The following is a 57,671-nucleotide window of genomic DNA, read 5'->3' as shown; positions in this document are numbered from 1 at the left end:
TGAACACGCTGAAGAATTAAAAGCAGAAGGTAAACAAGTTATTCTTTTAAGACCTGAAACATCGCCAGAAGACATTGGTGGTATGGATGCTGCTGAAGGTATCTTGACTTCAACAGGTGGCATGACATCTCATGCTGCTGTTGTTGCAAGAGGAATGGGTAAAACAGCTATAGTTGGTGCTGAAGAAATAGTTATCAGCCCTAAAGAAAAAACAGCTAAAGCAAATGGAATCACAGTTAAAGAAGGTGACTGGTTATCAATAGATGGAACTGAAGGTAAAGTATATGTTGGTAAAGTAAAAACAATAAAGCCAACAGGGCTTGAAGGCGACATAAGAAAATTGTTAGATTATGCTGATGAAGTTGCTGACTTGGGAGTAAGGGTTAATGCTGATACCCCAAAAGATGCTGAAATTGCAAAAGGATTTGGAGCTAAAGGTATAGGGTTATGTAGAACAGAGCACATGTTCTTTGGTGAAGAAAGAATTAATAAAATGAGAAGAATGATCGTGTCAAAAACAAAAGAACAAAGAGAAGCTGCATTAAAAGACTTATTGCCTATGCAAAAAGATGACTTCAAAGGCCTGTTCGAAGCTATGGAAGGTTATGCAGTTACTATAAGATTGTTAGATCCTCCATTGCATGAATTTGTTCCACACGAAGAATCAGCTATAAAAGAAGTTGCTAAAAGTGTTGGAATAACAGAAGAAGAGTTAAGAGACATTATAGAAGATTTACATGAATCAAATCCAATGATGGGGCATAGAGGTGTAAGATTAGCTATTACTTACCCTGAAATTGCAGAAATGCAAGTTAAAGCAATAATGCTTGCTGCCATTGAAATGGTTAAAGAAGGAAAAACAGTTAAGCCAGAAATTATGATCCCGTTGGTTGGAAAAGTAAATGAATTTACTCTTCTAAAAGAAAGAGCTGAAAAAGTAATTAATGATTTATTATTAGAACATCAAATCGATGTTGAATACAAAATTGGTACAATGATAGAAATTCCAAGAGCTACTGTAACAGCAGACGAAATTGCTGAACATGCAGACTTCTTTAGTTTTGGTACAAATGACTTAACACAAATGACTTTAGGATTTTCAAGGGATGACTATGGGAAATTCATTGGTGAGTATGTTGAAAATGGAATTTATGAGTCAGATCCTTTTCAACACATCGATAGAAACGGTGTAGGTAAATTAGTTAAAACAGCTGTAGATTTAGGTAGAGGCTCTAACCCACGAATAAAATTGGGTGTTTGTGGTGAACATGGTGGAGACCCTGAATCAATAGAATTCTGTCACTTAGTAGGTTTAGACTACGTAAGTTGTTCTCCATACAGAGTTCCTGTAGCAAGATTAGCTGCTGCACAATCAGCTGTTGAATTTAAAAGAGGAAAAAAAGTAAATAAGTAATTTGTTAAATACATAAAGGTGGGGAATTTATCCCCACTTTTTTATTATTAAATGCTACTGAAGCATGAAAAATGGTTGAAACTGAGGTTGAAAAATTTTTCATATACTTTTATAATAGTATCAGTATAAAAAATATGATATGTATTTATCAGGAGGTAAAATATGGAGTTATCAGCTATTTTTTCTTTTTTTTCTAATAGTGGATTTGCATTTTTAACATGGCAGGGTGCTTTTATGATTGGCTTAGGTGGGTTAATAATATGGGTAGCAATTGCAAAACATGCTGAACCTCTTTTATTAATACCTCTGGGTTTTGGAATGATAATGGCGAACATTCCCCCAGAAGCAACAGGGTTACTTAATCCACCAACAGATGGGCAAGTGGGAGGACTTTTGTGGTACATTAAACAAGGTATGGATTTGGGTATATATCCACCTTTAGTTTTCTTAGGGATTGGTGCTTTAACTGACTTTTCATATTTGATAGCTAATCCTAAATTAATAATTTTAGGAGCCGCTGCTCAAGTCGGTATATTTATAACTTTCATATCAGCTACAACTTTTATGGGCTTTGATTTATTTGAAGCTGCTGCAACAGCTATTATAGGTGGTGCTGATGGTCCAACCTCAATTTACATTGCAACCAAGTTTGCTCCGCAAATATTATCAGTTATAGCAGTAGCAGCATATTCTTATATTTCATTAATTCCGATTTTACAACCTCCTGTTTCAAGGTTATTGACTACCAAAGAAGAAAGAAAAATTAAAATGAAAAAATTGAGGACAGTTAGTAAAAAGGAAAAGGTAATATTCCCAGTTTTAACAACTTTAATAGTTGCTCTATTTGTCCCTCAAGCATTACCTTTAGTTGGTATGTTAATGCTTGGGAACCTTTTAAAAGAATCTGGAGTTACAGCAAGATTAGCTGAAGCGGCTTCAAGGTTTATATCAGACACTGTAACAATTTTACTTATGGTATCTGTAGGTGCTTCTGCTACAGCGGAAATTTTCTTAACGGTTGATACCTTAAAAATTTTAGCTTTGGGGGCTATAGCTTTCATAATAGCAATGTCATCAGGTATATTTTTTGCAAAACTTATGAACCGTTTTTCAAAGGAAAAAATCAATCCTTTGATTGGAGCAGCTGGTGTTTCAGCGGTTCCAGATTCAGCAAGAGTTGCACAAACTATTGCTCAAGAGGATGACCCAAATAATTTTATTTTAATGCATGCAATGGGTCCTAATGTTGCTGGAGTAATTGGTTCTGCAGTAGCAGCAGGCGTTTTCATAAATTTAATAGCATAATTTATTGGAGGTGTAGTAATGCCAACCAAAAAAAGTTATATTGTAGAAATAAACAGGGGATATTGTAAAAAATGTGGCCTTTGTTATTGGGTTTGTCCTGCGCAAACTATTATTGGGGGAGATTATGGAAGGCCTGAGATTCCAGATCAAGATAAATGTATAGGATGTATGCAATGTGAAAGAATATGTCCTGATTTTGCAATAAATGTTGTAGAAAAACAAGAAAAAGATAATAATGAGTAGGGTGGTGTTTTAAATGGGGAAAATGTATTTCATGCAAGGTAATGAAGCCGCAGCAAAAGCAGCTATAACAGCTGGATGTAGGTTTTTTGCAGGATATCCTATTACTCCATCCACTGAAGTTGCAGAAACAATGGCCAGAGAACTTCCAAAAGTTGGAGGGACATTTATACAGATGGAAGATGAAATAGCCAGTGCAGCAGCTATAATTGGAGCTTCTTTAGCAGGTAAAAAATCTATGACTGCAACTAGTGGACCAGGGTTTTCATTAATGCAAGAGGCTCTTGGTTACGGAATAATGACAGAAACTCCTTGTGTTTTTGTGGATGTTATGAGAGGGGGGCCAAGCACGGGAATGCCTACAAAGCCTGCACAAGGCGATATCATGCAAGTTAGATGGGGAACTCATGGAGACCATCAAATTATAGTAATTTATCCATCTACGGTTGAAGAAGTTTATAAACATACTATAACTGCATTTAACTATGCTGAAAAGTATAGAACGCCAGTTGTGTTATTGATGGATGAAACTTTAGGACATATGAGAGAAAGTTTTTATCTTGATTATGAAGACGAATATCCTGAAAATATTGAAAGAATTAAAGAAAAAGACATTGAAGATGAAGAGCTATTCCATCCTTTTGATGTAGAAGATTCTGCAGCGATTAATCCTTTAGCAGAAATGGGTAAAACAAGATTCCATGTATCAGGATTAGTTCATGACGAAACGGGATTTCCAGTTAGAAATCCAAACATGTCACAAAAGATGATAGATCATTTGGATTCAAAAATCAGATTATACACTGAAGAAATTTCAATTTACGATGAATACATGCTTCATGATGCTGAGATAGTTGTTGTTGCTTATGGTTCCACAGCAAGAAGCGCTCTAAGGGCTGTTAAAAAAGCTAGAGCTGATAAAATTCCTGTTGGATTGTTTAAACCAATAACAATGTGGCCAGTACCGACATCAAGAATAAAAAGGATTTTTAGAAATTCAACAGCGGTAATTGTTCCTGAATTGAATTTAGGGCAATACGTACATGAAATGTCTAAATTGAACAAACAAAATAAACACATAGAATCCTTGACTAAGACAAACGGTGAACTTTTTACACCAGACGAAATATTAAAATCTATAATAAAAACATGGATTCAAATAACTGAAATGTGATCATATTTTTATTTTTAAAAAACTTCGGGTATAATTAGTATTGTATCCGAAGTTTTTTTCTAGAGGGAGATAATATGAATTTTAATTATGAAAAATATAAACATAGAATAATTGCAGCGTACATAGATCCAGGATTAATGTATTTATTAAATAGCTTGGATAAGAATTTTTATAGTTCTTTTGGAATGGATATTTACTTACATGAAGATCCAGAAAAAGTACCAGAAACTGTTTACCAAATGATAAGGGCTAATCAAGCTTTTAACTCTTTTAACTTGAAAAAAGTTGTTGAGATTGGCAATGAATACGAACAGAGAATATACTTCTATTCAGATGAGAAAACAGTAGAAATACCATATGATGTGTTGGTTAAAGAAATTAATGAGTCAATATCGTATATTATAAAAAAATCTTCAGATATCGTAGCCTCTGTTATCACAATGTGCCTTTTAAGAGGTAGTAAATTAGCACACATTTTGAACAATATCAACATGATTGTAGAAGAATCGACGAAAATCGAAACCACAATAGACAAATTAATATTTTCAATCTTGACTGGTATAACAGCGGGTTTTGGCGGGGCTTTTAATAGAGCGATACTTTTTAAAAAGGTGGGAGATAAGTTCAAAGTTCTTAGAGCAATAGGGGATAAAGATATTGAAAGCGCCAAAAAGTCCTGGAAATCTTTTACAGACTTGAGGGTAGACATTTCAACTACTTTGGAAAATTACGATCCAAACTTCTTTTCAGATTTTGAAAGGGATATAGTAGATGTGACTTTAGATGAAGATGAGATTTTGAACAACGAATTTATGAACGAAGCAATAGAAGGCAACAAGGCAATAAAAATACCCGGAAGCCTTGTAGAACATTTAGCTTCCAAAAAATTAAATATAGTTGGAGAAATAGCTTTTAGTCCTATTATATTTGATGATAAAATCTTTGGGTTTATCTTATGTGATAACAGGTATAATTTTAAACCTATAACAGAAGAACAGCTTGAAATATTAGACTATTTATCAAAACAAGCTTCTATCATTTGGGAAAATAAGATATCTGTAGAATCTTTGAGATTTGAGGCAGGCCAAGATATTCTTACAAAGTTTGGAAATAGAAACAGTTTTGAAAAATATTTAGACAAAATAACCTTATCAAATGAAGAGAATATAGGAATAATAATGATAGATATAGACGATTTTAAGAAAATAAACGATAAATTCGGACATGATTATGGGGATAAAATTTTGATGGAATTTTCAGAGATTGTTTTTAAGCATATAAGAAGATCTGACCATATATTTAGATATGGAGGAGATGAATTTGTTCTTTTTTTGAATGATGTGAATGAAGAAATTATGTACGATATAATAAAAGCAATTCAAATGGACTTTAATGGATCGACAGAGGCGTCTTTTTCAGCTGGAGCTGTTTACAAAACTAATGAAAATATCTATAATTGTGTAAAAAGAGCAGATGAGTTTCTTTATGACTCAAAGAGAAAAGGTAAAAATAATATAACTTTATTATAATATTTATTTTGAAAAGAATTAATTGTATGGTAAAATATATATAAGAATTTACACATGAAGGGGGAAAGCTCGAGATGGAAATTTTAAAAGTCAGTCATTCTTCAGCGCCAAATAAAGTTGCAGGGGCAATCGCAGGAGTTCTTTCAAAGACTGATGAAGTTGAAATTCAGGCTATAGGAGCCGGGGCTGTAAACCAAGCAGTTAAAGCAATTGCAATTGCGAGAAGATTTATTGAAAATGAACAAAAAGAAATATATGTTATTCCAGGATTTGTTGAAGTGGAAGTTGGTGAAGAAACAAGAACTGGAATAAAATTTAAAGTAGCTGTTAAACAGGTGGAAGAACCAAGAGAATGATTGATGAAAAAATTATTACTGAAATAGTCGCCGCGTGTAATAGAGACACGCGGCTTATTGTAATAATACGTGATGTTTTAAATATGACAAAAAAGGGTAGGAATGAATTAAGGGAAAAAGCTTCAAAGCTTTTGTATTCCAGTAATGAAACAGACAAAGAAGCATTGAAATTTTATTATCTGGTTACTGAGGATGGAGTTGCCGAAGAAATAGCCAGGAGGTTGGTAGATAATGGATAAACCAAAATTTGTTGGTGGCCAGGCAGTTATAGAAGGAATAATGATGAAAGGAATTCATACTGTTGTGGCTGTAAAAACAAAAGAAGGAAAAATAGCTATAAAAAAATTAAAAGATAAATCCTGGGGGTTTATAGAAAAAATACCCCTGATTAGAGGATTTTTTGTTCTTTTACATGCAATGATAACCGGAATGACTGCTTTATCTTATTCTGCAAAGATGTCTGGAGAAGAAGATGAAGAAATAACCAATAAAGATATGGTATTTGCTATTTTAATAGCTGTGGTTGTTGCAGCAGGAGGATTTGGCGTATTACCGGTCCTAATAGCAAAGCCCTTTAACATTCAATCGGAATTTTGGTTTGCAGTTTTAGAAGGTGTGGTTAGAGCCGTATTGGTAGTTGGTTATATCTATGTAATATCTCTAATGAAAGATATAAAAAGGGTTTTTGAGTATCATGGTGCAGAGCATAAAAGTGTATATACTTATGAGAATAATAAAGATTTAACTGTAAAGAATGCAAAACCTTATACCACATTACATCCAAGATGTGGAACAAGTTTTATATTGCTGACAGTTTTTGCATCTATAGTGGTATTCTCAATATCAGGTGGATTAGGTTGGAGTTCTATGTGGGAAAAGATTATCTCAAGAGTTGTTCTTCTCCCATTGGTAGCTGGCCTTGCTTATGAATTTCAAAGATTTACAGCGAAGATCATTAATACAAAAATAGGTAGGGTGCTTGCTTTTCCAGGTTTGATGATGCAAAAGATTACAACAAAAGAACCAGATGAAGAACAATTAAAAATAGGTTTAATTTCACTTAAATACGCTTTAGATGAAAATTTTGATGGTGAAGTTCAAATAAATCTTGAAGAACAGACTTTATAAGTCTGTTCTTTTTTCTTTATTTTTAATTAGCTATAATTTTAGATGAATAATATCGATAACCAGTTATTATTTTAACAAATCTCTATTTTGAAGAGATTTTTTTTTGGTGTATTATATTAATACCGTGAACGTTACCGTTAAAGAGGTGATTCTTTTTGAAACAAAAAAAATACGTTACTATCAAAGATATTTCAAAAGCTGTTGGAGTTTCCATAAATACAGTTTCAAGGGCTTTAAATGATAAACCAGATATAAATGAAAAAACAAAGGAAAAAATATTAGAAAAAGCAAAAGAATTGGGGTATATAAAAAATTCTTTTGGTTCAATATTAAAAACTCAACGTTCTAAGATAATCGGTGTGATAATACCTGATTCATCAAATCCTTTCTTTTCTGAAGTTTTTAAAGGAATAGAAGAAGAGGCAAGAAAAAATGATTATCAAACGATGATAATAAACACTGAAGGTAAATACTCATTTGAAGAGAAAGCTATTTCCACTTTGATTGAGAGACGAGTGGACGGAATATTACTTTTCCCTATGCAGAATAAATATGAAGATATTGAAAAGCTTCTTACCAAAAAGTACCCTGTAGTTCTTGTCGGTAGAGGAGTTGAAAATTGGAATGTTGATGAAATTTATAATAACGAAATAAAAGGTGGTTTTTTAGCAACAGAACATTTGATCAAAAAAGGTTGTAAAAAAATAATCATGATTTCTGCAGAAAAGTTTAATACTGCGGGTAAAAATAGAGAGTTAGGATATCTAAAGGCTTTAGAAGAGAACAAAATTGAATATAAGAATATAGTCAATATTAATAAATTGCATGAAGGATTATACTTTGAAGAAGGAGAAAATATAGTTCAAAAAATTGTAGATAAGGAAAAAGTAGATGGAATATTTTGCTATAATGATTTAATAGCTTACGGAGCCATTGAAAGCTTAAAAAAGAAAAACATAAATGTTCCAAATGATGTTAAAGTAGTTGGATACGATGACATACGTTTTTCTAAAATATTTTCTCCATCTCTTACAACTATTTTTGTTAATAAGATCAAAATGGGAAAAGAAGCTTTTAACATGTTGAAAAGGAGAATAGAAAATATAGATTCAACAACTATGCAGATAACTTTGGATGTTGAATTGATAGAGAGAAAATCAACTGAATAAGAGGTGAAAAAAATGGCTGAGTTACGATGGAATCCTTTGTTGAAAACATACACAATGGTTGCAAATAACAGGCAAAAAAGGCCTCATCTTCCAAAAGATTGGTGCCCTTTTTGTCCGGGAGAAGCAAAAAATGTACCCGATGATTATGACGTATTAAAATATGACAACGACTTTCCAGCTTTAAAACAAAATCCAGATATACCCGATCTCGAATCAGAGAGTGTTTACAAAGTAGAAAAAAATTATGGAAAGTGTGAAGTTATTCTATATTCACCTGATCATTATATAACTCTTCCGGAATTACCACTTTGGCATATAGAGAAATTAGTGAATTTGTGGATTGAGAGAAATGAAGAATTATCAAAAGACAGGAAAATAAAATATGTTTTTCCTTTTGAAAATAGAGGAGAAGAAGTTGGAGTTACAATGCCACATCCACACGGACAACTCTATGCATATTCTTGGATCCCATTAAAAATTAAAATAGAATTGGATAGTTCTAAAGAATATTATGAAGAAAATAAAAAATGTTTAATTTGTGAGATGAATGAAAAGGAAACAGATTATAAAAAAAGAATTCTTTACGAAAACGAATCATTTTTAGTTTATTTACCATTTTTTACAGATTATCCATATGGCGCTTTTATTGTAGCTAAGGATCATATATCTAATTTTGTAGATTTTAGCTCGAAGCGAAAAAAAGATTTGGCAAAAGCCTTGAAGATTTTAACGGGAGGATTTGATAGTATGTTTCATAAAAAATTTCCATACATGATGGTTATTCATCAAACTCCCGTTAATTCAGAAAAATACAAAGATTCAGAAAATTATTATCATTTTCATATAGAATTTTACCCTCCGTTGAGAGATGAAAACAAAATTAAATGGTATGCTTCTTCTGAAATGGGAGCGTGGGCAGCAGCCAATACAATGGCTGTTGAAGATACGGCTCCTGTTTTAAAAAAGGCTATAGATAGCTATAGGGAAAAAGAAGGGATATAATGAATATTGTCGATTTATACAGAAGGTATTTTGATGAGCCTAGTCAAAAAGTCCAATTATATTTCGCACCTGGTAGGGTCAATTTAATTGGTGAGCATATAGATTATAATGGAGGAAATGTTTTTCCAGCAGCACTTTCAATTGGGATAACGGCTGCAGTTGGAAAAAGAAATGATGATCTTATAGTTATCAAATCTGAATCATTTGAGAATGAAGTTGTAATAGATCCCAAAGAAAAAATAGAGTTCGATCAAAAATATGGTTGGGGAAATTATGCAAGGGGAATGTATAAATTCATTGAAAACCCAAAAAAATCTTTAAATATATACTTGAAATCGAATCTACCAGATGGAGCAGGATTATCCTCATCAGCTTCGTTAGAAATGATAATTGGCTATATAATTTCTTCAGAAAGAAAAAATAATGATGATTTTAAAAAAAGGTTGTCTTTGTTGGGGAAAAAAGTTGAAAATGAATTTATTGGTGTCCAATCCGGCATAATGGATCAATTTTCAATAGTATTTGGGAAAAAAGATCATGGGATTTTGTTAGATACTCACAGTTTAAACTATGAATATGTTCCAGTATTTTTGAAAAATTATAAATTGGTAATAATAAATACTAACAAAAAGAGAGAATTATCTGGTTCATCTTATAATGAAAGAAAATATCAGTGTGAAAAAGCTTTTGAACTGATAAACTCAAAAAAAGATATAAATAACTTGTGTGAAGCAAGTATTGATGATTTGAAATATATAAAAGATCCCATCATTAGAAAAAGGGCAAAACATGTGATAACAGAGGAAAAAAGAGTTTTAGAATCTATAGAAGTTCTTAAAAAGGGCGATTTGAAAAAATTTGGAGAACTTTTAAACCAGTCGCATAAATCACTGAAAGAAGATTTTGAAGTTACAGGCATAGAACTTGATACAATAGTTAATTCTTCCCAAAAACAAGAAAGTTGTATTGGAGCAAGAATGACAGGGGCAGGTTTTGGTGGCTGTGCTATAGCTTTAGTAAAAGAAGATGAAATAGAAAATTTTGAAAGAAATATATCTAAAGAATATTTTGAAAAAATAGGATATAAACCGTCATTCTATATAAGTAATATTAATGATGGAGTTAAAAAATTAGGGGGGGATATTGATGGATAGACCAAAATTGCCTTTGTCAAAACAAATAGCATTTTCTATAGGCCAATTAGGTTGGGCTATTTTAATGGGACTAATTAATTCTTATTTAGTTTATTTTTATTCACCACCAGAAAGTGCAGAAATACCTTATTTTATTCCTCAAGGGAATATATTTGGAATTTTTACAATTATTGGATTAATAACCATTGCAGGAAGAGCGCTAGATGCTATAACAGATCCGTGGATTGCTACTTTATCAGATAGACATAAATCTCCAAAAGGTAGAAGAATTCCATTTTTAAAAATTGCAGTTATACCTTTTTCTGTTTTAACTGTACTGATATTCTGGCCACCAGTAGATTATATTAGTGGGTTTAATGTAGTTTGGCTAACTATCACATTATTGACTTTTTATATATTCTACACAATGTATGTTACTCCTTATTTTGCACTCATACCAGAATTGGGGAAAACTGCAAATGAAAGATTAAATTTATCTACATATATATCAGTTACGTTTTTTCTTGGAACTGCAGTAGCTTCTCAAGCAGCAATGATATGGAATAAATTAGCTGAAATGGGAATAGATAAGGTTTTAGCTATTAGATATACTTTTATTGGATTAGCTGGACTTTCTTTTTTATTTTTGATGTTTCCTATATGGTTTATAGATGAAAGAAAATATTCGGAATCAAAACCATCAGAAATAAATATGATGGAAGCTTTAAAATCAGCCTTTTCAAAAAAAGAATTTAGAGTTTTTGCTATTTCTGATCTTTCATATTTTTTAGCTCTGACCATTCTACAAACAGGTTTGATTTATTACATAACAGTTTTACTTGAGTTACCTGAAAGTTTATATTCAACAATATTTATTTTATTAGGAGTGTTGTCTTTCTTATTCTATCCATTTGTAAATTTAACTGCAAGAAAGATAGGTAAAAAGAAATTGATGATTATAGCTTTTAGTTTTTTCACAATCATGTACTTACTTGTATTCACATTAGGAATGGATATATGGTTTATACCTAATACTATTCAAATATATGTTTTAATAGCTTTAGCAGCATTTCCAATGGCAGTTTTTGGGATACTACCAAATGCAATTTTATCAGATATAGCTGAACATGATGCTGTCACTACAGGTAATAAAAAAGAAGCTATTTTTTATGGTGTAAGAACTCTTATGTCTAAAATAGGTCAAATGCTATCCATGTTTATATTTTCTTCTTTATTGTTATTTGGAAAAGATATTGGAGATTCATTAGGCATTAGGTTAACAGGGCCTGTAGCAGCCGCTTTCAGTTTATTAGGTTTAATATTTTTTTTAATGTACGATGAAAAGAAAATGCTTAGTGTTAATAAGAAAGATTAAAAATATATTCATTTTTGTAATTTATTATTCATAGTGAACGTTAACGTTAATAATTGAGAATAATTATGGCTAGATAGACTTATCTGAATTTGTAAATAGTTATTTAATATTGTAAGATTTTATTAAGAAATTCAATTTCACACACAGGGGGTGTAACAATGAAAAAGTTAACGTTAACTTTAACGATATTAACTTTGGTACTTTTTGTTTTTTCAGCAAGAACTTTGGTTATAAACTCATACATGTCAGATCCAGCACCTAAAGAAGTATTTTCTAAATTAGTTGCAGATTTTGAAGAAATGTATCCAGAAATTGATGTAACTGTTAATACTTTTGCACATGAAGATTTTAAAACACTATTAAGAACTTGGTTAGGTTCTAACAATGCACCTGATGTTGTTACTTGGTTTGCAGGAGAAAGAATGAGATATTTTGCAGAAAAAGGATTTTTGGAACCATTAGATGATATTTTTCCTAATGGTTTTGAAGAGGAATTCCCAGAAGCGTTTAGAACTGCATCGGCTTATCAAGACAACATTTATTTTATTCCTCAAAGCTGGTACTGGTGGGGAGTTTATTATAACAAAGCTGTATTCAAAGATTTAGGTTTAGAAATTCCAAAAACATGGAATGAATTTATGGCAGTAAATGAAACTTTAAAAGAAAACGGTAAAATCCCTATGGCTATTGGAACAAAATTTTTATGGACAGCCGGTGGATGGTTTGACTATTTAAATATGAGAATTAATGGCATCGAATTCCACACGGAATTTACAGCAGGTAAAGTTCCATTTACAGATCCAAGAGTTAAAAAAGTTTTTGAATACTGGAAAGAAATGGTAGATAAAGGATACTTTATTAATAATCACTCTGCATACAGCTGGCAAGAAGCTGCAAATAGACTTTTTACTGGAGAAGCTGGAATGTACCTAATGGGTCAATTTATAAAAGATGTTGCACCAGAAAATGTAAAAGACGATATAGATTTCTTTAGATTCCCAATAATAGACTCAAATGTAGGGGTTTATGAAGATACTCCAATTGATGGATTTATGGTACCAAAAAATGCTAAAAATATTGAAGATGCAAAATTGTTTATGAAATACATAGCTGGGAAAGAATCTCAACAGTATTTTGCTGATGAATTAGGTAGATTAGCTGCCAATAAAAAAGTTACTCCGCCAGATGCCCACGCACAAGCTGGTATGGATATGATTCTTGAATCAGATGGAGTTATGCAATTCTTTGATAGAGACATGGATCCAGAAATGGCAAATAATGCAATGAATGGATTTGTTGAATTCATGATGTTCCCAAACAGAATCGATGCAATTTTGGAAAACTTGGAAAATATAAGACAAAGAATTTATAATTAATAATTGCCAGGGGGATTAATCTCCCCCTATATTTTTAAGATTTAATGAGGTGATTTTATGCTCACTAAAAAGAGATGGTGGGTTCCATGGGCATTTTTAGCTTTACCACTTATAATGTATATAATTTGGGTATTAGTTCCAATAGGAAGAACTTTTATCTATAGCTTTTCAAGTTGGGACGGTTTGAGTAAAAATATAGATTTTATTGGTTTAGATAATTTTAGAATGTTGTTTGGAGACAGAATATTCATAACGGCTTTAATGAACAATATTAAATGGTTTATATTATTTATTATCATACCTGTACCAGTAGGACTTGGTTTTGCAATGCTTTTGGATATGAAACTACCTGGCAGTAAACTATTCAAAACATTAGTTTATTTACCAATGACATTATCATTTGTAGTAATTGGGACTATGTGGTCGTGGATATATGAACCACAATACGGAGCTTTGAACTCATTTCTTGATGCGATAGGGCTAGACTTTTTAATTACACCATGGCTTTCAGACCCTCAGGTTGTTACTTTTTCCCTTATATTTGCAGCTATTTGGAGGCAAATTCCATATGTGATGGTTTTGTTTTTAGCAGGATTGAAAAATGTTAGCAAAGACCAAGTTGAAGCTGCCTATGTCGATGGTGCCAATGCTTGGCAGAGGTTTTGGAATATAATTTTGCCGGCCTTAAGGCCTTCTATGATAGTTGCAGTAACTGTAAGTATTATAGATTCTTTAAGAGCCTTTGATATTGTATTTGTTATGACAAAAGGAGGCCCTTTCCATAGTTCAACCGTTTTAGCAAATTTTATGTATATAGAAGCTTTTAACAATTACAGGATGGGGTATGGATCTGCAATAGCTGTTATACAATTTGCAATAACATTTGGGTTTATTATATTGTATTTACTAAATGTAATGAAAAACGAGGAGTGAGAAAATGAAAAATAGAAAATTATCAATTAGAATGATGTTTTACATATTATCGCTTTTAATAGTGATAGTTTGGCTTATCCCGTTTTTCATAACTACTTTTACATCTTTAAAATCGATGGATGAGATAATGGCTTCGACTTCATGGTGGAAACCACCTCAACAATTGGTATGGGAAAATTTTGCCAACTCTTGGGAACAGGGAAATATGAAAACTTATTTTAGGAATACATTCATAATTACAGTTCCTTCTGTAATAGGGACTTTATTTGTTTCAAGTTTAGGAGCCTTTTCTTTATCTTTTTATAAATTTAAAATGTCAAAAATAGTTTTGATCATATTTGTTGCGGGTATGCTTATACCATTTCAAATGTTATTGATACCGGTCTACAAGTTTTCTCAGCAGACTGGGCTTTATGACACTTTTCAAGGAGTTATACTTTTTCATGTAGCCTTTCAATTGGGATTTTGTACGTTTTTCTTGAGGAATTTCATGATAGGAATTCCAAAAAGTATTTTTGAATCAGCGAAAATGGATGGAGCTAATGATTTTACACTATATAGAAAAATTGCCCTCCCCCTTTCATTGCCAGCAATGGCAGCTTTGGGTATATTAGAATTTACATGGATATGGAACGATTATCTTTGGGCTTTAATACTACTTCAATCAGATAGTTTAAAACCAGTAACTTTGGGACTTGTAAATTTACAAGGTCAATGGGTTACAAGCTGGAATATTATATCTGCCGCATCGTTAATAGCAGCTATTGTTCCATTGGTAGTATTTCTACTTTTTCAAAGATATTTTATCGACGGTTTAACTGTTGGAGCAGTAAAAGGATAAAAAATAATGTCATCTCAAAGAGATGACATTATTTTTTATTTGTTATTTTATTTTAAAGAAAATAGCTGAAAGAGGCGGTAAATTTGATACTATAGAATTATCCCTTCCCTGCCATCTTATTTTTTCAGAAGTGACAGAATTTTTGATATCGTAACCACTCCCCCAAAAATCTTTTGAATCTGAATTAAATATCAATTCATATTGTCCTTCTTCTGGGACTCCTATTCTATAATTATCTCTTGGGACAGGTGTAAAATTAAATACACATAATATTTTTTCATCATTTGATTTTCTTAAAAAGGAAATAACACTATTTTCATTGTCACTAAAATCAATCCATTCAAATCCTTCATAATTAAAATCAATCTTATAAAAAGGTTCGTTAGTTTTGTATATGTTGTTCAAATATTTAACAAAATCCTTTGTTTTTTTATGGTTTTCGTATTGTAAAATATGCCAATCAAGAGAATGTTCGAAATCCCATTCTTTCCATTGGCCAAACTCTTGTCCCATAAATAATAGCTTTTTCCCAGGGTGAGCATACATATATGATAAATACAATCTGAGGTTTGCAAATTTTTGCCAGTCATCTCCAGGCATTTTATCTACCAACGATTTTTTGCCATAAACTACTTCATCATGAGAAATGGATAGGATAAAATTTTCAGAAAAAGCATACATAATTGAAAAGGTCAAATCATTTTGATGGTATTGTCTGTATATTGGTTCTTTTTTCATATATTCTAAACTATCGTTCATCCATCCCATGTTCCATTTCATTGCAAAACCAAGACCTCCGAGATCAACTGGTTTTGTAACTCCAGGAAAAGCAGTAGATTCTTCAGCTATAGTTAGTGTACCTGGGAAATATTTATAAGTAACAGAGTTTAGATGTTTTAAAAAATCAATAGCTTCTAGGTTTTCTCTTCCACCAAATCGATTAGGTATCCAATCCTTTCCCTCTCTTGAATAATCTAAATAAAGCATCGAAGCCACAGCATCGACTCTAAGGCCATCTATATGGAATTTTTTCAACCAAAATAATGCATTAGAAATTAAGAAATTTTTAACTTCATTTCTTCCGTAATTGAAAATATAAGTCCCCCAATCAATATGTTCACCAAGTCTTGGATCTAAATGTTCGTATAAAGCTGTTCCATCAAATCTACCCAGTGCGAATTCATCTTTAGGGAAGTGCCCTGGGACCCAATCAAGAATAATTCCAATATTTTCTTTATGGAGCAAGTCAACAAAATACATAAAATCCTCTGGAGTACCGAATCTACTTGTAGGCGCAAAATATCCTGTCACTTGATAGCCCCAAGACATGTCCAAAGGGTGCTCTGCAATAGGCATTAATTCGATATGAGTAAAACCATTTTCTTTACAATAATTTGCTAAATTTTTTGCTATATCTCTATAGTTAAGAAATTCATCATTTTCTGTTTTCATCCAAGAGTTTAAATGAACTTCGTATATACTCATAGGTTCTTCAAGCCAATTTGTATTTTCTCTTTTTTTTATCCACTGATCGTCTTCCCATTGATGTTTTCCTTCAAGATCGTATATTATTGAAGCATTTTTAGGTCTTTTTTCAAAAAAGTTTGCGTAAGGGTCTATTTTTAAAAGAATATAGTCTTCTTTAGTCTTTATTTCATATTTATATAAATCACCTTCAGATAAATTAGGAATAAAAATTTCCCATATACCAGAAGAACCAAGCATTCTCATTTGATGAACTCTTCCATCCCAATTGTTGAAATTTCCAACAACTGAAACCCTCTTTGCGTTTGGTGCCCAAACAGCAAATAAAGTTCCTTTATGACCATTTATTTTCATGTTGTGAGAACCTAATTTATCATAAATTTCATAATGATTTCCTTCATTAAATAGGTGTCTGTCATAATCTGAAATCACAGGTAAAAATTGATATGGGTCTATTACTTCCCATTTGTTTCCCTCGTAATCAGTGCATTTAAACTTATAATTTACAATGTCAACATTTGGAATATACAACTCAAAAAGACCTGAATCGCTTATTTTTTTCATATATCTTCTGAATTTTTTTGAGGTAACCTTTACTTCTTTTGCAAATGGTTGCATAGTCCTAACGACTACTCCTTTTTTATATTTGTGCATTCCCAAATACACATAAGGGTCGTGTAGATTACCATTTGATAAGTTAAAAATTTCTTCTTGACTCAATATAGCCATAAAAATCCTCCCCTTTAAAAGCTTATAATTTATTTTAAAAATAAACCTATAAATTTCTTCTATTTGATTATATTTTAATATATTTTAATTAAGGATCACTTTATTTTTTAGCAAAAAATGTTAATATAATCAAAAAATTAAATTATAACATCCATTTTCTTGTCTAATTTTACCTTCTATTTCCAATTCCATGAGAGAAGTTAGTATAGTTGATATGTCTTCATTTAAAAAATAGCTTATTTTCTCTGCGGTATTTTCACCATTCTTAATCAAGGAAATTATCTTTTTGGATTTTTCAGGTAAGTTGTCTATATTCATCCTCATTTCGTTTATGTTGAATATTTCTTTGAGAACTTCTAATGATATTATCGGAATTGCCCCATTGTAGATCAAAAAGTTTGTGCCGTAAGAATTGAAACGGGAAACATCTCCTGGAACTGCCAAAACATCTTTTCCAAATTCAAGAGCATATCTTGCGGTAATTAAAGAGCCACTTCTTTTTGCTGCCTCGACAACGATGGTCTTTTCAGATAAAGCAGCTATAATTCTGTTCCTATACGGAAATTGATGTTTCATTCCAGGTGTTCCAGGCATATATTCTGATAAAATCAATCCATCTTTCGAAATTTTGTGGTATAGATCTTCATTTGTTTTTGGAAATATAACATCTATTCCAGTGCCCAAGACAGCTATGGTTTTTTTTGCATTTCTATGAGAAATTGAATCTATTCCATAAGCCATTCCCGAAACTATAGTGTAGTCTTCCAAAACTTTTACAATATCAGCACACATATTTTTCCCGTATTGTGAAGGTTTTCTCGTACCAACTACAGAAACTTTTTTGGTATTAAAAAGATCGAGATTACCGATATAGTATAAAATAACTGGTGGATCTGCTATATTTTTAAGTTCTTCTGGATAATCTTCGTCCCAGTAAGTCAAGATAGAATAATTAGAAGATTGTTTTAATCTTTTATAAATAAATTTTTTCTTATTTTCAAAATCTTTTTCAAATAAATTTGGTCTAATACCTTTTTCAATAATGCTAATAATTTCATTGTTTGTCTTTTTATAAACTTCTTTTAAAGTTATGATATCTAATGTATTCATCTAACCCTCCAGATATGTTAAGAATATATTATTACATTAATATAATTATAACATAGTTACAAATATAAAAAAAGAGGCTTTCGCCTCTTTTATAAAAGTTTTTTATTCTTCGTCAGCTGAATTGGGAATTACACATATAAACTGTAAATCTCCATCGCCAACATTTTTGAATTGATGTTCTACATTAGGAGGGACAAAAACAAATGTTCCTTCTTCTGCTTCAACATATTCTTCTCCATTATATACTTCAGCTTTTCCTTTTACAATAAATACTTCATGTTCCCAAGAGTGAGAATGTTTTGGGGAATGTCCGTCTTTTTTAACTGTAAAAAGTCTCATGACAAAGTTTGGTGCTTCAAGTTTGCTCCCTATTAAAATCCTTTTTTCAACATTTTTTACTTTATCGTTATTTAATATTTGAGGTGTTACATTGCTATATTTTTCTATAACTACTTTTTTATTCATATTATCACCTCTTATTATTTTGTGTATTCTTTATGATTTTCTAAAATAATTACCTTTCTGTAAGGTTCTAAACCGACAGATTTTGTGGACAATTCAGGGAAATATTTTCTTATGTGCTCGTGTACAGTTTTTCTCTCAAAAGAAAACATTGTAGCTAATTCTAAATTTTCATGAGTTCTCAAAACTTTTTTTGCAGCTTGTTCGGCAATTTCTTCTATTTTTCTTCTTCTCTTTTTTCTGTATTCTCCAATATCCAATTTAATGTCTATTTTTGTGTCAGTCATTCTATTGACGTATATCATTATTAGATGTTGTAAAGCACCTAAAGTTCTACCGTGTTTTCCTATTAATTTTCCTAAACCTTCTCCATCTAAATAAATGACAATTGTTTTACCAAATGCTTTGATATTGGCGTCAATCTCTTCATCAAAATAAGTTAATATTTCATCTAAAAACTCTCTGATTTTGTTTATTAAAAAATTTTCATTGATATAAATTTCTAAGATATAAGGTTTGCTACCAATTCCAAATATGAATCCTTTTGTTCCCTCTTCTTTTATTTTATAAGATAATTCAGAATCTTGAACTTCAAATTCTTTTTTAGCTTGTTCTAAAGCTTCTTCTATTGTTTTTGCAGTAAACTCTTTAGACTGTAATTTTAACATTGAGTTTCTCACCTCCTAACAGGTTTAGGTCCTAATCCAAATAATTCTCTAATGCTTATACCTTTTATACCATGTCTTCTATTATTATAGAATGTAATTATTAATTGGATTACAGCGTTTGATGTGTAGTACAAGAAAACTCCTGAAGGCAAACTACTCAACAACAATGGGAAAATAGTTGACATTGCAATTTGTTGCCAAGCCATTTTTGAATTTTGAGCGGATAACAAAGCAATAGCCATATAAGCGGCCAATGACATTAAGATAAATATAAAGTTTGTTCCAAATCCGCCTTGTGATAGATCTGACCAGAACAGAAATCTTGGGTTGTATGCAAATGCTTCACCAAAGTATTGAATTGTTTGCCACAATACTATAAAAACTGGTAATTGAATAAGAGTTGGTAAACATCCACCCATAGGGTTTACATTTTTTTCTCTATATAATTTCATAGTTTCTTCTTGTAATTTTTGATTATTTTTATATTTTTTCCTTAATTTTTCAATTTCTGGTTGTATTTCCCTCATTTTAATCATAGATTTTTGTTGTCTATGATATAGAGGATATAATGCCAATCTTATAATAACTGTGAATATTATTATAGCCCAACCAAAATTTCCTGTTATTTCATTTAACCAATATAAAAAGTAAACGAACCAATAAAAAATTCTTGAAATAAATCCAAAAGCTCCCATTTCATCTAAAAGTGCTGAAACTCTATCGTATGTTTCTTCTGAGAATACTTCTCCCATAAAAGTTCTTTTTAGTGGACCCATATATACTTGAGATAAAGTTCTTCCTTCTGTTTTATATCTCAATTGATTGTCAATTTGTGAAGCAGCTTCTACGGCTACTAAAGCATCTAAATTTTCTCCAGTGTTAGGTATTTCTTCTATAAAAGACACCATAGTTGATTGCATCTGTCTGATACCAGGTCTATATGATATAGTTGGCAATGTAACTAATCCTTCTACGTTAACAAACTCAACATCAAAATGAAAGTTTGGATCGTTGTAGAATCTATACTTTTTTAAACCATTACCTTCAAAAAAGAAGAACATATCAACGTATTCTTCATTTTCTGATACGGATATTTGATAATCAGTTGGGATTATTTCTTCTTCTGTTTCTGTATCTAACAAATTAAAACTATCTTTACCGTAAGAGTATATCAGTTTATATTCCTTAGTTCTAAAATCAACAATTGAATATTCAAGAATATGTCCTTGTTTATCCATACTTAAATCAAATATTCTAGTTTGTAAATCAATGGTGGTTGCGTTTTCTGATATGATTACATTTGGAATAGCGAATGCAAAAATACTTAGGACAATAAGTCCTATTATTAAGAGTTGCTTTTTCAATTCTTTACACCCCTTTTGTTTTCTTCTTTATTATTTTTCGAGCCATTTTTTGCTATAAAATGAAAGCTTTCAGGAACCGGGTCATATCCTCCCTTATTAAAGGGATGACAACTAAGAATTCGTCTGAGACTTAAATATCCACCTTTAAAAAACCCAAACTTTTTAACTGCTTCATATGAGTAAGCAGAACATGTAGGATAAAATCTGCATGTAGGGGGTTTAATAGGAGAAATAACTTTTTGATAAAATTTAATTAGGGCGAGTAATATGTATTTCATTATTTCACTTTCCTCACATTATCAAATATCATTTTTTTGATATCCGAAAATTTTAGGTTTTTATATATTTCAGATAAAGCTTTTCGGGGAATAAACAAGAAGTCATAGCCTTGAGGGAACTTGTCTTTGTTTGTCCTATATATTTCCTTAATTTGTCTTCTCAGTTTATTTCTCAATACAGCTTTTCCAAATTTCCTTTTGATGGAAACGGCTATTCTACTGTATCCAAGATTATTTTCCCTAAATACCAATACAAAATAAGAATTCACCGATCTGCCTTTAGAATCAAAAAGTTTTTTAAAATCATTTCTAAGTCTCAGACGTTCATTTTTCTCAAATTTTTGAGAGACCATTATACAGAAAGTCTCTTTCTTCCTTTTCTTCTTCTTCTTCTGAGGACATTTTTTCCTCCACTAGTTCTCTTTCTTACCAAAAATCCGTGAGTTCTCTTTCTCTTTCTTCTTGATGGTTGATATGTTCTTTTCATTAGAATACCTCCTGGTTTTGTAGAATTTTCTCAACATAGATTATAAACACAAAAATGTTTTAATGTCAATAAAATAAAGTTACAACTTCATAGAAAAATCTTTTGAAATATAAATACACCAAGTTATTATATCATAAGATAGCTAATAGAAAGTTGAATTCCTAATAAAAATTATATTTAAATATGAAGAATTTTTTGAATTAATTAATCATTTGATAAGTTAATAGGAAAAAGAAAATTAACACAATTCTTCAATAAAAATAATAAAACAAATATTTACTTAATTTAATTAAGTTATAATTTTTAGTGAAAAACAGATATTCCAAGGAGTGAATAGAATGTATGCTCAATATGAATGTGTAAATTGTGTTTGCGATCATGCACAAAAAATAATAAATAAATTATTTATTTCAAATGAACTTACTGAAAAAGAATCTTTTGATAAGTACATGGAATTATTAAAACATTTATCTAATAAAGCAGAATTTGGTATGAAACCTATTGAATTATCTTCGTTGATTTATGATAAGTATTATGAATTTTATGATGATGAAGACCTTTTTGAAAATGAGAAAATGAATGCCAACCAAATGTTTTTGGAAATGTATGAAGATTTACTCGATTTTTGTTTTTCTACAGAAGATCCTCTATATACTGCATTTAAGCTTTCGACATTTTGCAATTTATTAGATTTCGGAATTAAAAATTATTTTGGCGAATTAGAGTGGGAAATTGAAAGCTTGACAAAAAGTAGAAATTTTGCTGTTGACGATTACAAAAAATTTTTGGATAAGATAGAAGATGCTAACAATTTATTGTTTGTTCACGATAAGGCTGGAGAAATTGTTTTAGATAAAATATTAATTAAAGTGGTTAAAAATAAATATCCAAATTTGATTATCCACTCTGCAGTAAAGAGTAGGCCAATCATGACTGATGCAACTTTAAAAGATGCTATTGAGGTAGGTTTAAAAGAAGTTTCAATACCATTGGAAAGTGGGTCTATATATCCTGGTACTATTTTAAGTAAAACTGATGTTGATTTTAGAAATATTTTTGAAAATGCAGATGTAGTTATCTCAAAAGGGCAGGAAAATTACGAAGGACTTTATGGCGAGTTTAACAAAGTATTTTTCTTATTGACTGCGAAGTGTAAAAGTGTTGCTAAAGATTTAGATGTAGAAATTGGAGAACTGGTGTTTAAATTAAAGTAAAAAAATGATAAAATAGTAATATACTGAACTTTTATTTCAATTCAAGGAGGGGATTTTTGTGAAAAAATATCTCGGTATGTTGTTAGGCTTGTTATTTATTATTTCTGTTTTTGCTGTACCACAGCATTTGGTTATATTTCATGTGAACGATACTCATGGTCACGTGTGGCCTTTTGATGATGGTGCAACTGGTGGATTTTCAAGAATAGCTACAGTTATCAACGAAGCAAGAGCTGAAGTTGAATCAGAAGGCGGAGACGTATTGTTTTTACATGCTGGTGATGTAAATACAGGTGTACCAGAATCTGATTTATTAGATGCCGTACCTGATTTTGCAACTTTACATTACATGGGTGCAGATGCAATGGCTTTGGGAAATCATGAGTTTGATATCGATTTAGATACATTGAAAATGCAAGCAAGAGTTGCTGGATTTCCTTTTCTAAGTGCAAATTTTGTTGATAGAAACTTATTTCCTGTTTTTAAACCATATGTTGTAAAAGATATGGGAGGATATAGCGTAGGTATTTTAGGGTTAACAACAGAACAAACAAACGTATTAGAACCTCTTTATTTAGGTAACAACTCAGTAGAATCAGCATATTATGCTGTAAAAGAATATATGCCCGAATTAGAAGAAAAATCGGATATTCAAATCGTATTAGGACACTTAGGATACTATGAAGAAGGGCAAGAACCACAATTACCTGTTGGTTATACAACTTCAAATGAAGTAGCAGAAGGTTTTTCGAATGTTGAAGTATTTATTGACGGACATACACACACATTATTTGAAGAAGCAAAAGTTATCAACAGTACAATTTTAAGTTCTTCAGGTGACTTAGGAAAATATTTAGGTAGAATAGATTTATGGATTGAAAATGGTAGAATTGTAGATTGGGAATCAAAACAAATTAAAATTGATGATACTATAGAAGAAGATCCATTCATAAAAATGGTTGCTGACACATACAAAGAAATGGGTTCAGAAGAATTAGATAAACCAGTTGGATATACAGAAGTAAGATTAAATGGTGAAAGAGCAGATGTTAGAAGCGGAGAAACTAATTTAGGTCATTTAATTACAGATGCATTATTATGGAAAACAAATGCAGAAGTAGCATTGCAAAATGGTGGTGGAATTAGGGCTTCAATTAGCGAAGGAGAAATTTCATATAGAGATGTTTTAACGGTTCTTCCTTTTGGAAATACTGCTTATACAGTAAAACTTAAAGGTTCAGATTTGAAAAAAGTAGCTGATTATGCTGCTACAATACCAGATGGGCAAGGTTCAAAATTACATGTTGCTGGTATGACGTTTAAAGTAGAAGATGGAAAAGCAACAAACATCAAAGTGAATGGCGTTCCATTAGTTATGGATAAAACATATTCAGTTGTTACTAACAATTACATGGCATCAGGTGGCGATGGTTACGAAATGCTTGCAGGGAAAAATGGTTACGATACAGGTTTCGTTGTAGCTGATGTTGTAGCTGAATATTTGGAACATTTGGGTACAATAGAAGAATATCAAAAAGCAAAAAGAATTATTGGATATTAACAAGAATTAACAATATAAGAGGCTTGGAAATTAATCCAAGCCTCTTTTTCACATTTGGGATAGTTTATTATTTTAAAATAAAATCCGATTCTATTCTTCCTTCACCTAAATGATCTATATTGAGTAAAAGACCATATTGACCTTGAACGCCAACATATTGATCCATAAATTTTGAAATATCTAAGAATAATACCATTAAATTGCCATATCCAATTTTTTGTGACAATTCTTTAAATAAAATATTTTCGCTTAGTTTTGAAGAGTTAGATAGTTTTTCATTCAACCTTTCATTATCCATTTCAGAAATATAAATAATATTGTTTTCTTTCCATAAGTTGTAATTAACATTTTCTACTACAACATCATCAGAATTGGTATCTATTATAAAGCTTATTTTATTTTCGGACTCTCTTTTGTATTTTATGTCGTTCTCTTCCATAATTGGAATTATAGAGTCTAAAGGAATTGAACTGTTTACTTTGATATATGAGTCTTGGTTTATATTCATAGATTGTTGTTGTGTAGTTTCTATGTTTAAATCTGCATTCAACTCAAACCCTTGAGATGATTCTAATATTCTTTCAACTAATTTTGAATCTGCAACTATATTTACTAAATCGTTAATTGAGGAAATTTCTTTTGGCACTAATCCAGAAGAAGCAAAGATAGTTCCAAAAAAGTTATAATCCTGAGGTTGTTGTATATAATTTTCTTTAATTGCTTTTTCATCAACGTATCCATCTGCTTTACCAATTAACACTTTGTCTTTAACATAAGCATATCCTTCATTTTCCATTTCAGATGAATCTATTTTGAAATAAATTCCATTTTCATAAACAGCGTTAAAAGATGTTTTATTTTTTTCTACTGAATTATAAACAGATCTATCTTGAACTAAAATGACATATTTTTCTCCATTAATTTCTTTGTTAATACTTGTAAAAGATAGTCCAGAACTGGAAAGAGGTTCTATTATCTTTTTAAAAGCATCTAAAAATTTATCCGGTTGCTTTATTGGCCCAAATACTCCCCCAAAAAGGTATAGTTCATCATTAGGATCGGGTTTTTGAACAAATAAAACCATGTCAGTTTCCAATTGAGCAAAAAATTCATCAGGTTTAACCTGTATAGATTCAAGAAACATTTCTACATAATTTGATATTAAAATTTCCCCTTGAAATGGATCCAATAAAAAGCTCTTTATTGTAGGAACGGTTTTAAGGCTTTCATATGTTTTAGATAGATTATTTATATATACTGTTGCTTTTGAATCTTCTGGAACAAATTCCAGAACTGAAGCAAAAGATATCAACGAGAAAACACTTATAATTGTAAGCAAAATTAATTTCTTCATGAAATTACCTCCTATGAATTTTAATTAAATTCTAACATTTATATATTATCATTATACACAGTAAATCTTAAAAAATACTTTAACAATTAAAGACACTATTCACCAAATAATAAAGGCTTTCTATTAAAATTATTTATAATTTGTGTTATAATATTTAAAGATATTATTCATTAAAAAAACAACTTTGGAGGTGTACTAAATGTTAGAAAAAGTGATTGAGTTTATAAACTTTGCACCAGCTGGTACAACAGGGGATGCAGCTGGAGCTGCCGGAGGAACAACAGACGCTGCTGCAACTGGAGCAACAGGCGGGTTTGGAAGTATATGGTTTATAGTAATCTTGTTTGTATTGATGTATGTAATTTTAATTTTACCTCAAAGAAGACAAGAAAAGAAACACAAAGAAATGATATCCCAATTATCAAGAGGCGATAAAGTAATGACGGCTGCAGGGATAATCGGTAAAATTGTTTCTATTCAAAATGACAGAATTAGAATTTCAACTGGGGACAAAACTGAGATCGATATTACAAAAAATGCTGTTTCAGCTGTTTTAAACAAGTCAGAGCAACCAACTACTGAAAATAAATCAGAAGAAGATAAAAAATAATATTTTAACGTAAGGGGGTACTTCTTGTGAGATCAAACAGAATCCGCTTAATTTTTTCAATCGTTGTAATAGTTGTAGCTCTTTTGGGAATGATTATTCCTGGAGATAATACTTCTGATTATGATGGTTTTGCAAAAATATTCTCAAACATTAAACTTGGTTTGGACATTCAAGGCGGTAGTTTATTTGAGTATCAAATGGATTTAAGTGAGGGCACAAAACCACAAGATGTTGTTGATAATGTTGTGCTTGTTTTAAGAAACAGGTTAGATGCTGCTGGTTATACAGAAGCCATAGTGTCTAAGATTGATAGTGGTGGAGAAATTAGAGTTAGAGTAGAAATACCAGGAATTAGAAATACAAGCGAAGCAGAAAGCCTTATTGGAAGTAAAGGTAAATTATACTTTGCAGAAGTAATAGACACTCAAACTTCTGATGTGAAGCCTGAAATCAGAAGGAATAGAACTATTACAGTAAACGGTGAACAAATTGAACTATATTCCTATGTTCAAGATGCTAATAATCCTTTACAATGGTATCAAATAAAAAGAGTTTTTGATTTTGGAAGAGAACCTTTTCAAATTACAGGTGAAGATGTAATTGATTCAAGAGCTGATTTGAATACACAAGGTTCAGGATTTTTGGTTAGAATGAATTTTTCTTCACAAGGTGGAGACAAATTTGAAATAGCAACAGGAAACTTGATCAACAAAAGAATGGCTATTATATTAGATGAAAAAGTTATAATAGCTCCTAATGTAAGAGGAAAGATTACAGATAACGCAGCAGTAATTGAAGGAATAGATGATTTACAAGAAGCAAGAAATATAGCTGCTTTGATAAATTCTGGGAATCTACCTGTTGATTTAGTTAAATATCAAGAAAGAACATTAGGCCCTACTTTAGGTAGGGATATAGTTAGTACTATTATAACCGCAGGAATTATTGGTCTAATATTAGTAATGATCTATATGATAGCTTTCTACGGTTGGATGGGTGTAGTTGCAGATTTGGCGCTTATTTATAACTCTATTTTGTTAATGGGTGTTTTAAGCTGGTCAGGAGCAATACTAACTTTACCTGGTATAGCAGGTATAATACTTACGTTTGGAACAACTGTTGATGGCAACGTAATTATTTATGAAAGAATAAAAGATGAGTTGAGATTGGGAAGACCCCCTGTAACAGCTGTTAACTTTGGCTTTGATAAAGCCTTCTGGACTTTATTCGATGCCAATTTAACAACAGTATTGGCGGGCATTGTTCTATATTACTTCTCTACAGGTACGGTAAGAGGATTTGCCGTTACTTTGATCATTGGGGTACTTGGTGCTATGTTTACTAATTTAGTAGTATCTAGAACAATTTTATCCTCATCACACAAATTTATAAACCCTGATAAGTTCAGAAAAAATGCTGTTCAAGAAAAGGGGGTAAAATAATATGACTCATTTAGATTTCGTAGGAAAAAGAAAAGGCTTTATTATTTTATCGGCAATATTAATAATTGCTGCTATAATATTATCTTTTACAAAAAGCTTTGATTTTGGGATAGAATTTACTGGAGGAACTGAAATAACAGCTTCCATTGAAGAGGAAAAAACTATTGATGAATTAAGAACAATTCTTTCTGAAATTGACCAAGATTATTCAACTGCCAAAATTGTTGAATTGAACCCAATAGAAGGACAAGAAGACAGATATTTTTTTGCTTTAACAATAAATAGGTCTTTTGAAAATGTAGAACAAAAAGAATCTTTTGAATCTCAATTGAGAAGCAAATTGGGAGAAAATAATTTAGAAATTTTACAATTAAATGACGTTTCTGGTTATGCGGCAGACCAGATTAAATCATTTGCATGGTATGCCGTTTCAATTGTTCTTGTATTGTTATTAGCTTACATAACTTTGAGGTTTAAATTTGCATATGGCTTAGGGGCTCTTTTAGCTTTAGCGCACGATATTATTATTGTTCTTGGTTTTTATTCATTGTTCGGAATCGAAATAAACGTTACCGCCTTAGCAGCTTTATTGACTTTAGCTGGCTATTCACTGAATGATACTATAGTCGTATATGATAGAATTAGAGAAAACTTAAAGGCAATGAGAGGAAAACCAATAGAAAATATCGTGAATCAATCATTGAATGATGTAATAGTTAGATCTATCAACACATCTTTGACAACTTTTATAATTGTTTTCTTAATGCTTATTATTGGCGGAAGAGCAATTGCACCATTTGCTTTTGGTCTTACAATTGGAGTAATTGTTGGTACTTACTCATCTCTATATATTGCAAGTCCATTAGTAATTGGAATGCTAAAAAGACAAAACAACTATTAATTAGACTAAAGATAAATATCACCCCATCTATTGATGGGGTTTTTTATTTATTAATGAAAATTTATAGAATATAATATATAATGGAAGTATATGTTTAAAAGTGAGGTGAATTTATGAAAGGTCATTTTAACAAAAATATCCAAGATATCATAAATGAAAAAGGTATATCTATTAACGATATAAGCTTATGGCTAAAGATACCAAAAAGCAGTGTTAAAAGCCTTTTAAATAATGATTTTGAAAATTTTTCTTATATGTCATTAATAGATATTGCAAGAATATTATCAGATAAAATTGGAGAAGATATCGCTTTTATCAAAGATGAAGAAAAATACAATGAAAAAGATGAAAAAGCTAAAAGCAATACAAAAAACAATAAATCTTTAATCATTCCTGTAATGATGGTACTTATCATAATATCTTCTATATATATTTATATAGTTTTTGGTAATGTTTTATACTACAGAGAAGTATTAAGCGAAAACAGGATCACTTTAGAAATAGAGAACAAAAGTGACAACTTGATATTAGTTAACAATGTTGAGCTACCATCAAATTCAATTGAAACTTTTTCTTTGACAAAGGAAGAAAACTTAGTTATTAATAATAACAAAGGAATTGTGGTGATAAAAACACCTAATTCAGAATATGAAGTAAAATTAGAAGATTTTGAGGTGAATTTTGAAAATGGGAAAAATTAAACAACCAGATTTAGTAAATTATGTAATTCACGCATTTACAGCCGGGAACAGCGACTTCTGGTTATACGAATATGGAGTTCTGGAGAAAATTAAAAAAACTTTTGGTGAAATAGACTATATTTCTCATCCTATTGACTTTCAGAAATTTACAAGTTATTACAATAAGGAAATGGGCGAAAATGTAAAAATAGAAGCAAGGATGATTTCTTTTAAAAATTTAGGTAGTCCATCATTTTTGCCATACGCTAAGAAAATCACTAACGAGTTAGAAAAAGAAATTTCAATAGATGGAAATAGAAAAGTTAATTTGGATGTGGGTTATATACACCATACCCAATTTGTTTTAGCCAGTACAAAACATTGGGGTAACAGGATTTATTTAGGTAATGGGATTTATGCTGAAATTACTCTAATGTACATGTTTGGTGAATGGCAACATCATGATTACTCATATGAAAATTTCAAAGATAAAGAATATAAAGATATTTTAGAAGAAATAAGAAGTAATTATATGATAAAAAGAAGACATATATAAATACATTCAGGAGGGGGAAAATGTTTTTAAAACCATCGTTTTTGGGTTTAGTTTATCTCGCTTTATTTTTTGCATTGATAAAATTAACCCCATTTATAATTACACCTTTATTTTTAGGGTTGTTTTTGGCAACAATAATTAATGTACCAGAAAGGATGTTTGCTAAAAAATTGAGCCCAAGGTGGTCAAAGATTTTAGCAAATGTTTTAGTCATTGGAATAATTTTATACGCTCTTGGTAACTTTTTCCCAATAGTTATAAACCAGGGAAGGGCAATTTTCACATCTTTACAGGACATTGAAATATATTCTCAAGGAGAAATTGAGCTACCTCAGTGGATCGTTGATATAATCAACAATTTAAATCAATATTTATCTGACTTTGCTTTAACACTTTTAAATAACGTTATATCGTATACTCCATCTGCTCTTATTGCTGCAATTTTAGTTATAGTTACAACTATATCTATAGGCAGTCTTAAATCAGAAATTTCAAAAAATATTGTTAATCTTTTTCCAGTAGATACAGAAAAAGGTATAAGTTTTGCTAAAAAGACGTTTAAAGATTTTGAAAATTTTGTTCAGGGACAGTTCTTTGTCGCTGCTTTTGTAGGGCTTTTTGTTGGTATAAGCGTTTATGTTACGGGGATATCAGGTGGTTTTTTCTTGGGAGTATTAGCTTGGGTAACGAACTTTATTCCTTATTTGGGAGTTATAATCTCTGCTATTCCTTTATTGATGTTGGCTTATTCTGCAAAGGGACTTATAGGCCTTTTAATAGGGATAATTATCTTGGTTTTAGCAAACCAAATTGAGGTTTGGATTCTTTCTCCAAGGATTCAAAGTAGATCTTTAAAACTTCATTGGTTTGTCATTTTGGTATCTATTTTGTTGTTTGGTCAGCTTTTTTCATTTGCAGGAGTATTAATAGCTCTTCCATCTATAATGTACATAAAAAATTACTGGGATTTCTTTGTCACAAAGAAATCAGGTATAGATATGCAAAAAGAACTTGTAGTTGATACAGAAGAAGAAAAGGAAGAGGAATAAAAATAAAACCCCGTTAAGCGGGGTTTTATTTTTAGAAGAAAAGTTTAGCCATTTCATAAATATCTGGTCTAATTTCTTTATTTACTTTTATATTATCAGTAAGAGGACTGTCTTGAACATCAAACCCTTTTAGACCTAAAGCAATATTTGCTTTACCTTTCTTTACTGCTTCTATTGCAGCAAATCCAAATTTGAATGCAAGAAATCTATCAAATGCTGAAGGAGAACCACCTCTTTGAAGATAACCAAGCTGAACGGTTCTTACATCTATATTTTCTATATTTTCGCTGATATATTTTGCCACTATACCTGCAGGATTATTCTTATTCACATCACATTCCTTTGTAACATTTTTAACTTCCTTAGGTAAATTTACTTTTTCTTCAACAACGACAATCGAAAATTTCTTTCCAACATCGTATCTTCTTTTTATGTTTTTAAGCATATCTTCAGTATCCAACTCAACTTCTGGAGTAACAATATAGTCCGCTCCACCAGCCATACCGCCAATTGTTGCAAGCCAACCAGAATAATCACCGCCAACCTCCATTACGATAACTCTATGACCGGCATTTGCAGTAGAATGTAAGTAATCTAAAGAATTTGTAACTGTCTGAAGAGCCGTTAAAAAACCAACACTTAAGTCAGTCCAAATTAAATCGTTGTCTATTGTTGCAGGAATGATAACTGAAGGAATGCCTTCTTCTTTTAATTTTAAAGAAATATTTGCCCCAGTATGCCCTGTTAAAAGAACTAAAGATGTAATTTGATACCTTTCTACATTTTCTTTTAATTTTTTTAAGTCTTCTGGTTTTTCTGTTGGGTCGTATTTTGAAGATCCTAAAATAATTCCACCTTCTGGAAGTCTTCCAGAAACATGCTCTTTAGTCATTATAAAAATTTTATCATCAACTAAACCGTGAAATCCATCGTAAACACCTACAACTTCGATGTCTTCTTCAGCACCTTTTACTATAAGGGATCTAATTACGGCGTTTAGCCCCGGGCAATCTCCACCAACATTTAATACAGCAATTCTTTTCATCTATATCCCTCCCAAAGATTGTAAATGAAGTATTTTTTTAATTTCTTACTAATATTAATTTTATCAAAAAACATTGCATTAATAAAATCTCATAGTATTTAAATTATTTTCATTAAACCCGATTACATACTTTAATTAATTATAATCACGTAATTTAAAAAAGGCAGAAATTCTTCCTTTATTTATCATTATTCAAAAAGATTCATTAATATAGGTATTACAACTATTGAAACAATAGACATCAACTTGATCAAAATATTGATTGCTGGACCTGCTGTGTCTTTAAATGGATCCCCAACTGTGTCACCTATTACAGAAGCCTTATGTGCCATAGAGCCTTTTCCACCATATTTTCCAGTTTCAATATATTTTTTTGCATTATCCCAAGCTCCACCGGAGTTAGACATAAAAATTGCAAGCATAACTCCAGCCACTGTAGTTCCAGCTAACGTTCCTGCTACTGCAACTTTACCAAGTAAAAAGTATATGATTATAGGTGAAAAAACAGCTAATAGAGAAGGTAGTGTCATTTTCTTCAATGATCCAGCAGTTGCTATTTCAACACATTTTGCATAATCTGGTTCTGCCTTTCCTTCCATCAACCCAGGAATAACTTTAAATTGTCTTCTAACCTCATTAACCATTATGTTTGCTGAATCCCCAACAGCCTTCATAGTGAGTGCCGAAAATAAAAATGGTAGCATAGCTCCAACTAATGCTCCAACAAATACATTAGGATCATTAAGGTCAACCATAGATATCCCAGTAACTTGAATATATGAAGCAAATAATGCCAAAGCAGTTAAAGTTGCTGAGCCAATTGCAAAGCCTTTACCTATTGCTGCTGTAGTATTTCCTACTGAATCAAGCAAATCTGTTCTTTCTCTAACCTTTGGGTCAAGGCCTGACATTTCTGCAATACCACCGGCGTTATCTGCAATTGGTCCATAAGCATCTATAGCTAATGTAATTCCTAATGTTGATAACATACCTACAGCGGCTAAAGCTATACCAAAAAGCCCTAACAGGCTGAATGAAACTATTGTAGCTATTCCAATCAATATTACTGGAATTGCTGTAGATTCCATCCCCAAAGCCATTCCGTTTATAAGTAATGGCGCAGATCCTGATGTAGCTGTAGAAGCCAATTTTTCAATAGGTTTTTTTGCCGTGTAGTATTCAGTTATACTACCAATAAGTATTCCAACAATCATACCTAATGTTATAACTAAAGCTGCTTGAAACGTGTCTAAGATCAATTTTGACAAAACAAAAATTATTATTAATTCTATAACATTAGCTGCATATGTTCCTAAATGCAACATTTTTGATGGATCAAGATTTTCTTTTTCTTTTATAGAAATATTTACTATGATAATTCCTATTATTGATGAAATTAATCCGAATGCAGCTATTAAAAATGGAAAAACAGCACCCTTAACATCAAACATCAAAGCTCCCAAAACAGATGCTGAAAAAATAGAACCTACATATGATTCATATAAATCCGCTCCCATTCCAGCGACATCTCCAACGTTGTCACCTACGTTGTCTGCGATTGTTGCTGGGTTTCTTGGGTCATCTTCAGGTATTCCAGCTTCTGTTTTGCCAACTAAATCGGCTCCAACGTCTGCTGCTTTGGTAAATATACCTCCACCAACTCTTGCAAATAGTGCAACAAAAGAAGCTCCCATTGCATATCCGCTTAGTACAATCGTATCTCCGCCAGTTAAAAAAAATGTGAGTCCTAAACCAAAAAGGCCTAAAGAAGTTACAGTCATTCCCATTACAGCTCCACCATTAAAAGCAACTTTAAGAGCCCTTGCTAAAGATGATTGAGCTTCATTTGCAGTTCTTGTATTAGCCCTGGTGGCGATAGACATACCAAAAAAGCCAGCTAAAACTGATAATGTTGCTCCAAAAACAAAAGATAAAGCCATTATCCATGAATTTGAAAAACCTAATATTAATGAGAAGGCAAAAACTATCAAATATAATATTTTGTATTCAGAAAATAAAAAAGCTCTCGCTCCTACCTGAATAGCTTTTGATATTTTTTGCATCTTTTCATTACCGGGATTAATTTCCATGACAATAAAAGTCAAGAAAATTGTAAAAATAATTCCAATTATCCCCGCGATAACTCCAGAAAGTTGAGATAATACTCCCATTTTGAAACCTCCTTAAAATACTATTATTTATTTTAAAAAATCTATTGTTATCTTTCTTTTTCTTCAAGTTAATTATAATATATACGTAGGTTAAAATCTATAAAATAAATATTAATTTATTAAAATTAAGTGAAAAATAAACCAAAATGGTAGGTGAATCATCACTCATTTTTGTAATTATATTTTAGCATATTATTCTGTGAAATAAAAGTCTAAATTTTACTTGTTTATTACATTTAAAGCCAATGTATAACAAAAAATGTTATAATTTTTAAAAAAGGGGTGAATTCAAAAAATGAATGAATATTTAATAGAGTTTTTTCAAAAGAATTTTAGTTATGAAGTTTCCGATTTTGTGCTGAACATTATTATCTTTGTAATAATGATTGGTAGTGCTTTTGCAGTTTATTATATTGTGAAGTATGTTTTGACAAAAGTTATCAAAAAAGTTGTTTCGCGTACTAAGACGAATATAGACAACATATTTTTTCAAGAAGGAGTATTTCGTTGGTTAGCTCACATATCTCCAGCATTGGTTATATTGGCATTTTCCAATTATTATACTGATTATGCCTTTATATTTCAAAAAATTGCTTTTATTTACATCACATATTCTATTATAATGTCTATAAATTCTATTTTGAGAAGTATTACGCAAATAGTTGAAACTAATACAAAAACAAAACACAAACCAGTTAAAGGTTTTATTCAGTTGATTCAAATAATTCTTTTTTCAATTGGAGGTATAATTATAGTAGGGATACTCATAGATAAATCTTTTGCGGTATTATTGAGTGGTATTGGTGCTCTCGCGGCTGTACTTATGATTATATTTAAAGATACTTTGCTTTCACTAACAGCACACATTCAAATTTCTGCAAATAATATGATAAAAAAAGGAGATTGGGTTACCTTCAGTAAGTACGAAGCGGATGGTACTATTAAAGAGATGAATTTAAATACAATAAAAGTACAAAATTGGGATAATACCTTTACATATGTTCCAACGTGGGCTTTTATAACAGATTCTTTTATAAATTGGAAAGGAATGGAAAATTCTGGAGGTAGAAGGATAAAAAAACACATAAATCTGGATGTCAATTCCTTTAAGTCAATAAATGACGAGATAAAAGAAAATATAAAAAACATAGAGCATTATAAAGATTTTATAAAAGGTAAAAACTTGAAAGAATACACAAATCTTTCACTCTTTAGAGAATATACTGAATATTACATTTCAAAGCACGAGAACATAAATGATAAGATGATTATGATGGTTAGATATTTACAAAACGAAGGTAAAGGCCTTCCTATGGAGATATATGCTTTTTCAAAGGAAAAGAGTTGGGTAATTTACGAAGGGGTACAAAATAAAATTTTCCAATATATTTATTCAATAATACCATATTTCCAATTAAAAGTTTATCAATACCCCTCAAATCAAATAATTGATGAAAATTAAGTTTGTATTACGAACTATTTATAGTATAATTTAATTGTTTAATATTAATCTTGGAGGTGTAAAATGAAAAAACTGTTTAAAAAAGCTACTATAATACCCATAACAAGTGAAAATTTTGTGGGAGATGTATTAGTAGAAAACGACAAAATTGTTGAAATTGGGAGGAGTTTATCTTCTGATGGAGCCGAAATAATAGATCTTGAAGGTAAATATTTATTACCTGGGTTTATCGATGCCCATTCCCACATTGGTATATTTGAAGAAGGAGTGGGTGGAGATTATCAAGATGGAAACGAAATGATAGATCCAAATACAGCACAAGTTAGAGTTTTAGATGCCTTTAATCCGGATGATGTTGCTATAAAAAGAGCTTTGTTCGGAGGGGTAACAACTGCTATGGTGGTACCAGGATCAGCAAATCCAATAGGTGGACAAGGTCTTATTTTAAAGTTTAAATCTTCAATTCCTGATGAAATGGTCATTAGAGAACCGGCAGGGTTAAAAATGGCATTGGGAGAAAATCCCAAGAGAGTTTATAGTGCAAAAAATAAAATGCCTGCTACGAGATTAGGAACAGCAGCAGTAATAAGGGAATACTTTTATAAAGTAAAAGATTATATGTCTGAAAAGAAAAAGGCAAAAGACGAAGGAAAAGAATTTACAAAAGTTGATATGAAAATGGAAATTGGCGAAAAAGTTCTAAAAAAAGAAATCCCAGCAAGAATACATGCTCACAGAAAGGACGATATTTTAACTGCAGTTAGGTTGTCAAAAGAGTTTGATTTTGATCTTGTAATAGAACATGGTACAGAAGGCTATAAAATTGCCGAATTTTTAAAGGAAAACAATGTTCCGGTAGTTGTTGGACCACTGTTGGGCTTTAGAACAAAATTAGAATTGAAAGATAAAACATATGAAGCAATACCAATTTTAAACAAAGCAGGGGTAACAACTGCACTTATGTGTGATCATCCAGTAATTCATTTAGAAGACACTATAATACAAGCTGGAAATGCTTTGAGATATGGTGCTACAGAAGAAAACTTATTAAAAATGCTCACTATAAACCCAGCTAAAATATTGAAATTAGAAGATAAAATAGGTTCTATTGAAAAAGGAAAAGATGCTGATTTGGTTGTTTGGTCAGGATATCCTTTCGAATACAAATCAGTTGTAGAACAAGTTTATATAGAGGGAAATAAAGTTTATTAAAATAATGGCTTGACATGAATTTTCATGTCAAGCTTTTTTTAAATACTTATGTAATCATATTCCCCATTATCAATCAACAAGCAAGATAGCTTTTTGCCATAACAAGCACCCGTATCAATATCAATAGATATTAATTCGTTATTTTTGTTATAATTGAAAAAAGGCGCATCTTCCTTTTCGGGGGTAATATCATATCTACTCAGTATGAAAACAGGTGTATGGCCATGGACTATAACTTTATTTTCATAAGGGTTCTCTTGTTCAAACATTTCATTTCTAACCCAAATATAAGAATAATTTACTTCAGGTCTATAGGTGTTTTGTTTTTCGATAGGTAAACTAAAGTCGCGAAGACCTGCGTGAACGAAAATATGATTATTTTCAACATGGTATAATTTATTCAAAGATTTAAAAAATTTTAAATATTTCTCATCTATCAAATCAAGATATTTTTCCGATATTTCCACATTTGAAAAATATTTTCCAGTAAAAGACTTGATCGTTTCTTTTCCACCTTGTTTATCCCAAACACCTGCCCCATATCTATTTTCTTTAAAAACAAAGTTTTTAAAGAAATCATCGTGATTTCCAAGTAAAAAAATACTATTATGACTCTTTGAATAATCAAGCATTAGATCTACAACTTCTTTACTGTTTGGTCCTCTATCTACATAATCTCCACAAAAGATAGTTTTTTGAGGTTTCTTTTTAGAAAGAATGTTTAAAATCTTGTATAATTTAGAAGAGCATCCATGAATATCGCTAATTGCTGCAATCACAAAAACACCCCCTTATTCAATTATAATATATATTTTTTAAGAAAAATTAAATCATTTTAATGAGGTGATAAAAAATGAAAGGTTATATTGCATTAGACATAGGTGGCACAAAAATATTAGGAGTTTTTTTCAACGAAAAAAAAGAAGAAGTGAAAAGGGAGAAAAAATCTACGAATGCTCATAAAGGTTTTGAAAAGGTACAGGAAAAAATATGCAAAGTTATAGACAATTTATCTGAAAATAACGAAATATTGGCAATTGGATTGGGGATCCCGGGTTTTGTTAGAAATGGAGTTGTAGAATTCACGCCAAACCTTCCGCTAACAGGCTTTAATATTGAAAAATTTTTAAAAGAAAAATATAATGTTCCCGTATTTGTTGGTAACGATGCCAATGTTTCTCTTTATGGAGAATTTAAACATGGCGCAGTGAAAGATTTCAAAAATATAGCTGGTTTTTTTATTGGAACGGGAGTTGGCGGTGGAATAATAATAAATGGAAAAATGTATACAGGAGCAATTGGTGGTGCTGGAGAATTTGGACACATGACTATTAACGCACATGGCCCTTATTGTGGATGTGGTTCGAGAGGATGTGTTGAGGCCCTTGCTTCAAAAACTTCTATGCATAGGGATTATGAAAATAGTATTAAAAAAGGATTTAAAACTTCCATGAAAGAACATGTAGAAGAAAAAAATATAATTAAATCATCAGAATTAAAAAAAGCATACGACTCGAAAGATGATGTAACCCTACATATTGTTGAAAACATGATCTATAATTTGGGTGTAGCATCTGGAAGTATTATGAATATTTTAAACCCAGAGGTGATAGTTTTTGGTGGTGGAATAATGGAATCAATGGGAAAAGATCTTTTACCAGAAATTATAAGAGTTTCAGAGCATTTTTCAATAAAACAAATATTTAATAATACTGAATTTAAAATAGCTGAATTGGGAGATGATGCTTGCATTTATGGGGCATTGGGCTTAATAGAAGATGGACTTGAAGAGGTGAACTAATGTTTGAAAGCAAAACTACTGCAGTTATAAACTTAGGATCAGATAATCTTTATTTGACTATAGTTGAAAGGCAAAATAACAATATAAAAATATTGGAAAAATTAGAATATCCTTTGAGTATGGGGAAGGATACATTTACCAATGGATATATAAGTTTTGAAAAGGTTGACAGAGCATGTGAGATTATTTCGGGTTTTAAAAAGATCATAGATGATTATAAGATAAAAGACGTATATGCTACAGGAACAACGGCACTTAGAGAGGCGAGTAATTCTTATTTTATTTTGGATCAGATTCAAACAAAAACAGGAATTAAAGTGTCGATAATGGATGATTCTGATGAAAAATCATATATATTTAGAGACATAATTAGGCATTTAAGGTCTAATAAAAAGTACAAAAATAAAAATATCTTCATTGCTTATATAGGCACTGGATCACTTGGTATTGCTTATTATACAGGAAATACTATAATATACACGCAGAACATCAGAATTGGATCTTTGAAAATTGCAGAAATATTGAGTAACTTGCAGGATAAAACGGAAGAATTTTATTCAGTTATTGAAGATTATTTAAGCACATTTACAGACGCTTTAAGAAGTCAAATGCCTGTTGGTAAAATAGACTATTTTATAGCCGCTGGAAGAGAAGTTGAATTGATATATAATACAGAAAACGAAAACAGAATAAATGGTAATGGTGAAAAATATTTATCCTTTAGAGATTTTGAAGATTTCTATGATTCTATTAAAGGTAAAACAGTAAATCAAATTAGTACAGAGTTCAATCTAAATGAAATAAAATCAGAGGCTTTGATCCCCTCAATGGGATTGTACAGAATGTTGCTAAAGCTTTTCAATATAGAGGATATTATAATACACAAATCAAACCTATCTGAAAGTATAGCTTATGAAAGGCTTTTCAGCGATATGAACGAAAATCTAATTAGTAATTTCAATTCTTTTATAATAGATAATGCTGAATATATAGGGTCGAAATACCTTTATGACAAAGAACACGCAAAAAATGTAGAAAAATTTAGTATCTTGATTTTCGATGAAATGAAAAATTACCATAAAATGGGAGAAAGAGAAAAAATACTACTTCGAGTTGCAGCCATACTTCACGATGTTGGAAAATACATAAATATAAATAAACACGCAAAAAATTCTTATAATATTGTAAAAAATTCGGATATTGTGGGATTATCAAAAAAAGATATAGGAATAATCGCCAATATAGTTAGGTTGCACAGTAAGCAAATGTTAAAAATAGACAATTTCTACCTCACAAAACTATCTTTGAACGATAGATTTAAAGTTGCTAAAATGTTGGCGATTTTGAGAATTGCTGATTCTTTAGATCGAGGGCATAAGAATAATTATGAGAACGTGGAGATAAAACTTAAAAAAGAAAAATTGGTTATTAAAGTAGAATCTTATCAAGAACTGATGCTTGAAGAATGGAGCTTTAACAAAAAAAGTGAATTTTTTGAAGAAGTTTTTGGAATAAAACCTCTATTTAAGAAGGTGAAATTATGAAAGAACAAGATTTAGACAATCATAAATATTATACTAACAGAGAACTGTCATGGTTGGATTTTAATAACAGAGTACTCGAAGAAGCTTTAAGAAGAGACAACCCATTATTGGAAAGACTTAAGTTTTTATCGATTACAGGTTCCAATTTAGATGAATTTTATATGATCCGTGTGGCTGGGTTAAAAGAACAGGTAGAAGCTGAATATACAAAAAAAGATATTTCTGGTCTTACCCCAAATGAACAGTTGAAAAAGATATCTGAAAAAACACATATTATGGTGGATAAGCAGTATAAATGTTTGATGAGAGCTTTAATACCCCAATTAAAATCTAATAATCTTATTATAAAAGATATTTCTGATCTTGAAAAAGAAGAGAAGAAATTCTTGAAAAAATATTTTAAATCTACTATATATCCAGTAATTACCCCGATGGCGGTGGATCAGAGTAGACCTTTTCCACTTTTACCAAATAAGAGTATTAATCAGGCTGTTAGATTGCAAGATGAAAATAAAATTGATTATTACGCTTTCTTACAAGTTCCATCAATACTTCCGAGGTTCATAGAGCTGCCAAACCAAGATGCAGATAAAAAGTCTTTTATTCTTTTGGATAAGGTCGTTCAAATGTTTTCGGAAAGGCTCTTCAAAGGTTATGAAATAATAGAAATGTTTCCTTTTAGAATAACCAGAAATGCTGATTTGAGTATTGATGAAGAAGAAGCAGAAGATTTGTTGAAAGAAATTGAAAGTTCATTAAGACAACGTCAATGGGGGGTCCCCGTAAGATTGGAACTGGATAAAAGGGCTTCAGAAGAAATAAAAACCTTTCTGCTATCAATGCTGGACTTGAAGGAAGAAGATATATTCTACGTTTCAGGACCAATAGATTTATCTGCTTGGATGAGTATAGCAACTATAGATGGATTTGAAGAGTTAAAATACAAACCCTTTAAACCTGTAAAATCACACTTTTTATATGGAGATAAAGATATTTTTGAAGTACTGAAAGAAAAAGATATATTACTTCATCACCCTTATGAAACTTTTGACCACGTTGAAAATTTTCTTTCAAAAGCAGCAGATGATCCAAATGTTTTGGCAATAAAGCAAACTTTGTACAGAGTTAGTGGAGATTCAACTGTAGTAAATACTCTCATAAAAGCTGCTGAGAACGGTAAGCAGGTAACAGTTCTTGTAGAACTAAAAGCAAGATTTGATGAAGAAAACAATATACAGTGGGCAAAAAAACTTGAAAAAGCTGGATGCTATGTTGTGTATGGACTTGTTGGGCTAAAAACACACTCTAAAATTTTATTGGTTGTCAGGAAAGAACCTGAAGGGATAAAAAAATATGTACACATGTCTACTGGGAATTATAATGATAAAACTGCTAAATTATATACAGACATAGGATTCATGACATCAAAAGAACCTTATGGCAGTGACGCTTCAGCTTTATTCAACGTATTAACTGGATACTCACAACCACCAGAATGGAAAAAAATAGCGGTTGCACCTATTAGCTTAAAAAGCCGTATAATAAATATGATAAAAAATGAAATAGAAATACATAAAAAAACTGGAAAAGGACACATAATAATAAAGGTAAATTCTTTGTTAGATAAAGAAGTTATTAAAGTTATGTATGAAGCGTCTAACGCTGGAGTGAAGTTAGATCTTATAGTAAGGGGAATTTGTGCATTAAAACCAGGGATAAAAGGTGTTAGTGAAAATATAACTGTAAGAAGTATAGTCGGGAAATTCTTGGAACACAGTAGAATATTCTATTTCTCAAATGGAGAATCTCCAAACATATACATGACATCTGCCGATTTGATGCCAAGAAATTTAGAAAGAAGGATAGAAACTCTCTATCCAATAGAAGATGAAAACCTCCAAAAAGAAACAAAAAAAATATTAGATGTAATGTTATCAGATACAGAAAAAGCTAGAGTTCTTCAACCAGATGGAACCTATAGAAGAGTAGATAGAAGAGGTAAAAAACGAGTAGATTCTCAAGAATATTTTATAAAAATGTATGAAAAGCTATTAAAATCAAAGAGAAATACAGAAAAAATAGAAATACTAAGCCCGATATCAAAACCAGAATAACTAAAAAAATACTTAATAGTTTCTTAGCATATGTTTAAAACAATTCATGTTACAATATATATCAAGTGGCAGAGTAGATGTCAAGCGTTAATAGTGCTCAAGGATGGGACGTTGCCTTGGGACGAAACTCCTTTTTTTAAAAGGATGCGGTTTGACATTGCGTCCGCTGTCACCAAAGATAAACTTCTTTTCTTTGGTGAGGTTCTGCCATAATCCAAAGAAAAGGAGGTGAAGCTATGAATATCAATTTAACGCGAAGAATTGTATTGATGGCTCTTTTAGTGGGGCTTGGCATAGTTTTGACAAGGTTTTTAAGCCTGAGATTTGCAATTGGAAGTATAGAAGGAGTCAGAATAGGTTTTGGTGGATTCCCAGCTATTTTTGGCGGTATTATCCTTGGCCCTTTAGCCGGCGGAATAATTGGAGCTATAACTGACATACTTGGTTTTTTGATAAATCCAATGGGCCCTTATATGCCGCATTTCACTCTAACAGCAGCTTTAACAGGTGCAATTCCAGGATTTATATATATTTATATGCTAAGGAATAAATCAACTTGGTTGAACTTGATTTTAGCCATATCAATTGGACAAATAATAACGTCTTTATTGTTGACCCCATATTTCTTACAATTGCTATTTGAGATACCAATGACTGTTACAATAATCCCAAGATTAGTAGGACAGGCAATAAACATTCCAATATATGTGTGGCTGACAAAAGTTATAAACGAAAGAGGAATACAAAAATTATATATGACACATAAAACCAGAGAGGCTTGATTAATTTCAAGCCCCTCTTTTTTATAGTTCTTTTTTGTTTATTTTTTCCAGATATTCATGAAAAATTTTATTACTTTCATCAATTTTGCTGTTAAAAATATATTCGATCTTACCTTCATTATTTACTAAAAATATTTTTCCAGTATTAATATTTAATTCATATTCAAAATCCTTATCATAAACAACATGAAAACGGATATTAGGATTATCATATTTTAGTTCTTCTATATATTCTAAAGTAGTTAATTCAGAATTATTATAGTTAAACATTTTATTTTTATACAATCTTTCGTTGTAGTATAAAACTAATTGAACTTCAAATTCTTTCCCCAATTTTTTTGAAACATCATCTATTGTTGTGAGAGTTAAATAAAAGGAGTCATTCAATATGTCTTCATAGATAATAGCTTTAAAATAATTATTTTTATAAAATTTTTCTCCAGCAACATTAAGTTTATCAATGTTGTCATTTGTATAAATTTGTTTTGGAAAATAAAAATCGTTATTATTTTCATAGTTTATTAAGTTCAGCATTAATTTGTCTAAATCTATATATTTATCATTATAATCAAATAGAATATTGTTTTCCTCAAACAAAACAGTATTTCTAATAATTTTATCTGATTCATAATAGTATATTTTTTCGATTTTATTTTCAGATTTGAATTTGTTATAATTATTCTTATATTCACGGTTTGTTGCCATAATTATTTCAAAATTCAAATTGTTTTTTAATATAAAATCTTTAAGCTTTTTAAAATGTTTTATTTCATATTCTTCATAATTTTTAATATCAATGTATTTTACTATAAGAGGTTTTTCTGAAATAAACAAGTTATCATTTTCACTGTAAATTTTATTTGGTGATTGGACAGAATTATTTTGTTCCAAATAATGTATAAAACCACTATTAGGATTTACTATTTGCATTAGGAATAAAATCAGAGATGTTAATAGAAAAATCACTAAAAATATATTGAAAGATACTTTTAAAAACTTTTTCATATTTTCCCACCACCAAGTTGAATATTGTTCAATATATTAACAACAGAAGTAGCATAATTATGTATAAAATGAATAAAAATCGGTATATAAATACTTTTGCTTTTTCTAAAAGAATAATATAAAACTATTCCAGAGAAAAAATAGATTAAAAAATGTTCTCTGTGCATGATAGAAAAAACAACTGAAATGATAAAGCCAATTATTATTTCTTCATAAAATTTATCTTTTACAAAATCAAAAATTCTTATAAGAATTATAAAAAATAAAAATCTCATGATTAATTCCTCATAAATTGGAGCTATAATAACAGCATATATATTATTTTCTATAACTGAAATTGGGCTTACAGAATCATAAGAGAACATAATAGCTATGAAAAATCTAAGAAGATAAAATAATAATATAATTGATAAAAGGTTAAAAGAAAGATTCTTTAATTTTGGTAATTTAAGATATTTTATAGATTCAGAATCTTTTGTGATATAAAAATAAATAAAAAATATAATAGAAAAGTAAAAGGTTAATAAAATAATATTATAAATATTCCAGAATAAAAAAACACTAACCAAAAAAATAGCAATTAAAAATATTTTTTCCTTTTTCATTTAATCACCCCAATAATTAAAAGAGGGGTTACCCCCTCCATATAAAATTTATTCATAATTAATAATCGGCTCACTATAGGGAGATAATGTTCTCCACTGTCTGCTACTAGAACTTAATGTTCTGACATCATTTACTGGGTAAGGTAATTGAGATAAATAAGAATTTATTTTTATTTCCAATAATCTCTTGGCCTCAGCTTTTGCAGTAAAATAACCATCAAGTGCTTTAGCAGTAGCTACAAAAACTTTCTCTGTTTCTTCTATAATAGCGCCTACTAATAATTCAATACCTATTTTCTTTGTTGCCTCAACAAAATATAAATAACCAACACCATCTGGAGTTACTATGTTATGACTTTTCAAGTCAACTAAAGAATTATCTGTGATTGAATTATTTTGTGAAAATGCGAAAGAAGAAATTAATATAACCATAATGAACATAACAAGCATAATTTTTTTCATAAAAACCACCTCAATAATTATAATTTGTAAATGCATTTACATAATAATAATAATAATAATAATTAAAATATTAAAAACATTAAAGTAAAATATATGTAAAAATAAACGTCATCATCAATAAAATGTTAATGATGTAAAAAATATCAAAGATGATTATTTAATTTTTATTGAAATAGTTTTATTTGATATACGAATAAAAGTATAAAAAAGAGGAGCTTAATTATTTCAAGCCCCTCTTACTTTTTATATAATTATTATTTTATAACTTTTTTTCTTATCATATCTTTTTCGGAAAGATCTAACTCTGTTTTTATTTTTATTATTGTATTTGGATTTGCTGAAACAATATTTTCTCCGTTTTTATTATTCTGCATTTCGGGGAAATTGATTTTAATTGGGTCTCCTTTTGGTTGGATAATTTCAACTTCATCTCCAACATTGAGTTTATTTCTCACTTCAAGGAGGTAATGATCATCTCCCAAATCTTTCAAGACTTTAGCCACCAATTTATGTGTATGCTTATAAGCAGAAGAATCATAATTATGATCCTCTGTTCCTGGTTTTTTGAAATAAAATCCAGAAGTATAATTTCTGTGGCTTATTGTCATTAGTTCGTCGAGCCATTTCTGCTTGAACTCCCATTTTTTTTCATAATATTCATCAATTGCCTGTCTGTATATTTTTGTGGTTGTTGCTGCGTAATAAATTCCCTTCATTCTTCCTTCTATTTTCAGACTATCCAAACCAGCATCTATCATTTGGTCTAAAAATTCTATAGTACAAAGGTCTTTAGAATTCATTATATATGTTCCTCTTTCATCTTCACCTATTGGGAAGTACTGTCCAGGTCTTTTTTCTTCAACCAGATTGTATTTCCATCTACAAGGTTGGGCACAAGCTCCTCTGTTAGCGTCTCTTCCTGTCATGTAATTGCTCAAAAGACATCTTCCAGAAATAGACATACACATTGCTCCGTGGACAAAAGCTTCTAACTCTATATCCGGCACTTTGTCTCTTATCTCTCTTATTTCTTTAATTGAAACTTCTCTTGCAAGAATAACTCTTTTTGCGCCAAGATCTTTCCACATTTTAACACTTGCCCAGTTTGTGTTGCTTGCCTGAGTGCTTATGTTTATAGGAATATTGCTGTTTTCTTTTACTATTTGAAAAACTCCCATGTCAGCAACTATGATTCCGTCTAACCCAAGAGTGTCTAAATATTTTACATATTCAGGCATTCTTTCCAAATCGTTGTTGTGAGGGATAATGTTTAAAGTGACATAAAGCTTTTTGTTCAAAGAATGAGCCAGTTTTACAGCATTTTCAAGTTCAGCATCGTTGAAGTTATCTGCAAAAGCTCTGAGGTTGAACATTTTTCCTCCAATATAAGCAGCATCAGCACCATATCTATACACCATATCCAATTTTTCGTAATTACCAGCAGGTGACAACAGTTCTATTTTTTTCAATTTTATATCATCCTTTCAATATTATTTCTCCAATTTAGATTTCAAATAATCAATTGCTATAAAATATCCTTTTGTTCCAAATCCAGAAATTACAGAATTACAAACTTCTGATATAACAGACTTTTTTCTAAAATCTTCTCTGCTATAAATATTTGAAATGTGTAATTCTATTTTTGGTGCCTCAACCAATTCGAGAGCATCTCTAATAGCGTAAGAATAATGAGAATATGCTCCAGCATTTATTATGAGAGCATCATAGTCTAATTTTTGTATAGAGTCTATTATATCGCCTTCATGATTTGATTGGAATATTTCCAGTTCAAAATTTCTATCTTTTGAATATTTCATCAGATCATCGCACAAATCTTTATATGTCTTTTCTCCATAAATTTTTTTATCTCTTTTCCAAAGCATATTGAGATTGGGCCCGTTTATAATTTTTATTTTCATAATAAATCCACCACTTCTTCTGGAGAGATTTCAACAAAATAGAACTCTCCAATCTTTTTTAATAAAGGTATCTTTATCTTACCTGAATCAGTTTTTTTGTCTTTTCTTAGATATTTCAACAGATCATCTTTTTCTAATTCCATATTTAAAATTTCATTATCTATATATAAATTCAATAACTCATTTATTGTGTTGAAATCATGTGCACATAAAAAACCCATTTTTTTAGAAATTAAATTTTCTTTTTTAATACCCCATGCTACAGAAACACCGTGTTTGTTATCAGTGATACTTTCAAATGCATGCCCAAGTGTGTGCCCATAATTCAAAGCCATTCTTATATTTTTATCTGTTTTATCCTTTGATACGAAGTTGATTTTTTTCTTAACGCTTTTAACTATTAAATCAGTCATGAAATCGAGATTTCTTTTTTCAATTTTTTCTTTTTTATCTAAAAAAATGTCAATGTTTTGTTCTGTTAAGATGAATATTTTTATTATCTCTATCAATCCGTTTATGTATTCAGTATCGTCCAGTGACATTATATAGTTTGTATTTATATATGTCTTTTCGGGGATGTTTATATTTCCTATAATGTTCTTGTATTTTCTGTAATTAACCCCATTTTTCCCACCTATTGAAGCATCCACTTGAGACAATAATGTCGTTGGATTCAGGGAATATTTAATTCCTCTTTTATAAATAGAACAGGCAAAAGCAGCAATGTCTGTTACCGCACCACCACCGTAAATCTCAATCAGATTTGATCTATCTACGTCATTTTCTATAAAAAAGTCTATTATATCCATAATTGTTTCCATTTTTTTGTTTTTTTCTGGCTCTTTTATTTTGAAAATGTTCTTCCCCTTGTATTTTGAAAAGAAAATGCTGTGAAACTTGTCATCAGAAATGATGATTTTTTTATTCAAAAAATCTTCGTCTAATTTATTTTTTAAAAATGTATTCTGTATCTCTTTATCTACAATTTTGTATTCTTTTACAAAAAATGTGTTCAAAATTTTAGCAGTTGATTCTTGAATATTCAAGCCAGAAATATCTATTTTATAAAACTCATTGTATATATTTTTTCTTTTCTCCCACAAATCTAAAAGACTGTTTCTATCTTTTAAAAGTGGTCTGTGTGATATTTCAAGATTGTTTATTATTTCATCTATATCCTTATAAATGAAAAAAGACTTTTTTTCTTTCAAGAATTTTCTGTTTTTCTTGTTTAAAATTACTCCCCCACCAGTTGCAATAATGCCCTCTTTATTGTTTAAAGAAAACAAAAGTTCAGATTCCAAATCTCTAAAACGAGATTCACCATATTTATTAAAAATATCTTTTATCTTCATATTATTCTGTTTTTCAATTATTTCGTCCATGTCTAAAAAATCTATATCTAATATTTTTGATAGCTTTTTACCAAGTGTTGTTTTTCCAACTCCACTTAAACCGATTAAAAATATTTGCATAATCAAAACTCCTGGTATCTTTTTACTATGTCTTTGTAATTTCCTGTACCAAAATTTTCTATAATAGCCTCAAAAAGCATTAGGTTCATAACATTTTTTAGTATTACACTTAGGGCTGGAACGGCTGTTGTGTCTGATCTTATATATTTTGTTTTGGCGTTATTATTATTTTTTAAATCAACAGAATCCATTGGTTCTAAAACAGTTGGTATTGGTTTGGCATAAACATTCACAACTATGTTTTCTCCATTTGTAAAGCCTGCTTCAATGCCACCAGCTGAATTTGATTTTCTGGATATTTCATTGTTTTCAAAGTAAAATTCATCGTTATAATGTGTTCCAGGTAAATGGAAATTTTCTGCCCCTATGACTACACCTTTTACAGACGGAATCGCAAAAAAGTACTTCCCTATTTTTGAATCTATTCTATCAAAAAGGTTTGAATAATCTCCTATTCCTGGTTTTATATTTTTTGCTATTACCCTTATTTTCCCTCCTAAAGAATTTTTTAAAAAATTATCTATTTCTTTTTTAAACAGTTTAGAATATTCTTCGTTTGGTGATCCAGTATGTATGTTTTTGTTTTCTTTAACAAAATCAAAATCATAATTATTTTCATCTAAGATTCTCCCAAGAGAGTAGACGTAGCTTACAGTATCTATATTCAAGTGATTGAGAAACTGTTTGGATATACTACCCAATGCAGTTATTACAGAAGTCCATCTTGCAGAGTTTCTCTCAGCATAAATGTTCAAATTATCCAGTTTATATTTTTTAAATGCAGAATAATCACCATGTCCAGGCCTTGGTATACTTCTTTCTTCTTTCTCTGTGTTATCAGCAAGGTTTTTTATAACAAAAGATATAGGAGCACCAGTGGTAACTCCTTTCCACAGTCCAGAAATAATGTCTACAGAATCTTTTTCTATAGACATTCTCTTACCTCGGCCATAACCCATTTGTCTTTTTTCAAGTTCTTTGTTTATATAATCTATATTTATTTTTATTCCTGCTGGAAATTTTTCCAATGTTCCAACCATCATTTTCCCGTGAGAATCCCCAGATATACTAAAAATAATAATCACCTGACTTTTATTCTTATTTATATTATTATAACAAAAAAGTGAGAATACATCTTGTATTCTCACCATTTAAATTAAAGTAGTGTTTCTAATTCTTTTAAAGATAATATAGTTTCAACTTCTGGGTGTCTTTCATCGGATAATATGTTTAACCAAATGCCTTGTAATCCTGCTTTTTTACCTGCAATTATATCATTTTCAAGATCATCGCCGATGTATAAAATGTTTTCATGCTTGTGTTTAGTTTCGTTAACTGCATAATCGAAAATTTTTCTATCCGGTTTTATCGCGTTCGCTTCGTCAGAAGAAACTAAAACCGAGAAATATTTATCTATCCCGCTGTTTTTCATTTTTCTGATCTGAGTTTCTTTAAAACCGTTGGTCAATATTCCCAATTCATATTTTTTTGATAGTTTTTCTAAAATATATTCTGTATGTTCTATTAGTGCAGTTTGCTCAGATAAATCAAAAAGATAAAACTCGTTTATTTCTTCAATTGCTGAATCGTTGAGTCGTACATCAAATTTTTCAAAAGTATTTTTAAACCTCTTCATTTTTAAATCTTCAACAGTTATAAGTTTTTTTCTATATTTATCCCATAAGTCTAAATTGATTGCTTCATAAGTTTGTTCATAGTTTTTGTAAGTTATCAAAGGGTATCTATTTTGTACAAACTTATCAAAAGTATTCTTCAAAGCTATTTTTGAATTAGATTCAAAATCCCAAAGAGTGTGATCTAAATCAAAAAATATAAAATCGATATTTTTTACCATAAATTACACCTCACAATTTATTTTTTAACCATTTAAAAACGCTGTTAAACTTATCCTCGTTATATAAGTCCCAAATCTTCATGTTTTCAATTGCCTGAAATTTCCAAAAATCAACCCCATTTTTATATTTCAAATCATGATATTTTGCTTTTTCTATTAAAGGAGTTTCTCTGTAGTTTACATCATAAACAAATTTGTTTTTCTTAGAAAATGAAGAAACTATTTCCTCATTCTTCAAACCAAGTGGAGTGCAGTTTATAAAAGTGTCTGTTTTTGAAAGTACTTCGTCTAATTTATCCATAGCAAAGCTTTTAATTTCGATTTCTGGATATATCTCTTTTAATGCATCTATTTTTGAAACTGTTCTGTTTATAACATTAATTTGTTTTACTCCACGTTTTATTAGACCATATATAACAGCTCTTGCTGCACCACCGGCACCAAAAAGAGTGATATCATCAAAAATTTCTTCGTTTTCTATACTTTTATAAAACCCAATCCAGTCTGTGTTGTACCCCTTATAATCTATAATACAGTTTACAGCACCTATTTTTTTGGCGTCTGTATCAATATAATCAAGTTTTCCCATTATTTCTATTTTGTATGGGTTTGTGACATTTAATCCCCTTGTATTTTCAAGTATTTTATCTATATATTTATCATAATTTTCTCTATTTAAGTTGAGACCCACATATTTTGAATTTTTATCGAATAACTCAAAATACTTGCTAAAAAAAACTTCAGATAATGTTTTTTTTCTGGGATATTGAATAATTCCATAATTACTAATTTTAATCACTCCTCTTATGAAAAAAAGCCTTTAATAATTTCAAAGAAATTTGGAAAAGAAACATCAACACAGTTACTATTTTTGATTTTAATTCCCTCTTTACTTATCAATCCAGCAATAGCAAAAGTCATTGAAATTCTGTGGTCATTGAACGAGTTTATTTCTCCACCTTTAATTTCTTGAGGGCCTTCTACTATAAATCCATCATTCAATTCTTCTATTTTCACACCTATTTTCTCGAAATTCTGAACCAAAGCATTTATCCTATCGGTTTCTTTTCTCCTCAGTTCTGAAAGATTTTTAAAAATAACCCTTCCTTCAGATTGAGATTGAATCAAAACTAAAATTGGAATTTCATCTATCATAAAAGGTATCAAATTTTCGTCAATGTTTTTAAGGTTAATCATATTTGAAAATACAGGGACGATGTCGCCTATAGGTTCAATATCATTTTTAAAATTTTTAATCTCAAACTTTGCATTCATTTTTTCGAGAACTTGAAACATACCAGTTCTTGTTTTATTCAAGTTCACACTTTTTATAATCAAATCAACTTTTTTACTAATCAATCCCATGGCTATGAAGTAGGCAGCAGAAGAAAAGTCCCCAGGTATTCTATAATTTAAACTTGTTGGTAGTGAAGGGGTTATTTCAATATAATTATCGTTTATCTCAATATCTACACCAGAATTTTTAAACATAATTTCTGTGTGGTTTCTTGAATTAATAGCACCTCTTATAGTTGTTTTCCCTGTTGCTCTTAATGCTGCAAACATTATGGAAGATTTTACTTGGGCACTTGGGATTTTCAGCCAATAATCAATCCCTCTTAGATTTCCACCAATAATGGTCATTGGAAGTTTGTAATTCTCACAGCTGATTTTTGCCCCCATTTCGCTTAATGGCTCAATAATTCTTTTCATAGGCCTTTGAGATAATGATGCATCTCCCAAAATGGTAAAATGCCCATCTATAGAGGCTAAAAGGCCAGAAGAAATTCTGGTAGTAGTTCCAGAATTTCCAGAATAAAAATCAAAATCAACGTTAAAAGATTTTGGTGGAGTAACAACCCATTTATTTGCACCTATATCTACTTTTGCTCCCAATTCTTTTACCAAATTGATGGTCCTCTTTGTATCTTCTGATATCAATGGGTTGAAAATTTGAGATTTTCCCTTTGAAATTGAAGATAACAAAAGAGCCCTGTGAGTTATCGATTTGTCAGATGGAACGTTGATTTCTTTTTTAATCCTTTTCTTCAAAGGGGGTATAAATATTTCAGACATTTTGTTCTTCAAATCCTTTAATTTTTTTTATGATCTTTTCAAGGGTTTTGAAGTCTATCGTTTGCTGACCGTCTGATATGGCTTTTTCAGGATTTGGATGTATTTCCAACATTATCCCATCTGCACCAGCCCAGAAAGATGAATAAGATAATTTTTCTATAAGATCTCTTCTTCCAGCTGCGTGGCTAGGGTCAGAAACTATAGGAACTTTTAAATTTTGAGAAATCATGACTATAGAATTTAAATCAAGTGTGTTTCTGGTACTCGGTTCAAAAGTCCTTATTCCACGTTCACAAAGAATTATGTTTTTGTTTCCCTCACTGGCTATGTATTCTGCTGAAAAAAGAAATTCTTCTATAGTATTCATAAATCCTCTTTTAAGAAGTACGGGCTTTTTCTGTTTACCTACCAACTTTAACAACTCAAAATTTTGAGAATTTCTGGAACCTATTTGAATTATGTCTGTAATATCTCTAACTATTTCAAAAGAGTCAAAGCCCAATGCCTCTGTCAAAGTTATCAAATCGTATTTTTCTGAATATTTTTTCATTATTTCCAAAGAGGTGATCCCCCCTCCTTGAAAAGAATATGGAGAAGTTCGCGGTTTGAAAGCTCCACCTCGTAATATTTTAATATCATTATCTTTTAAAAAACTACATATTTCATCCATAACCTGTTCATCTTCTATAGAACATGGACCAGCGATTATTTCAAAATCGTCTATAAAATAATCTTTTCCTTTTATAGAAATTTTTTTCTCGTCTATTGAAGATAATTTTGGAAATTTCTCAAACATTAAAATCCTCCAAATCGGGTCTTAATTCCTTTGCTCTGTGTAAATAAACATGTTTTTGAGTTGCGCTGTCACAGTGGATGAGAACCCTTATAATCCCCTTTGGGCTATTGTCCATCTCAGCTTCTTGTACACACATTAAAGGTGTGTTGATAAGATTTTCTTCATATCTTATTGCAGTTGCTGGGTTGTATGCTGTGATATCTTTAGTGACAGATACTATGATACTTGTAATGGAATTTATATAGTTTTGTTTTTGAATTTGTTCAAAAAGTTCTATACTTTTTTTCATAATTTCTTCTTTTTCATTTTTATCTACAGATGTAGCCCCTCTAATTGCAATCATTATTTACCTCCAAATTATTTTTTAAAACTCTTCTTTTTATATTTTATCAAAAATATCTTTCATTTAACAAAAATCTATTATACAAGATAAAAAAAGAGCGGGAATTAACCCGCTCAAACTTTTGAGTTCCACATTTTAATCCATGGTGTTATTAATTTTACCCCAACCCTCTTTTTTGAAGTAAAATAATACCACCTATAGAGGAAGGTGAGAATATGATTACGAACCTAAACTTATTATAACATATGTTAATATAAAAGTCAAAACATTACTTTTGTTTGAATTATTTTACTTTATTTTGAACTTATTAACTTTATATTTCCAAAAGCAGAATCACTATCTATTTTTATTTTAGGAGTAATTTTATTATTAATGAAATTATCATCAACCTTAGTGCTGATAAAAGGTCCGTTTTTGTCTATGTCGTATGTTGTTTCTCTTGAAGAGTAAATTTTAATGTTGTTAATAGCAGTGTTGGAATCGATCTTCAACTTAATTGGAAAAAACTCAGATTCCATTTTTATGTTTGAAATGGCTGCATCAACTTTTAAATCGTTTATATAATTTGAGTGACCTTCAACCCCCATGTTAACTATTGCTGAGTTGAGGTCAAAATCATATTCTATATTTTCAGGAAGATGTACAATTATTTTACTGTTATTAGTTGTTGTGAAATAATAAGTATTTTCTATTTTAATTCTGTTCCCGTTGATTTCAAAGTCAGGTTTACTGTTGTTATCTTTAAATTGAAAATCTATGTAATTTTCTTCATGATATCTTATGTCAAGGTTTATAGTGGCAAAATCGATCTGAATATCATAATTTGAATAATTTTCGTTTATAGGTATTTCAAAATTCCCGTTGAACATATCTTCTCTATTGGCTATTGGAACAAAAACGAGGTATAAAACGAACGCTATGCTCAAAGCGTAGTTGATATATCTAACCCATTTAAGGCTCTTTATTCCAGAAAGAATGCTTATACCTATAAAAACAAAGATAATTGGCCAAGCGTTGAAAAAATTGCTGAAAATTCTTAAAACAATGTCTACAGAAAATATTCCAAATAAAAGTGTAAAGCCAATTATTGCGAGTAATATTCCAAAAAATAACCTCATTTTTTATTCTCCCTTATAAATCCATAAACCATAGCACCACCAATAAAAATAAGGACTATGCTGATTAAAATTCTCCAAGATATGGCAAAGAAATTTATAGGAGTTAGAAGGCTTATCATCAAAGAAACCCCAAGAAATATTAAAAATAGTGCCAAAATAATGCTTATAATCCTTTTGTCTGGAGTATTAAATTTTCCCCCATTAGAAGTGTTAGTTTTGTACTCATCTTTAAAATCTTTTTCTTTATCATCAAAATCATTTCTAATTGGTTCTGGTGGAATAATTATCATTGCAATAATATACAATATTATCCCCGAACCATAGGCAAAAAACAACGCTACCCATAACAATCTTATAATAACTGGGTCGATTCCAAAATATTCCCCAACACCCCCGCACACACCGTCGATAACTTTATTTTTCCTCGATTTATAAAGTCTATGCATAATATTCATCCCCTTAATTGTTGTTGTGTATGATAATTATAATACACTATTATTTTCTTGAATTTAATTTTTAATTAATTAAATATTACACAAATTAATATATTATGCTTTTTGTTATGTTGTATATATCTATAACTTTGTTATCACCTGCTATTTGTTTTGCAAAATTGGATAAAAAATCGTATTTTATCGGCAAGTCTTTTAACAAACCAGAAGATATATATTTGTCCTCATCGATCAAATCTTTATAAGTGGGGTTAATAGAACGAGTGTTTATAAAAAAGTTGTAGTTGTAAATCGTTTTATCAGTTTCAAAAGAAAAAGATATGTAAGGCTTGAAATCCCTACCTTCAAAATTACTGTTTATTTCAACTTTTATGCTTTCTATTATTTCATAATCAAAAATATTATTACCTGCGAGGACTATCTTCTCTGAGTTAAGAGAAAAACTTAAAACTCCAATAAATAAAATTAATACAATAGTAAGTTTCTTCATACTACCATCTCCTTTTATAATAGCATTGTATAAATTATAACAAAAATAAAAATATTGTGTTAGTGAAAATATCTTTAAAACATTGTCTTTAAAAATATATACAAAAAAATGCCGAATCTGATGATTCGGCATTTAATTTATGTCAAAGCTACTCTTGCTTCTTTTAACTTTTCTCTAATAGGTATGTGCTGTGGACAAGATTCTTCACATAGGCCACATTCTATACAATTATCAGCTGCCTTTCCCTGACTTTCTAAATTAGCATAACCTCTCTTTTGTGATTCCCAAGTATTATATATACTTGCATTGTTGTATAGTGAAAAAACGTTTGGAATCATGACCCCTTCTGGGCAAGGTAAACAATATTTACAGCTTGTACAGTCTACTTTTATTCTATTATCATACACTTTTCTTACTTCTTCTATAATTCCAAGTTCTTTATCTGTTAAACTATTTGGAAGTGCATCTTCAGCTACTCTAATATTTTCATCAATATGATCGAACTGATTCATACCACTTAATAATAAACTAACTTTTGGGTTATTCCATACAAATCTTAGCGCCCATTCAGCTGGGGATCTTTTTATATCTGCTGAATTCCAAATTTTTTCAATATCTTCAGGAAGATTTCTTGTTAAACTTCCTCCTTTAAGAGGTTCCATTACAACAACTCCAAGTCCTTTATCTGCAGCATAATTTAGGCCTTCTAAACCTGCTTGATAATCTTCATCCATGAAGTTGTATTGAATTTGGCAAAAGTCCCAATTATAAGCATCCACAATCTCTTTGAAAACAGACAACTCATCATGGAAAGAAAAACCAATATGTTTTATTTTCCCGGACTCTTTTGCCTTTTCTATAAAGTCAAACACATTGTGTTTAAGATAATTGTCCCATCTATCTTTTGATAAAGCATGAAGAAGGAAAAAATCAATATAGTCCGTTTCTAATTTTTCAAGTTGTTCATCCAAATATTTGTCCATATCTTCTCTACTTTTGATCAACCAAGAAGGCAATTTATCTGCAAGATAAACTTTTTCTCTGTATCCATCTTTAAGGGCTTTAGCAACTAATAATTCACTATTTCCACCATGATAAGGATAAGCCGTGTCAACATAGTTAACTCCTTTATCAATGGCATGTCTTAGTTGCTTTATTGACAAATCTTCGTCAATGTTTTCATTACCTTCGCCGATTGTTTGAAATCTCATACAACCAAATCCAAGAGCTGAAACTTTTTCTCCAGTGTTTCCCATTTCTCTGTACTGCATACATTATCCCTCCTTATATCAATTATAATACGAAAACCTTACTATTATCAAGTGAATATTCTAAAACATAATAAATGTTAATATAGTATAATAGAAAAAATAAAATTATGGAGGTGGTTAAAATTAAAAATTTAAACAAGATGATTTACGGATTATTGTTTTTAGCAATAGGTGTTTTGTTAATTTTTGGCGTTTTTGATGACAAAAATATATGGGAATATATTTGGCCGTTATTTATATTGATACCTGGCTTGAGCATGGAAATAGACTTTTTTGAGAAGAAAAATTCAAACGATGCCGGAGAGCTTGTACCTGCAGGGATATTAATAATATTGGGTACATTTTTTTACTTTAATATATTCACAGATTTCCGATATATGGATATTTTATGGCCTATATTCATTCTAGCTCCCGCTTTTGGTCTTTTCCAATTATACTTTTTTGGGAAAAGGGAACGAGGACTGTTCGTTCCGATAGGAATATTATCTGTAATTGGGTTAATATTCTTGCTAACAAATCTTACAACAACAGAAGTTGGCGGAGCTTTAATCGGTTTTATATTCATATTAATGGGACTATTAATACTATTCAAAAGAAGAAAATAATAAAAAACAAGATTAGAAAGTAGTTTCTAATCTTGTTTTCTTTATGGCAGCCCCACGGGACTACCAGCTTTATTGATAAAAGGTTATTAATCCGAATACTTAAATAAAGTCTTTATTTATCTATATTCTATAAAATAATCCTG

The 57,671-nt window shown here is 30.4% G+C and carries 58 protein-coding genes and 1 riboswitch (1 of these 59 running past the window's edge); of the genes, 30 read left to right on the top strand and 28 right to left on the bottom strand.

Features of this window, described 5'->3' with window-relative positions; all coding sequences use genetic code 11:
* From ppdK to BLS00_RS05895, 15 genes are all read left to right on the top strand, one after another.
* Positions 1–1,414, top strand: the 3' portion of a protein-coding gene (gene ppdK, locus BLS00_RS05965; protein WP_091403636.1) for a pyruvate, phosphate dikinase. Its footprint begins 1,247 nt before the window's first position; 1,414 of the gene's 2,661 nt are visible here — the last part of the coding sequence; its start codon lies off the left edge, out of view; the stop codon is at positions 1,412–1,414.
* 162 nt (positions 1,415–1,576) lie between these two features.
* Entirely contained in the window at positions 1,577–2,719 is a 1,143-nt protein-coding gene (locus tag BLS00_RS05960; RefSeq protein WP_091403634.1) for a sodium ion-translocating decarboxylase subunit beta, read from the top strand.
* Positions 2,720–2,737: 18 nt separating this feature from the next.
* On the top strand, positions 2,738–2,962 hold the full coding sequence (locus tag BLS00_RS05955; protein WP_091403633.1) for a 4Fe-4S dicluster domain-containing protein: 225 nt from the start codon (positions 2,738–2,740) through the stop codon (positions 2,960–2,962).
* A gap of 13 nt (positions 2,963–2,975) precedes the next feature.
* Entirely contained in the window at positions 2,976–4,133 is a 1,158-nt protein-coding gene (locus BLS00_RS05950) for a 2-oxoacid:acceptor oxidoreductase subunit alpha (protein ID WP_091403631.1), read from the top strand.
* 74 nt (positions 4,134–4,207) lie between these two features.
* Complete coding sequence (locus tag BLS00_RS05945) at positions 4,208–5,662, top strand: GGDEF domain-containing protein (RefSeq protein WP_091403629.1); 1,455 nt, start codon at positions 4,208–4,210, stop codon at positions 5,660–5,662.
* A gap of 74 nt (positions 5,663–5,736) precedes the next feature.
* Positions 5,737–6,018, top strand: a complete 282-nt coding sequence (locus BLS00_RS05940; protein ID WP_091403628.1) for a stage V sporulation protein S — start codon at positions 5,737–5,739, stop codon at positions 6,016–6,018.
* Positions 6,015–6,257 carry a hypothetical protein gene (locus BLS00_RS05935; protein WP_091403626.1) on the top strand — a complete coding sequence of 81 codons (243 nt, stop codon included), beginning with the start codon at positions 6,015–6,017 and terminating at the stop codon, positions 6,255–6,257. Before BLS00_RS05940 ends, BLS00_RS05935 begins: the two co-directional genes overlap by 4 nt.
* A complete protein-coding gene (locus tag BLS00_RS05930) occupies positions 6,250–7,146 on the top strand; it encodes a DUF1385 domain-containing protein (RefSeq protein ID WP_244885740.1) in 897 nt (298 codons plus the stop codon). Before BLS00_RS05935 ends, BLS00_RS05930 begins: the two co-directional genes overlap by 8 nt.
* Before the next feature lie 155 nt (positions 7,147–7,301).
* Positions 7,302–8,315 (top strand): LacI family DNA-binding transcriptional regulator, encoded by a 1,014-nt coding sequence (locus BLS00_RS05925; RefSeq protein ID WP_091403623.1) that lies wholly within the window; start codon positions 7,302–7,304, stop codon positions 8,313–8,315.
* Positions 8,316–8,327: 12 nt separating this feature from the next.
* On the top strand, positions 8,328–9,317 hold the full coding sequence (gene galT, locus BLS00_RS05920) for a galactose-1-phosphate uridylyltransferase (protein WP_091403622.1): 990 nt from the start codon (positions 8,328–8,330) through the stop codon (positions 9,315–9,317).
* Positions 9,317–10,471, top strand: a complete 1,155-nt coding sequence (locus BLS00_RS05915) for a galactokinase (protein WP_091403619.1) — start codon at positions 9,317–9,319, stop codon at positions 10,469–10,471. Before galT ends, BLS00_RS05915 begins: the two co-directional genes overlap by 1 nt.
* Positions 10,464–11,825 (top strand): MFS transporter, encoded by a 1,362-nt coding sequence (locus BLS00_RS05910; RefSeq protein ID WP_091403618.1) that lies wholly within the window; start codon positions 10,464–10,466, stop codon positions 11,823–11,825. Before BLS00_RS05915 ends, BLS00_RS05910 begins: the two co-directional genes overlap by 8 nt.
* Before the next feature lie 158 nt (positions 11,826–11,983).
* Entirely contained in the window at positions 11,984–13,201 is a 1,218-nt protein-coding gene (locus tag BLS00_RS05905; protein WP_091403616.1) for an ABC transporter substrate-binding protein, read from the top strand.
* A 57-nt stretch (positions 13,202–13,258) separates the two neighbouring features.
* On the top strand, positions 13,259–14,134 hold the full coding sequence (locus BLS00_RS05900) for a carbohydrate ABC transporter permease (protein WP_091403615.1): 876 nt from the start codon (positions 13,259–13,261) through the stop codon (positions 14,132–14,134).
* Positions 14,135–14,138: 4 nt separating this feature from the next.
* On the top strand, positions 14,139–14,975 hold the full coding sequence (locus tag BLS00_RS05895; protein ID WP_091403613.1) for a carbohydrate ABC transporter permease: 837 nt from the start codon (positions 14,139–14,141) through the stop codon (positions 14,973–14,975).
* Positions 14,976–15,017: 42 nt separating this feature from the next.
* Here BLS00_RS05895 and glgB read toward each other — a convergent pair whose 3' ends face one another.
* The 8 genes from glgB to rpmH form a co-directional block, all read right to left on the bottom strand.
* Positions 15,018–17,189, bottom strand: a complete 2,172-nt coding sequence (gene glgB / locus BLS00_RS05890) for a 1,4-alpha-glucan branching protein GlgB (RefSeq protein WP_091403612.1) — start codon at positions 17,187–17,189, stop codon at positions 15,018–15,020.
* Positions 17,190–17,318: 129 nt separating this feature from the next.
* Positions 17,319–18,299, bottom strand: a complete 981-nt coding sequence (gene dprA, locus BLS00_RS05885) for a DNA-processing protein DprA (protein ID WP_091403611.1) — start codon at positions 18,297–18,299, stop codon at positions 17,319–17,321.
* Between the two features lie 102 nt (positions 18,300–18,401).
* Positions 18,402–18,764, bottom strand: a complete 363-nt coding sequence (locus BLS00_RS05880) for a cupin domain-containing protein (protein ID WP_091403609.1) — start codon at positions 18,762–18,764, stop codon at positions 18,402–18,404.
* Between the two features lie 14 nt (positions 18,765–18,778).
* Entirely contained in the window at positions 18,779–19,429 is a 651-nt protein-coding gene (gene jag, locus BLS00_RS05875) for an RNA-binding cell elongation regulator Jag/EloR (protein ID WP_091403608.1), read from the bottom strand.
* Between the two features lie 8 nt (positions 19,430–19,437).
* Positions 19,438–20,793, bottom strand: coding sequence for a membrane protein insertase YidC (gene yidC, locus BLS00_RS05870; RefSeq protein WP_091403606.1), 1,356 nt, complete (start codon positions 20,791–20,793; stop codon positions 19,438–19,440).
* Positions 20,790–21,071 carry a membrane protein insertion efficiency factor YidD gene (gene yidD / locus BLS00_RS05865; protein ID WP_091403604.1) on the bottom strand — a complete coding sequence of 94 codons (282 nt, stop codon included), beginning with the start codon at positions 21,069–21,071 and terminating at the stop codon, positions 20,790–20,792. The genes yidC and yidD overlap by 4 nt, the downstream gene beginning before the upstream one ends.
* A complete protein-coding gene (gene rnpA / locus BLS00_RS05860) occupies positions 21,071–21,424 on the bottom strand; it encodes a ribonuclease P protein component (protein WP_091403603.1) in 354 nt (117 codons plus the stop codon). The genes yidD and rnpA overlap by 1 nt, the downstream gene beginning before the upstream one ends.
* Positions 21,424–21,558, bottom strand: coding sequence for a 50S ribosomal protein L34 (rpmH, locus tag BLS00_RS05855; protein ID WP_091403601.1), 135 nt, complete (start codon positions 21,556–21,558; stop codon positions 21,424–21,426). The genes rnpA and rpmH overlap by 1 nt, the downstream gene beginning before the upstream one ends.
* Before the next feature lie 338 nt (positions 21,559–21,896).
* Between rpmH and BLS00_RS05850 the strand changes: the two genes are divergently transcribed.
* The gene (locus BLS00_RS05850) at positions 21,897–22,772 is read left to right on the top strand and encodes a damage-control phosphatase ARMT1 family protein (protein WP_091403599.1); all 876 of its coding nucleotides are present in this window, start codon (positions 21,897–21,899) and stop codon (positions 22,770–22,772) included.
* Positions 22,773–22,830: 58 nt separating this feature from the next.
* The gene (locus tag BLS00_RS05845) at positions 22,831–24,333 is read left to right on the top strand and encodes a 5'-nucleotidase C-terminal domain-containing protein (RefSeq protein WP_091403598.1); all 1,503 of its coding nucleotides are present in this window, start codon (positions 22,831–22,833) and stop codon (positions 24,331–24,333) included.
* 67 nt (positions 24,334–24,400) lie between these two features.
* Here BLS00_RS05845 and BLS00_RS05840 read toward each other — a convergent pair whose 3' ends face one another.
* Positions 24,401–25,687, bottom strand: a complete 1,287-nt coding sequence (locus tag BLS00_RS05840) for a hypothetical protein (RefSeq protein ID WP_091403596.1) — start codon at positions 25,685–25,687, stop codon at positions 24,401–24,403.
* 199 nt (positions 25,688–25,886) lie between these two features.
* Here BLS00_RS05840 and yajC point away from each other — a divergent pair, with 199 nt between their 5' ends.
* The 6 genes from yajC to BLS00_RS05810 all read left to right on the top strand — a co-directional run bounded on the left by yajC (position 25,887) and on the right by BLS00_RS05810 (position 30,925).
* On the top strand, positions 25,887–26,297 hold the full coding sequence (gene yajC / locus BLS00_RS05835; protein ID WP_091403595.1) for a preprotein translocase subunit YajC: 411 nt from the start codon (positions 25,887–25,889) through the stop codon (positions 26,295–26,297).
* A gap of 26 nt (positions 26,298–26,323) precedes the next feature.
* Positions 26,324–27,739 (top strand): protein translocase subunit SecD, encoded by a 1,416-nt coding sequence (gene secD, locus BLS00_RS05830; protein ID WP_091403593.1) that lies wholly within the window; start codon positions 26,324–26,326, stop codon positions 27,737–27,739.
* 1 nt (position 27,740) lies between these two features.
* Positions 27,741–28,640, top strand: a complete 900-nt coding sequence (gene secF / locus BLS00_RS05825) for a protein translocase subunit SecF (protein ID WP_091403592.1) — start codon at positions 27,741–27,743, stop codon at positions 28,638–28,640.
* A 113-nt stretch (positions 28,641–28,753) separates the two neighbouring features.
* Entirely contained in the window at positions 28,754–29,341 is a 588-nt protein-coding gene (locus BLS00_RS05820; RefSeq protein ID WP_091403590.1) for a hypothetical protein, read from the top strand.
* Positions 29,328–29,876 (top strand): DUF4416 family protein, encoded by a 549-nt coding sequence (locus BLS00_RS05815; protein WP_091403792.1) that lies wholly within the window; start codon positions 29,328–29,330, stop codon positions 29,874–29,876. Before BLS00_RS05820 ends, BLS00_RS05815 begins: the two co-directional genes overlap by 14 nt.
* A 20-nt stretch (positions 29,877–29,896) precedes the next feature.
* Positions 29,897–30,925 (top strand): AI-2E family transporter, encoded by a 1,029-nt coding sequence (locus BLS00_RS05810; RefSeq protein ID WP_240724352.1) that lies wholly within the window; start codon positions 29,897–29,899, stop codon positions 30,923–30,925.
* 31 nt (positions 30,926–30,956) lie between these two features.
* Here BLS00_RS05810 and BLS00_RS05805 read toward each other — a convergent pair whose 3' ends face one another.
* Both BLS00_RS05805 and BLS00_RS05800 read right to left on the bottom strand, forming a co-directional pair.
* Positions 30,957–31,970 carry a 6-phosphofructokinase gene (locus BLS00_RS05805; protein ID WP_091403589.1) on the bottom strand — a complete coding sequence of 338 codons (1,014 nt, stop codon included), beginning with the start codon at positions 31,968–31,970 and terminating at the stop codon, positions 30,957–30,959.
* 188 nt (positions 31,971–32,158) lie between these two features.
* Complete coding sequence (locus BLS00_RS05800; RefSeq protein ID WP_091403588.1) at positions 32,159–34,141, bottom strand: sodium-translocating pyrophosphatase; 1,983 nt, start codon at positions 34,139–34,141, stop codon at positions 32,159–32,161.
* 295 nt (positions 34,142–34,436) lie between these two features.
* Here BLS00_RS05800 and BLS00_RS05795 point away from each other — a divergent pair, with 295 nt between their 5' ends.
* Both BLS00_RS05795 and BLS00_RS05790 read left to right on the top strand, forming a co-directional pair.
* Complete coding sequence (locus BLS00_RS05795) at positions 34,437–35,603, top strand: mechanosensitive ion channel family protein (protein ID WP_091403586.1); 1,167 nt, start codon at positions 34,437–34,439, stop codon at positions 35,601–35,603.
* A gap of 63 nt (positions 35,604–35,666) precedes the next feature.
* Positions 35,667–36,815 (top strand): amidohydrolase, encoded by a 1,149-nt coding sequence (locus BLS00_RS05790; RefSeq protein ID WP_091403585.1) that lies wholly within the window; start codon positions 35,667–35,669, stop codon positions 36,813–36,815.
* Between the two features lie 38 nt (positions 36,816–36,853).
* Here the strand turns inward: BLS00_RS05790 and BLS00_RS05785 are convergent, their stop codons facing one another.
* Positions 36,854–37,594 carry a metallophosphoesterase family protein gene (locus tag BLS00_RS05785; RefSeq protein WP_091403583.1) on the bottom strand — a complete coding sequence of 247 codons (741 nt, stop codon included), beginning with the start codon at positions 37,592–37,594 and terminating at the stop codon, positions 36,854–36,856.
* A 74-nt stretch (positions 37,595–37,668) separates the two neighbouring features.
* On the opposite strand from BLS00_RS05785, the gene BLS00_RS05780 reads away from it, so the two are divergent.
* The 4 genes from BLS00_RS05780 to BLS00_RS05765 all read left to right on the top strand — a co-directional run bounded on the left by BLS00_RS05780 (position 37,669) and on the right by BLS00_RS05765 (position 43,056).
* On the top strand, positions 37,669–38,616 hold the full coding sequence (locus BLS00_RS05780) for an ROK family protein (RefSeq protein WP_091403582.1): 948 nt from the start codon (positions 37,669–37,671) through the stop codon (positions 38,614–38,616).
* On the top strand, positions 38,616–40,160 hold the full coding sequence (locus tag BLS00_RS05775) for a Ppx/GppA phosphatase family protein (RefSeq protein ID WP_091403580.1): 1,545 nt from the start codon (positions 38,616–38,618) through the stop codon (positions 40,158–40,160). The genes BLS00_RS05780 and BLS00_RS05775 overlap by 1 nt, the downstream gene beginning before the upstream one ends.
* Positions 40,157–42,274, top strand: a complete 2,118-nt coding sequence (locus tag BLS00_RS05770; protein ID WP_091403577.1) for an RNA degradosome polyphosphate kinase — start codon at positions 40,157–40,159, stop codon at positions 42,272–42,274. Before BLS00_RS05775 ends, BLS00_RS05770 begins: the two co-directional genes overlap by 4 nt.
* Positions 42,275–42,341: 67 nt before the next feature.
* A riboswitch (THF riboswitch) is annotated at positions 42,342–42,445 on the top strand.
* Between the two features lie 65 nt (positions 42,446–42,510).
* Positions 42,511–43,056: a folate family ECF transporter S component gene (locus BLS00_RS05765; protein ID WP_091403574.1), complete on the top strand. Its 546-nt coding sequence runs from the start codon at positions 42,511–42,513 to the stop codon at positions 43,054–43,056.
* A 21-nt stretch (positions 43,057–43,077) separates the two neighbouring features.
* On the opposite strand, the gene BLS00_RS05760 is transcribed toward BLS00_RS05765, so the two are convergent.
* From BLS00_RS05760 to BLS00_RS05685, 16 genes are all read right to left on the bottom strand, one after another.
* On the bottom strand, positions 43,078–44,061 hold the full coding sequence (locus BLS00_RS05760; RefSeq protein WP_091403571.1) for a hypothetical protein: 984 nt from the start codon (positions 44,059–44,061) through the stop codon (positions 43,078–43,080).
* The gene (locus BLS00_RS05755; protein WP_091403569.1) at positions 44,058–44,666 is read right to left on the bottom strand and encodes a CPBP family intramembrane glutamic endopeptidase; all 609 of its coding nucleotides are present in this window, start codon (positions 44,664–44,666) and stop codon (positions 44,058–44,060) included. The genes BLS00_RS05760 and BLS00_RS05755 overlap by 4 nt, the downstream gene beginning before the upstream one ends.
* Before the next feature lie 48 nt (positions 44,667–44,714).
* Positions 44,715–45,128, bottom strand: a complete 414-nt coding sequence (locus BLS00_RS05750; RefSeq protein WP_091403567.1) for a hypothetical protein — start codon at positions 45,126–45,128, stop codon at positions 44,715–44,717.
* Between the two features lie 254 nt (positions 45,129–45,382).
* Complete coding sequence (locus BLS00_RS05745; protein WP_091403564.1) at positions 45,383–46,597, bottom strand: peptidase U32 family protein; 1,215 nt, start codon at positions 46,595–46,597, stop codon at positions 45,383–45,385.
* Between the two features lie 21 nt (positions 46,598–46,618).
* Positions 46,619–47,047: a type II 3-dehydroquinate dehydratase gene (aroQ, locus tag BLS00_RS05740; RefSeq protein WP_167849014.1), complete on the bottom strand. Its 429-nt coding sequence runs from the start codon at positions 47,045–47,047 to the stop codon at positions 46,619–46,621.
* Positions 47,044–48,522: a shikimate kinase gene (locus BLS00_RS05735; protein WP_091403561.1), complete on the bottom strand. Its 1,479-nt coding sequence runs from the start codon at positions 48,520–48,522 to the stop codon at positions 47,044–47,046. Before BLS00_RS05735 ends, aroQ begins: the two co-directional genes overlap by 4 nt.
* 2 nt (positions 48,523–48,524) lie before the next feature.
* Positions 48,525–49,565 carry a chorismate synthase gene (gene aroC / locus BLS00_RS05730; RefSeq protein WP_244885739.1) on the bottom strand — a complete coding sequence of 347 codons (1,041 nt, stop codon included), beginning with the start codon at positions 49,563–49,565 and terminating at the stop codon, positions 48,525–48,527.
* A 113-nt stretch (positions 49,566–49,678) separates the two neighbouring features.
* Complete coding sequence (locus tag BLS00_RS05725; RefSeq protein ID WP_091403560.1) at positions 49,679–50,377, bottom strand: YjjG family noncanonical pyrimidine nucleotidase; 699 nt, start codon at positions 50,375–50,377, stop codon at positions 49,679–49,681.
* A 10-nt stretch (positions 50,378–50,387) separates the two neighbouring features.
* A complete protein-coding gene (locus BLS00_RS05720) occupies positions 50,388–51,176 on the bottom strand; it encodes a shikimate dehydrogenase family protein (RefSeq protein ID WP_091403558.1) in 789 nt (262 codons plus the stop codon).
* 5 nt (positions 51,177–51,181) lie between these two features.
* The gene (gene aroA / locus BLS00_RS05715) at positions 51,182–52,453 is read right to left on the bottom strand and encodes a 3-phosphoshikimate 1-carboxyvinyltransferase (RefSeq protein WP_091403556.1); all 1,272 of its coding nucleotides are present in this window, start codon (positions 52,451–52,453) and stop codon (positions 51,182–51,184) included.
* A complete protein-coding gene (gene aroF / locus BLS00_RS05710) occupies positions 52,446–53,249 on the bottom strand; it encodes a 3-deoxy-7-phosphoheptulonate synthase (protein ID WP_091403555.1) in 804 nt (267 codons plus the stop codon). The genes aroA and aroF overlap by 8 nt, the downstream gene beginning before the upstream one ends.
* Positions 53,242–53,592 carry a chorismate mutase gene (gene aroH / locus BLS00_RS05705; RefSeq protein ID WP_091403553.1) on the bottom strand — a complete coding sequence of 117 codons (351 nt, stop codon included), beginning with the start codon at positions 53,590–53,592 and terminating at the stop codon, positions 53,242–53,244. Before aroH ends, aroF begins: the two co-directional genes overlap by 8 nt.
* A gap of 293 nt (positions 53,593–53,885) precedes the next feature.
* A complete protein-coding gene (locus BLS00_RS05700; RefSeq protein ID WP_091403552.1) occupies positions 53,886–54,710 on the bottom strand; it encodes a hypothetical protein in 825 nt (274 codons plus the stop codon).
* On the bottom strand, positions 54,707–55,156 hold the full coding sequence (locus BLS00_RS05695) for a PspC domain-containing protein (protein ID WP_205742437.1): 450 nt from the start codon (positions 55,154–55,156) through the stop codon (positions 54,707–54,709). The genes BLS00_RS05700 and BLS00_RS05695 overlap by 4 nt, the downstream gene beginning before the upstream one ends.
* 94 nt (positions 55,157–55,250) lie before the next feature.
* Positions 55,251–55,652, bottom strand: coding sequence for a hypothetical protein (locus BLS00_RS05690; protein ID WP_091403549.1), 402 nt, complete (start codon positions 55,650–55,652; stop codon positions 55,251–55,253).
* Between the two features lie 137 nt (positions 55,653–55,789).
* Positions 55,790–56,923: an aldo/keto reductase gene (locus tag BLS00_RS05685; RefSeq protein WP_091403547.1), complete on the bottom strand. Its 1,134-nt coding sequence runs from the start codon at positions 56,921–56,923 to the stop codon at positions 55,790–55,792.
* Between the two features lie 140 nt (positions 56,924–57,063).
* Between BLS00_RS05685 and BLS00_RS05680 the strand changes: the two genes are divergently transcribed.
* Positions 57,064–57,528 carry a LiaF transmembrane domain-containing protein gene (locus tag BLS00_RS05680; protein ID WP_091403545.1) on the top strand — a complete coding sequence of 155 codons (465 nt, stop codon included), beginning with the start codon at positions 57,064–57,066 and terminating at the stop codon, positions 57,526–57,528.
* Positions 57,529–57,671: the final 143 nt, after the last annotated feature.

This window comes from Geotoga petraea, from assembly GCF_900102615.1.
Taxonomy (GTDB): Bacteria; Thermotogota; Thermotogae; order Petrotogales; family Petrotogaceae; genus Geotoga; species Geotoga petraea.
This window is presented reverse-complemented; position numbering and strand designations above follow the sequence as displayed.

What these genes read in the sequence shown, in the direction of transcription:
- yidD (WP_091403604.1), bottom strand. Translation starts at nt 21,071, where the DNA reads ATGAAATACATATTACTCGCCCTAATTAAATTTTATCAAAAAGTTATT.
- BLS00_RS05960 (WP_091403634.1), top strand. Translation starts at nt 1,577, where the DNA reads ATGGAGTTATCAGCTATTTTTTCTTTTTTTTCTAATAGTGGATTTGCA.
- BLS00_RS05760 (WP_091403571.1), bottom strand. Translation starts at nt 44,061, where the DNA reads ATGAAAAAGTTTTTAAAAGTATCTTTCAATATATTTTTAGTGATTTTT.
- BLS00_RS05930 (WP_244885740.1), top strand. Translation starts at nt 6,250, where the DNA reads ATGGATAAACCAAAATTTGTTGGTGGCCAGGCAGTTATAGAAGGAATA.
- secF (WP_091403592.1), top strand. Translation starts at nt 27,741, where the DNA reads ATGACTCATTTAGATTTCGTAGGAAAAAGAAAAGGCTTTATTATTTTA.
- BLS00_RS05735 (WP_091403561.1), bottom strand. Translation starts at nt 48,522, where the DNA reads ATGCAAATATTTTTAATCGGTTTAAGTGGAGTTGGAAAAACAACACTT.
- BLS00_RS05820 (WP_091403590.1), top strand. Translation starts at nt 28,754, where the DNA reads ATGAAAGGTCATTTTAACAAAAATATCCAAGATATCATAAATGAAAAA.
- BLS00_RS05790 (WP_091403585.1), top strand. Translation starts at nt 35,667, where the DNA reads ATGAAAAAACTGTTTAAAAAAGCTACTATAATACCCATAACAAGTGAA.
- dprA (WP_091403611.1), bottom strand. Translation starts at nt 18,299, where the DNA reads ATGAATACATTAGATATCATAACTTTAAAAGAAGTTTATAAAAAGACA.
- jag (WP_091403608.1), bottom strand. Translation starts at nt 19,429, where the DNA reads ATGTTAAAATTACAGTCTAAAGAGTTTACTGCAAAAACAATAGAAGAA.
- BLS00_RS05840 (WP_091403596.1), bottom strand. Translation starts at nt 25,687, where the DNA reads ATGAAGAAATTAATTTTGCTTACAATTATAAGTGTTTTCTCGTTGATA.
- BLS00_RS05955 (WP_091403633.1), top strand. Translation starts at nt 2,738, where the DNA reads ATGCCAACCAAAAAAAGTTATATTGTAGAAATAAACAGGGGATATTGT.
- BLS00_RS05810 (WP_240724352.1), top strand. Translation starts at nt 29,897, where the DNA reads ATGTTTTTAAAACCATCGTTTTTGGGTTTAGTTTATCTCGCTTTATTT.
- BLS00_RS05680 (WP_091403545.1), top strand. Translation starts at nt 57,064, where the DNA reads ATGATTTACGGATTATTGTTTTTAGCAATAGGTGTTTTGTTAATTTTT.
- BLS00_RS05915 (WP_091403619.1), top strand. Translation starts at nt 9,317, where the DNA reads ATGAATATTGTCGATTTATACAGAAGGTATTTTGATGAGCCTAGTCAA.
- BLS00_RS05945 (WP_091403629.1), top strand. Translation starts at nt 4,208, where the DNA reads ATGAATTTTAATTATGAAAAATATAAACATAGAATAATTGCAGCGTAC.
- rnpA (WP_091403603.1), bottom strand. Translation starts at nt 21,424, where the DNA reads ATGGTCTCTCAAAAATTTGAGAAAAATGAACGTCTGAGACTTAGAAAT.
- aroH (WP_091403553.1), bottom strand. Translation starts at nt 53,592, where the DNA reads ATGATTGCAATTAGAGGGGCTACATCTGTAGATAAAAATGAAAAAGAA.
- BLS00_RS05950 (WP_091403631.1), top strand. Translation starts at nt 2,976, where the DNA reads ATGGGGAAAATGTATTTCATGCAAGGTAATGAAGCCGCAGCAAAAGCA.
- BLS00_RS05795 (WP_091403586.1), top strand. Translation starts at nt 34,437, where the DNA reads ATGAATGAATATTTAATAGAGTTTTTTCAAAAGAATTTTAGTTATGAA.
- BLS00_RS05780 (WP_091403582.1), top strand. Translation starts at nt 37,669, where the DNA reads ATGAAAGGTTATATTGCATTAGACATAGGTGGCACAAAAATATTAGGA.
- BLS00_RS05775 (WP_091403580.1), top strand. Translation starts at nt 38,616, where the DNA reads ATGTTTGAAAGCAAAACTACTGCAGTTATAAACTTAGGATCAGATAAT.
- galT (WP_091403622.1), top strand. Translation starts at nt 8,328, where the DNA reads ATGGCTGAGTTACGATGGAATCCTTTGTTGAAAACATACACAATGGTT.
- BLS00_RS05765 (WP_091403574.1), top strand. Translation starts at nt 42,511, where the DNA reads ATGAATATCAATTTAACGCGAAGAATTGTATTGATGGCTCTTTTAGTG.
- BLS00_RS05695 (WP_205742437.1), bottom strand. Translation starts at nt 55,156, where the DNA reads ATGCATAGACTTTATAAATCGAGGAAAAATAAAGTTATCGACGGTGTG.
- BLS00_RS05815 (WP_091403792.1), top strand. Translation starts at nt 29,328, where the DNA reads ATGGGAAAAATTAAACAACCAGATTTAGTAAATTATGTAATTCACGCA.
- BLS00_RS05700 (WP_091403552.1), bottom strand. Translation starts at nt 54,710, where the DNA reads ATGAGGTTATTTTTTGGAATATTACTCGCAATAATTGGCTTTACACTT.
- BLS00_RS05800 (WP_091403588.1), bottom strand. Translation starts at nt 34,141, where the DNA reads ATGGGAGTATTATCTCAACTTTCTGGAGTTATCGCGGGGATAATTGGA.
- BLS00_RS05880 (WP_091403609.1), bottom strand. Translation starts at nt 18,764, where the DNA reads ATGAATAAAAAAGTAGTTATAGAAAAATATAGCAATGTAACACCTCAA.
- BLS00_RS05805 (WP_091403589.1), bottom strand. Translation starts at nt 31,970, where the DNA reads ATGAAAAGAATTGCTGTATTAAATGTTGGTGGAGATTGCCCGGGGCTA.
- aroF (WP_091403555.1), bottom strand. Translation starts at nt 53,249, where the DNA reads ATGTTTGAGAAATTTCCAAAATTATCTTCAATAGACGAGAAAAAAATT.
- BLS00_RS05935 (WP_091403626.1), top strand. Translation starts at nt 6,015, where the DNA reads ATGATTGATGAAAAAATTATTACTGAAATAGTCGCCGCGTGTAATAGA.
- BLS00_RS05910 (WP_091403618.1), top strand. Translation starts at nt 10,464, where the DNA reads ATGGATAGACCAAAATTGCCTTTGTCAAAACAAATAGCATTTTCTATA.
- BLS00_RS05725 (WP_091403560.1), bottom strand. Translation starts at nt 50,377, where the DNA reads ATGGTAAAAAATATCGATTTTATATTTTTTGATTTAGATCACACTCTT.
- BLS00_RS05940 (WP_091403628.1), top strand. Translation starts at nt 5,737, where the DNA reads ATGGAAATTTTAAAAGTCAGTCATTCTTCAGCGCCAAATAAAGTTGCA.
- BLS00_RS05850 (WP_091403599.1), top strand. Translation starts at nt 21,897, where the DNA reads ATGTATGCTCAATATGAATGTGTAAATTGTGTTTGCGATCATGCACAA.
- aroC (WP_244885739.1), bottom strand. Translation starts at nt 49,565, where the DNA reads ATGATGGTTGGAACATTGGAAAAATTTCCAGCAGGAATAAAAATAAAT.
- BLS00_RS05690 (WP_091403549.1), bottom strand. Translation starts at nt 55,652, where the DNA reads ATGAAGAAACTTACTATTGTATTAATTTTATTTATTGGAGTTTTAAGT.
- aroQ (WP_167849014.1), bottom strand. Translation starts at nt 47,047, where the DNA reads ATGAAAATAAAAATTATAAACGGGCCCAATCTCAATATGCTTTGGAAA.
- BLS00_RS05900 (WP_091403615.1), top strand. Translation starts at nt 13,259, where the DNA reads ATGCTCACTAAAAAGAGATGGTGGGTTCCATGGGCATTTTTAGCTTTA.
- BLS00_RS05770 (WP_091403577.1), top strand. Translation starts at nt 40,157, where the DNA reads ATGAAAGAACAAGATTTAGACAATCATAAATATTATACTAACAGAGAA.
- BLS00_RS05755 (WP_091403569.1), bottom strand. Translation starts at nt 44,666, where the DNA reads ATGAAAAAGGAAAAAATATTTTTAATTGCTATTTTTTTGGTTAGTGTT.
- BLS00_RS05750 (WP_091403567.1), bottom strand. Translation starts at nt 45,128, where the DNA reads ATGAAAAAAATTATGCTTGTTATGTTCATTATGGTTATATTAATTTCT.
- BLS00_RS05685 (WP_091403547.1), bottom strand. Translation starts at nt 56,923, where the DNA reads ATGCAGTACAGAGAAATGGGAAACACTGGAGAAAAAGTTTCAGCTCTT.
- glgB (WP_091403612.1), bottom strand. Translation starts at nt 17,189, where the DNA reads ATGGCTATATTGAGTCAAGAAGAAATTTTTAACTTATCAAATGGTAAT.
- yajC (WP_091403595.1), top strand. Translation starts at nt 25,887, where the DNA reads ATGTTAGAAAAAGTGATTGAGTTTATAAACTTTGCACCAGCTGGTACA.
- BLS00_RS05895 (WP_091403613.1), top strand. Translation starts at nt 14,139, where the DNA reads ATGAAAAATAGAAAATTATCAATTAGAATGATGTTTTACATATTATCG.
- aroA (WP_091403556.1), bottom strand. Translation starts at nt 52,453, where the DNA reads ATGTCTGAAATATTTATACCCCCTTTGAAGAAAAGGATTAAAAAAGAA.
- rpmH (WP_091403601.1), bottom strand. Translation starts at nt 21,558, where the DNA reads ATGAAAAGAACATATCAACCATCAAGAAGAAAGAGAAAGAGAACTCAC.
- BLS00_RS05905 (WP_091403616.1), top strand. Translation starts at nt 11,984, where the DNA reads ATGAAAAAGTTAACGTTAACTTTAACGATATTAACTTTGGTACTTTTT.